Origin of the sequence: Levilactobacillus sp. HBUAS70063 (assembly GCF_038374745.1) — a bacterium.
GTDB lineage: Bacteria > Bacillota > Bacilli > Lactobacillales > Lactobacillaceae > Levilactobacillus.
Genome location: NZ_JBANSM010000007.1, coordinates 115,344 through 160,152, shown reverse-complemented (window position 1 = coordinate 160,152; position 44,809 = coordinate 115,344). Strand labels below are relative to the sequence as shown.

Sequence of the window (44,809 nt, the reverse complement as noted above, 5' to 3'; positions counted from 1 at the left end):
AACAACTGGAGCGACTGCAGCGACTGCAATATTCCGTAAATGACTATCGCGAACTAGTCATCGATACTGATGACGTTGTTTATTGTGATCCGCCTTACGTTAACACCGGAGTGGACTATGGCGGGTGGGATCCAGACGCCTTCTACGCCTGGCTTGCCGCGTGTCCAGCCAAGCAAATCTATATAAGCGAATATAAGAAGCTACCTCATACCGAGGTGGCTTTTAATTTGGGAAATAAACGCAACAACATGACGGGCGTTGGAATACGACGGGAGGAATTGTTGCTGAAGTACGTGGGGTAAGGCTCCAGCATACACACGTCACAGCAATGTTTGAGGATGATGAAGATGCCAAGAGTAAGACGCTGTAGACAACCAGGATGCCATGCCATGGTTAACTTCCCATATGAGTTAGGTTAGAATTAGTCGAGAGTTCTGGCAGCAGTCGCTAGGACTCTTTTTTGTTACATACGAATATTTTTTTGCTGCTAAGTGTGTATTCAATGTGTATAATATGATTATCGATAATAAAGAGGTGAGTAGTATGCCGATGAAGCCACGACAGATGGTTAAACTGTTGAAAGAACATGGCTTTATCGAGAAATCGCAGAATGGATCATCACATTTAAAACTCTACAACACCCAAAGCAATATTACTGTCATGGTACCGATTCATGCTAAGGAACTTGGAAAAGGGTTGGAGCGCGCGATTTTGAGAGAAGCAAATATAGAGAAACCATAGCGTTTCTTTATTGCGGCCAAAATGAGTGATCGTTTTGGTATACTCTCAAATACTAACCTGATTTTTTCTCCCTGAAGTATGAAACTGACAAAGAAAACACAAAGGAGATCGACTCTATGAAGAAGGATATGGTAATTTACCCTGCTATTTTTAGCGAAGATGGGGACTATATTTTTGTTCGAGTCCCTGACCTAAAAGGCGGGTTTACGCAAGGAAACAATACCTTGGACGCCGTTGCTATGACTGAAGATTTGATTGGTAACTTATTAGAAGACCAATCGGACTATCCTAAACCATCAAATCCGGAAGATATTAAACTAGAAGATGGAGAATCTTTGGTTTATATCTCAGTTGACTTAGCAGAATTTCGTATTAAGTATTCGCGAACCGTTCGCAAAAATGTGACTATTCCAGAGTATTTAAATGTAATTGCTAAGGAACGAAAAATTAATGTTTCCCAGGTATTAACTGAAGCGTTAAGAACAAAATTGGAAGTATAGTTTCAAACGTATAACGTCCTTCGGGGCGTTTTTATTTTGCCCAAAATTAGGAGGTGGCCGGCATGGACCAGATGGTAAATACAAAATTTGGCCTGGTCAGCCGCACAGAAGCGCGTTGCTTGGGCGACTTGGAACGTCAGCTTAAAGATGGACGGTGGCAACGTAAAAAGCCACAGCGACCACATAAGCCGCGTATTACAGTGTGGAGAAAAAACAGGGTAACAAGCGTGAAAAAATAAAAGAAGACCAGATTTGGGTCTTCTTAAAAATAATAATTTATTTATCGTCTTTATCTAACTTTTCCTTTACGTCATCAACCGTATCTTTAACAGCATCTTTGGCATCTGACAGTTTATCTTTAGCCTTACCTAGAATACCTTGACCCTTACCTTCAGCTTCACGGGCCTTGTCGTTCGTAACCTTGCCTTCAACTTCTTTAGCTTTTCCACTTACCTTATCTTTGGTGCTATCAATCTTGTCATCTAGACTCATAATATAACCTCCCATAATGTATTTGTTACAACAGTATTATTCCACATTTTAATTTGCTTGTCTAATAAGGAGATCCTGCAAGAGATAGTGTAAATGACACTTATAAATTTAAATTTTCAGATTTTGAATCAAGCGTCACTCGCAAAAGAGTGGTGCTTTTTCTGTTGAAGAAAGATTGGGAAAGGATGCCCAAAAGGTAAAAGCATTATCAGATGGAGACCAATAGTAATTACAAAACAACACGGATGTGGGGAGGTGGTGAGCACGGTTGTCAAGACTAAGAAATCCAGACCGGGACAAGGCTAAATCGATTTGGCTGGAATCCGGAAAACAGGAGCCGCTTAAAGATATTGCCGCAGAGCTGGGTGTGTCCGCTTCGACGGTCCGTAAGTGGAAATCGACGGACCATTGGGACGAGAACGCGAAAAGGAGCGCTCCGATTCAAACGGAGCGTTACGATTCACTCCACGAGAATCATAATGCAGTTGGTAACCATGGTGGGGCGCCGCCGCACAATCATAATGCGGTCACTCATGGCCTGTTCGCTAAGTGGCTTCCTGATGAAGCCAGCGACATTTTGCAGGTTGTCGAGCAACAATCGCCGGCCGATATCATCTGGCAAAACATCACGCTGCAGTACACGGCAATTATCAGGGCACAGCAAATTATGTTTGTGCAGGATCAGTCTGATATGAGTAATGAAGTGTCTAGCATTGGAAAGGTTGAGTCCTATGATGTGCAGTACGCCTGGGATAAGCAGGCCACCTTTATGGCGGCACAGTCCCGGGCAATGGGTACGCTAGGAAATCTGATTAAGCAGTTCGTAGCGATTGCTGATGAAAACGACATTCGCCGCAAACGTATTGCGCTGATGGAGGCCCAGGTTGATAAGGCCAAAGCAGAGGTTGCTCAGCTTAAAAAGGATAACGCTAAGACGGACAATGTACACCCAATTGTTATTAGCGCTACCAGAGTCAGCGATGATGAACAGGTTGAAGTAGATGATAATACCGAAATGTAGGAGGTGGTTGTGACAATGGAGAAGATACCAACGGTAAATGAATTAGTTGGGGAGGGCTACGGACATTTCTGGAACGATAGGCACTTTTACCGTGTCGTGAAAAGGTTCACGTGGCTCTAAGAAGTCTAAAACGACTGCACTCAACTTTATCAGCCGCATCATGCAGTACCCCTGGGCTAACTTGCTTGTGATTCGGCGTTACAGCAACACGAACCGGCAATCGACTTACACGGACCTTTGCTGGGCTATTCACCGATTACAGGCGGATGGTCTTTTTAAATGCAATTCTGGATTGCCTGAAATTACGTATATGCCGACGGGGCAGAAAATCCTATTTCGCGGAATGGATGATCCGTTGAAAATCACATCCATATCAGTGCCAAAAGGGAACCTATGTTTCGTCTGGATTGAAGAAGCTTACGAGATTGAGAACGCCGATAAGTTCGAAACTGTGATGGAATCCATTCGTGGTACTAATCCTGATCCAGAATTTTTTAAGCAGGTAACGTTGACGTTCAACCCTTGGTCAGATCGCTCGTGGCTCAAGAAGAAGTTCTGGGACGAAGAGACCCGTTACAAGGACGTGTTTGCTCAAACCACGACTTTTAGATGCAACGAATGGCTGGGTGAGGACGATAAGCAGCGGTACCTTGACCTGTACCGGACTAACCCTCGACGAGCTAAGATCGTTTGTGATGGCGATTGGGGCGTTGCTGAGGGACTTGTATTTGAAAACTGGGTTGTTGAAGACTTTGATGTCAACAAGGTAGTAGCTGAGTCGGATGGCGTAGGTCACGGGATGGACTTTGGTTTCACTCATGACCCCACGACCTTTGCTGAAGCTGCTATTAATCGCGAGACCAAGGATATCTGGATTTTTAAAGAGTTGTATCAGAAGGCCATGACGACACAGGATATCTTCGATTGGTTGGACGATAACCACTATCTGAAATCAGACATTGGCGCTGACTGCGCTGAACCCCGTTTGATTGATGAGTTACAGGCTAAAGGCGTGCGGCGTATGCATGCGTCGATTAAAGGCCCTGATTCAATCGACTATGGAATCAACTTCTTGCAGGGCTATCGAATCCATATCCTGCCTAGTTGTGTGCATGCGATTGAAGAGTTTAACACGTACGTTTTTGACCGTGATAAGGACGGAAACTGGCTGAATAAGCCAGTCGACGCCAACAACCATTTTATTGATGCACTCAGATACGGACTAGAAAAGTACATTATTCAATACGAATCACTAGAGAAGCGCTTCGGCGTTGTATAAGTAAGGAGGTGAGTGAATGAGCAAAGACATTGTAGGACTTGATGGTAACCCATTGATTATGGACTTTATGCAGACCAAGCAGGCACCAACGGCAGGAACACGACACCCAGACCCCTTCCGCATGCAGCGACCGGGGATGGGACACCATTTGGACGACTACGAGTTGGAGCAACTGTATCGGGGGAATTCGATGGCCCGAAACATTGTGGACATTCCCGCTGAGGATATGACCCGTAATGGCTGGCATATCAAGATGGACGATAATACCCTAGCAGCTAAGTATGAGGCGCGATTAAATGAACTGAATGCTCAGAAGCGATTCAAGGACCTTTACCGATACTCACGGCTTTACCGAGCGGGGTACATTGCTATCAGTACGACCGAGAGCTGGAATTATGGTCTTGAGGACCCTTTGAACCCGGACAGACTGTTGCGAATCCCATTTCTTACGGCATTTAGCTCTAAGAAGGTCAACGAGACCAAGTTCGATGATGACGTCTTCTCACCAACTTACGGTCAAGCTCTAAGTTATCAGATCAACAACGGAACCGCTGACGTGCAAGGGTCAAATTATTATGGGGTACAGCAGGTAGATAAGTCACGTTTGCTTCGCCAACAAGAACTGCGGTTCGAAGATGAAACGGAAGGTGTCTCGCTATTGGAGACCATTTACGACATCTTAATGACGATGGATACAGGGCTCTACTCGGTCGGTGAGATTCTTTACGACTACGTTTTCAAAGTCTTCAAGTCCCCATCGGTTGACGACACGAGTCCCGACAAGCTGTTGCAGGTTGGGGCGGCAGCTTCGTCCAAGTTTAGAACTGAGTCCACCGCGTTGATTAGTGACAAGGACGAATTGACCAAAGAATCAACCAACGTCGGCGGCATTGACAGCCTACTTGATTTCTTGTGGGAATACCTTAGCGGCGCTGCCCGCATGCCTAAGTCGGTTCTTAAAGGCCAAGAGGCCGGGACACTGACTGGGGCACAGTATGATGTGATGAACTACTATAGCCGCATTGCTTCGGACCAAGAGAACAAGATGAGACCCCAGCTGGAATACCTACTCAAATTGCTCATGCGGGCAAGTGATGAGTGTGGCGGCCCGCTGGACCCCGACACAGTTAACTGGTCCATCGAATTTAACCCGCTGTGGTCGGTTGATTCGCAAACCGATTCGCAGATTCGCTTAGCAAACGCTCAGGCCGACCAGATTTACATCCAGAATGGCGTGCAAGGGCCCAATGAGGTCCGAGAGGCGCGCTTTGGGTCAGGTGGCATGGACCCAGACGGCTCAGTTGACATGGACAGTATGAGTGATGACGAGCGCCGGGCGGTAGTTGAAGCTTATCGCAAAGAACATGGCGGTGATTAGTCATGAGAGTGCCACACACGCGTTATCCACTAAGAATTGAGAAATCATACGCACATACTGTCGGTAAGGCTGTAGGCCAAGTTGAGAGCACTACACTACTGTTGCTTAAGTCAGAGGTCAAGCCGGTAATTGACCGGGGAACCGTTAACGACTCACTTTACAACGACGACATGATCGACTGGGTTGAGTCTTTAATCGAACGGCTAAAAGAATTGATCCTCGGTTCGTTCACCGATACCGACGCCCAGCAAATGGTTGAGCGGTTTATGTCGGCTATCAGTACTAGCAATCGTGCCAACGTGTCGTCACAGATTCAATCTCACGAGCTAGTGAAACATTCGACATTGCTTTCTACTGGTAAGCCGGTAGTCTTGGCTATTAACCCGGTCGCAGGAGATGCACAGCTCGATGGTTACATTAAAGGCAAGATTGCCGAAAATGTCAGTTACATCAAGGGTATCCGCGATGATTATGCGACGAAGATTGAGCAAATTATCTACCGCGGTGTTACCAAGGGACAATCATACGGCGAGATGGCGGAGGCAATTCGTCACCAAGGCAAGATGAGCCGAAATCGCGCCGCTTTCATTGCCCGGGACCAGTCCGGGACCATCTACAGTCAGATGACCCGTACTAGGCACCAAGCAGCTGGAATTAACCACTTTCAATGGCGTGGAATGATGGACGAGCGTGAACGTGCCAGTCATGTGGCACGTGAAGGCATTATCTACAACTACGACACGGCTGACTTGCTACCCGGAGAAGATTATGGGTGCCGTTGTACTGGTGATCCAGTTTTTGATGACGAATTAGATGACTCAGAAGAATAACGAAACGAAGGGAGGTGAAAGTATGGCAGATACAAATTCATCTAGTGCCGCAAGTACGTCAAGCTCTGCAGCACCTAGCTCTAAAACTGTTACTAGCATGTATGCTTCGAGTACGACACCAGCAGCACCAGCAACTAAGCCTAAGGGTACGGCCAAGACCGTGACCTTAAAAGAAGGCGACAAGCTATGGCGGGTTGCCACTGATGCTGGTATTTCACTGGACACACTTGTACAAATTAATGGCTTGAAGGACTATTCGGTTAAGCCCGGTAAGGTTCTGCAATTGCCATAGGAGGTGATTGCATGAAATTTTATGATCGTGCTGAGCTTGGCAAGTATGTTGAGACGCCTGAAGGCTATTTACACGGCGAGTTTCCGATTACGCGTCCCGGAGTTTTTCCGTATATGCGTAATGGTGGAAGTGTCTCCCAAGTGGCAAAGCTTCCGGACGAGGTATTTTCTAAGGAAACCATCGAATCTGCGAATAACAAGCCACTGACCAATGACCACCCAAACGTGGGTGTTGATGTGCGGAACTTCAAGGCATTATCTGTAGGGATGACCGATAGTGACGCCCACGTTGAAGACAATAAGCTGGTAGTTGGGGCAACCATTACGGACCCAGACATGATTGCTCAGGTTAAATCGGGCAAGCGGGAACTTTCGATTGGCTTCAATGCCGATGTTCCCACGGAGTCCGGGGAGTATGGCGGATCCCAGTATGACGCCGCTCAGCGCAACATCAAGATTAATCACATTGCTATCGTAGATAGAGGCCGCGCAGGTCATGGGATTTCAATTCATGACAGTGCGGCTTTTGTTATGGGCGATAACAACACGAATACAGGAGGAAAACACATGGCTAATTTGATTATCGACAGCCAACAATTCGAAGTGGACCAGCATGTTGCAGATGCCCACGACGACTTAAAGAAGCAAGTGGCTGCTAAAGAGGCTGAACTTGCAAAGCTAAAGAAGCAACTGAACGGGGCGAATGACGAAGCGGCAAGCTCTAAGAAGGAAGCCGACTCACTCAAGGGCGAACGGGATGCCTTGAAGACTCAGCTTAAGGATGCTCAAGATAAGCAACTTGATCAAGACGCCTTAGACAAGCGTATTGATGCGCGGCTTGCATTACAGACTAGTGCGGCCCGTTTCGTCGGTGATGGCTTCGACTTCAAGGGAAAGACTGACCGGGAAGTTAAGGTGGCTGCCATCAAAACAACCAATGATTCGTTTGATGAAAAGGATAAGTCCGACGACTACATTAATGCTTTTTACGATTCTGCGGTTTCCTTGGCAGATAAGAAAGGGTTCACTCACACGTTGGGTGGCCAAGGCGGGAATCAAAACGAAACTGACTCGGTAGATAAGCTCAAAGGCGACCGAGCCAACGCCTACAAGTAAAGGAGGGATAACTCATGGGATTAATTCCACGACCACAAATGTACATGGACCCCAACATTGGGTTGGGCAAGATTGCCGACATTCGGCACACAGAAGTTGACTCAGCAGTCGCTGCTGGGGTAGTCGCTGCCGGAGCTGCCGTTCAAATGAGCTCAGGGGCTGTTACGACCGTTAGTGACGGTAAGTTCTATGGCGTTGCAGTAGCCAAGGACTACGTCGATAACTTGGATGATTCTCCGCAAACGTCTAAGTACAAGGCTAAGCAGATGGTTCCTGTTTTGCGTAAGGGGACCATCAATGTTGCCATCACGGCCGATGTTACGGAAGGCCAGCCAGCTGCTGTTGACGGGACGACTGGGAACTTCAAGCCGGCTGCAGATGCTGACACGATTGTGGGGACGTTCAAGACAGCGGGTAAGTTTGTTGCCAACGACGCCACTGCGGGCTCAACGGCACAACTTCAAATTAACTTGCCATAAGGAGGCGACAGTAGATGCCACAAGAATTAGCAATGATTGAAAATCGCGACTTAATCGCGATGGAAAAAACGGTGCTTAAGGCACCACAAGAAGAATTGATTGGTCGGTCACTGTTTCCAACCATTCCTGGGGTAAATCCCGGGGCAGAGACCTACGGGTACAGCCTAATGACCCGGCACGGTGCTGCCAAGGTTATTGCCAACGGGGCCGATGACTTGCCGATGGTCGACGAAGACGTTAAGCGAGCTTATCAGCCAATCTACACTATTGCCGCTGGTATTCACTTCACGTATCAGGAAGTATTTGCCGCTCAAATGGCCGGACAACCGCTTCAAACGGATAAAGCTGAAACGGTCCGCCGGGCAATCTCCGAAAAGGAAAATGACATCATCTTCAACGGGGAATCAAAGGTTGGTATCACTGGTCTGACAAACCTTGAAGGTATTCAGGCAATGAACGCCGACAAGAAGTTTTCAGAGTCGACCGGGGCAGAGATGCAAGAGACCTTACGTAAGGCTAAGTCCTTAATTACTGTAATTCCGGGGTTCAATCAAGCGCGGTTGAAGCTAGTTTTAGCACCAGCCCAATATGAATCTTTGAACTCACGTTACAGTGACTACGACTCCCGGACTATTCTGGAAGTCATCAAGGCCGCCGGCTGGTTTAATTCCATCGAAACAACCTCTGCTTTAGTTGGTAAGGGGTTGGATAACTCAGAATGTGCGATGATCTTTGATTCCACTTCACAAACCGGTGGTTTCTTGCTCCCTCGTGACGTTACGCAGTTCCCACAAGAAGCGCACTATCCTAACACGATTGTGCCTTACGATGAACGGACCGGTGGCCTGGTAATCAAGACGCCGTACGCCATCGTTAAGTTGTCAGGAATCTAAGGAGGACGCCATGTTAGTTAAAAATAAGGGTAAATTCATTCATAATGTTGGTGGGGTGCAACTGGTCCCCGGTTCTAACCAACTCACCAAGAAGCAATCCGAAGCATTCAACGCGGCTATCAAGTCGAACAAGCTGAATGCTTTTTTAATTGAAAAGGGCACCTTATCTGCTGTTGAAGGTAAAGGTGGCAAGGACGTGCAAAGCGTTACTGACATGACCCTTGACCAAGCGCTGCCTGAAATTGCTGACACCGTATCGGTTGAGACACTGACCAAGTGGTTAGCCGATGAACAACGCGGTGCCGGTCGTAAAAAGATGGTGGACACGTTGAAGGCTCGGATTGCTGAATTAAAGACCCCAGAAGATGAATAGAGGTGGTCTAAGTGGATGAAGCGGATAAGAGCACCATCCAGAACGTTCGGCTGATTCGGTCGGATTTATCGAAGGTCAGTGACGATACTATTCAACTCGCAATTGATGACGCTTGGACCGAGGTTCAGAGCCGTGGCTTCCCCGCACAGTATCAGGAGCAGGCATGTCGCTATCTAGCAGCAAGCCTAATCAGTCGTGAGGATGATCGTGTTTCCCTGAAACAAGTTGGGGATTTGAAGAAGCAATATTTCAAGGGTGTCAACGATTGGGCAGACCGGTACAACTACTTGTTGAGTCAGTTCGGTGACGGCGGTTCCCTTAGAATTGTGGTGATTTGATGGAAGATTTCGACAGAATTCCAGACGTTGAGCGGGAGATGGCGGAGCTGAATCATCTTCAACTACAAGTTGGGATATTTGGGGAGGATGGGTCGTTTATGCAAATGATTGCGTCCGCTAACGAATATGGCGCTGATATTGAACCGAAAAACGGCAAATGGTTGACGATTCCCACCGAGAATGCGCCAAAGGGAGCCAAGGCCCGGGACATTGAGGGCCTTTTTCGACCTAAGGATAAAAATATTCTTGTTGTCAGTGATGGTAAGGGCGGACTTATCCCGATGTTCTATCTGGCAAAGAAAGTTCATATCCCAGAGCGTTCCTTCATTCGGTCTACCTTTGACGAAAATGTTGATGATTGGGTTGAGTATCTTGTTGATCAAGTTATCGAGCTGGGGATGGGTGATAGCGGTATTACAGCTAGAAAAATCATGGAATCTTTAGGTAATCGCATTCAACGGAGTATCGTGCAAAAAATACGCTCCATTGAATCACCTGCCAATTCTCCCATAACTATTGCTCGTAAAGGTTCTAACTCACCACTGGAAGATACAGGTCATCTTATTGATGCTGTGAGATATAAGGTGGTGAACGTTTGATGTATGAAGAATTTGCCGACATGCTAGTGGAATTTGGAATCCCACTGCTAGTGTATCTACCTGCCAATGGTGAGGGTGGTCACTTAGAGCATGGAACTTGGGTTAAGGACTCTGAGACGCCACCAGTTGAGGTCAGTGAGCCACTGGTGGTGCCATCCAAGACATCACTGTACAGCATGGAGGTTCAGCATAACGCGGGTGGGGAGACGCAATCTTACGATGCTGTTTGGTATTCAACGATGGAGGCCGCTAAGGGAACAGTCGTTGAAAATAAGCGGACCGGTCGAAAATACGTTGTTGACCACGAGCGGGATTATACGGATTACTCTGACGTACACGAGTATGACCTGAAGGGGGTAAGTAACCATGACTGACGGTTCTTTTGAGTATGGAGAACTAGCCGACGTTCTAATAGACGAAGTTAAGTCTTTAGTGGGATGCGACCTAGTTGAGCAGGACTTCTCTGGCCCACAACGCGCTTACCCTTTCTTCACTTATAAGATCACTACGCCTTACATCAAGGACATGGAGCAAATGAATAACGGCGAGATGTTCGATTTGACGGTCTCAATGACTTGCTGTAGTGACAACAGCATTAAGGCTCAAGACCTCGCTATGAAGCTCTTCAAGAATCTCAAATCTGATGCCGTGCGTCGCAAATTTCGAACAGATCACGATATCGTCATTGCCGATGTTGATTCTTTCGACAACCGAAGCGTTTTTCAGTCCGTCAATTATGAACGGCGCGTTGGGTTTGATTTACACCTTCGAGTAGTGGATGGCTTCCATGAAGATATTCCAACCATCGATAAGATTAACTTAGACAATACAAATTAAGGAGGTAGCTAAATGACTGTAGCTACGAAGATTGGTGACATCATCGTTACGATTGATGTCAACCACCCGGTAATCCCTGTTGGTTTAGGGGTTCCGGGACTTTTTATTAAGGGTGATACCCAAAAGGACCAAGTGTATTCAAGCTTGGATGCCTTAGCAGCTGACTACGCGGAAGGCACTGACATCTATAAGGTGGCATCAGCATACTACGCACAACCGAATGCAGGGACTACGATTGAAGTGATCACCTACACAGCGTCCACGACTGATGCTGACACGAAGGCAACGACTGGCGGGATTTCTGCGGCCGCTGCGGCGTACTTCTTTAGCGCTTGGCATTTTGCCGTTGTTATTGGTGACAGTGATGCAGATCAGCTGGAACTGAGCAACTACATCGAAGAACAGAACTTTAAGTTCTTAGTTGCGGAGTTCCCCACGCCGGATGCAGCGAAGGCTTACACCAATAAGCGGACCATTAACCTAATTCATAAGGCCACGACGGATAACTTTCCGGTGGCCTTTTTAGGTCGAGTAGCTAACCAAACGGTCGGCTCTGTGACGTGGAAAGGTAAGGGCGATTTAGTGGGCGTTGAGGTCGATGACTTGTCCTACCCCGAGTATGCAGCAATTGAGGCGGCTCATGGTATTTGCTATGTAGTCAAGGGGAAAAAGGCCGTTAGCTCTAACGGCTGGACAGCTTCCGGAGACTGGATCGATGTTCTGCATGGTAGTGATTGGGTCAAGGTCAATATTGAGTCAGCGCTCCAAGACTTGTTGAACACGCAAGATAAGATCACTTTCGATGATCTTGGATTTGCTCAACTCCAAGCAGTTGTTGAGAAAGTTCTCTCTACGGCCTATGCCAACGGGATTATTGCTTACAATGCCACAACTAAGGCAGCGGACTATTCAGTTACGGCTGATAAGTATGCCGACCTGTCTGTTGAGGACATCAAGAACCGTCAATACAACGGGATTCACTGGTCTTACACGCCTGCGGATGCTGTGCATGGCATGAAGGTCGGCGGTACTCTCGATTTTCCATACTAAAGGGGTGATAAATAATGGCTAAATGGAATTACGATGCAACTGATGTCAAGGTCATTGCTGATAGTGAACCCATGTACGGATATCAACCCGGAGACATGGTCTCAGGCCAACGAGCCAACAACTCTGAAGATTATGACGTTGATGCTCAAGGCTGGGGTGTTTTTAGTACAAACAATGACATTCATGGAACTATCACGATTAACCTGTCTGCTGGCTCACCAGCAAACCTTAAGTTGATGGCTCTCGCTAATGCTCATAAAGAATTTACATTGAGTGTTACGACGCCACACGAACGGGTTTACTCGAATCAGGCCAAGATCCAAAAGGTGCCATCATTTGGTGCGGGGACCAAGACCGGCGTTAAAGCATGGGTAATCTTGTGCATTGACTACAACGATGAAATGAGCGAATAAAACTAGACGCTTAGGGTTCGACTCCCTGAGCGTTTTTTGTACCAAAAATTTATTGTAAAGGATGATTACAAATGACTGAAGCAAAGAAAACTGTATCACAAGACACTAAGGCGACTAATGATGTTGCGAAGGCACGGCAGAAACGTGACGAAGTAGAACGGATGCCACTTAAGCGGATGGGTAAGACCGAAACCATCACGGTTGATGATTACGATGGCCCCAAAGACTACACGTTCTTTTTCCCTGGCTTAAAGAAGGCACACAACATCGTTGACTTTGCACGCATGGGAAATGGAGTCATTGATAACACCACATACAATGAAAGCTTGATGAATACGGTAATCGTGGACCCCAAGACGAATTGGGATTACTGGGATGAACATGACGGCTATGGTGAGGTCATGGAAAAAGCTGATCAGTTTCTTGGCAAATGGTTGCAAAAGTAATCGAAAAGGAATGCAATTGGAGCTTGCCTATCGGAATAATCGGCAGTATGAGTGGCCGGTTGAGATGGGGATTGCTACGCGCGAAGATGTTGAGTTGGCGACCTTTGATGAACTAGAAATGTTTAACTATCAAGCTGACAAAAAATTTGAATTGATGCAAGGGATAGACCCAGAAGAATAGTGAGGTGAAAAAGCATGGCAATCAAGCATACGACAATCGATATCGATTGGAAAGTGGATGATAGTGGGCTACGGTCTGCGGAAGGTAGCGTCAAAACGCTAGAAACAGCAACGAAGTCGGCAACGACAGCAAGTGCCAGTTTCTCAGCCAGTCAACGAACTTCAGCAGCGGCACAGCGAGAGTCTACGTCAGCTGCCAAGTCTTATACTGAGGCCCAACGCAATTCTGGACGACAGGATCGAGAGTCTGCGCAAGATAGGGCCAAGCTGAAAGAGCAGGTCAAGGAATACGATACGGCTCTTAAATCCTCTCAACGTACTATTGAGCTAACCAAAAAGGCTGATGCTTCCTATACGGAGATGCTGAAGGCCCAAGGTCATGCACACGCTGCCAACAGTGACCATATTCGGTCACTGCGTGGCACATACGCGAGTCTGCAGACTCAGTACGGCAAAGAGGTAACTCAGCTTCAGCGTGTAAAGACAGCTAGTGGCTCAACTTCAGAGGCCTATCAGGCACAGCGAAAGCGTGTTAATGATCTAGGCCTACAGATGGCTAAGACTTCTAACGAACTCAACGGATTCAATCGAGCCCAGAAGTCCATGAAGACGGTGTCTGAGTCTGCTAACCGTGTTTATGATAAGACCAAGGCATTAAGCCTAGGTGTTGGCGCCGCGTTTGTCTATGGCGCTAAGAAGGCCATTGAGCTTCAGCATGAGTACAAGGTCACCAATAACTTGCTGACGACTGGTGGTGAGAGTGCCAGAACTTCACTGAAGGCCACTAAGCAAATGCAGGCTGACGGCGCTAAATATTCTATTCAGTACGGTAAATCCCAGAAGTCAATTGCTGAGGGGTACCAGGAACTAACCAAGCGTGGTTACACCTCTGAGCAGTCTCTTGGTTCTATGAAGTCCATGCTAAAGGCATCTGTAGCTTCTGGGGACAGTTTCTCAGACGTTGTACATGATTCAACAGCAGCCTTAGAGTCCTTCGGAATGCGGGCTAACTCTACTGCTGGCATGATCAAGAACACTAAGACAGTTACTAATCAAATGGCATACGCCGCTGATTTGACGGCTACGGACTTCCATTCGATGGGGATCGCTCTTAGTTATGCTGGTGTCAGTGCTAAGCAAGCCGGATTGAGTCTGTCCGAAACTTCCAGTGCAATCGGTATTTTATCTAATAATGGTCTCGAAGCTGATAAAGCCGGGACTGGGTTACGTAAGACACTGACCAGTCTACAGTCACCTTCAAAAGCAGCACAAGGTGCGCTTGATAAATTAGGACTTTCAACCAAAGATTTCACCAAGAAAAATGGTGATATGAAGTCTATGGCTGACACTTTTGGCCTAATTCAAAAGCATAGTGCCAAACTAGGAGCAACGGAAAAAGCTTCCGTATTTCATAATCTGTTTGGGGCAACAGGGCAACAAGCCGGGGCCATTTTAGCCGAGAATGCTGATCAGCTTGGCAAGTTAAACGAGAAGGTCAAGGAGTCAGCTAAGAATGACTATACCGGCAAGCTGTCTGCAAAGAACATGCGGTCTGCTCAAAACCAGATTAACAAGTTCAAACAGGCAGCATCGAGTTTAGCTATCACTTTTGCACAAACGGTACTCCCGTCGATTACTAAACTGGCAATCGGTATGGGAGGATTGCTAGAGAAATTCGGCAAACTCGATAAGTCACAAAAGACCATGCTGACGTGGACTGCCATCACGGTGGCGGCGCTGGCACCAGCGGCAAAGGTCGTTAGTGTCATCACGACGCTGGGGAGCGCTGCCATCAAGACGGCTAAACTTATTAAAGGCTTAGCCGTTTCCCAAGATGCATTAGCGGCGTCATCAACGGCATTAGCAGAATCTGAGGGAGCGGCAAGTACTGCCACCTCTGGGGCCTCTGCTGGTGGAGGCTTACTTTCTAAGGGGAAGGGTCTAGTTGGCGGGTTAGCCAAGGCTAGTCTTTTAACCGCTGGTGTCACACTCATTGCGGACCACTTACCTTCAGCTATCGCCGGGCAGTCGAAAGGCATGTCCGAAGCGGCTAAGGGTAAAGGCATCAGTTCAAACGCTAAGAACCAGTTCCTTGGCGGCATTGGGACTGATGAATGGATTGGTAACAAGGTTGGAGCAGCTTGGAATTTTCTAACGGGGAAAGATGTTCCTTCCGGAAAGTCTAGTGGCAGCTCGCATGAGTCTTCTGGAAAAGAATCTAAGAAGGACAATCCCTTCGACTCTTTGCCAAAGGATGCACGAACCGCCACCCAGACAGCGACTCAGCTGGTCAGTTCGGCAAATAAGGACTGGGCCAATGCTGCAGCTGATTTTTCCCTAAAGCAGACCAAAAAGATTAAGGCGGACGAGTCTTCACTGCTTACGTCTAATAGCGCTAAGTACAATAAGGCATACTCAGCATTATCGGGATATGTCGATAAGTCGACTTCTAAATCAACTAAGGCCGCAAGCTTTTTGGAAAAGATTGGTGCAACTAGTGCTGGTTCAGCACAAAAGGCACTTAATTCACAAAAGTCATACAATCAAAAGCACTTGGCGGCTGTCAAAGCCGACTATACGGCGATTGAACGTGATGAGCGTACCGGTGGTAAGAACAGGGTTGCACTGGTTCGGAAGCTGAATGCAGATATTCTCAAGCTAACCGATAAAGGAAATCAGAAGCAACAATCCCTACTAAGAAGTCTAAACTCTCGGACAATCAAGCTAACAACCAAACAATATAACTCAGTAATCAGACAATCGGCCAAGTCCTATCGTCTGACGAAGTCTAACGCAAAAAAAGCTTATACTGCGCAAGTTTCTTCAGCAAAGGACCGTTATGATCAAACTCTAAAGTCAGCCAAGCAGCTTTATGGTGTCCACTCTGCCGAATATAAGCGAATCAAGGGCTACGCTCAAAAGCAGTACGACAAAACCACTAGTGCGGCACATGATCAGTACAAGAAAACGGTGCACTGGGCAGGAAAGCAACGCGATGCCGTAGTTCAAGCAGCTGCTGATGCCGCAGGTGGTATCAACGGGATTATGGGCGTTATGTCCAATAATCTTGAAACTATGCTTAATCAAAACTCATCTGCTACTGGTGCTAAACACCAGAAACCAGTATCTAATACGAAGTCCATCAAGAATAACTACAATCCCGGAAACAAGTTAGCCAAGGCAGCTGGGAAAACTTATATGGGTAGCGGGATTACAGTCAATCAGGGACTTCCTGGAAAAGCTACTGGTGGTGCCATCCGTAAGACTGGTATGGCAATGGTTGGAGAAAACGGCTCCGAAGTCTTGCAACGCGGTAAGAAATTCAGTGTTGTGGGGGCCCGAGGTGCACAGCTTCTGCAGGTGCGGTCAGGTGATCGTATCTACAGTCACGCGGACGTTGCTAAGATGTCGCGAGGTTCCTTTGGGCAACGACTCCCTAACTTTGCTGCTGGCACGACCCAGTTAACCAGCTTTGCAGCCGGTAGTGGGTCCACTATGCCGGGACTGAGCAAGAAGACCTCTAAGGACTCAATTTCGGAATCTAAAAAGATGTCGAAATCAGTCACCAAGAACTATGGTGACATGTCTAAGAAGTCTGCTTCATCGCTGAAACGGCTCAACAAGAAGAATGCCTCGTTGTGGCATGATACTCGCACTGATGCGGAATCTGAGACCACGAAACTGCATAAGCAGGCGGTCAAGAAGTTTGACGACGTCAAAGATGATACGGTTGCCTCACTGAAGTCAATGCACAAGCAGTTTAACAGCGTCACAACGGACCTAGTTAGCGATTTTGGGTCCATTTTTGGCAAGTTAAAAGGCCAAGCCCATGACGGAATGGCCGGTGCAATTTCATCAATGAATTCGGGTATCAGTAGCATTGATACCACATTGGCACAGTTTGGTGGGAACAAGTCTGTTTTGAAGCCAATTCACTATGCAACTGGGTCTAAGGGTCCAATCGCTAGTGATCAATTGGCTGTCCTTAACGACGCAACGAGTGGCCCTCGACAAGAACTAGTGGCCCGTGGCAGTCAACTTTTGAAGCCTATTGGTAAGGATGTCATTACGCCCCTGAAAAAGGGTGATGAAGTCTTCAACGGATCACAGGTTGAGAAGGCCAAACCATACTTGCCACACTTCAAGAAAGGTACTGGTGCGTCTGATGATAAGCTGATTAGTCTGGCTACTAAGAATCATAAGAACCCAGATGCTGCTTGGAAACGTGACTTTGATGACAAGACGATTAAACCTAAAGGGTCCGACCTGCAACGTGGGTTGACCACTACAGCCAAGGGCGCAACAGATTCTGTCGGTCCTAATTGGTACAAGGCTGGTTGGAACGTCATCAATGATGCTATAAATGGTGGCAGCGGGGCCGGCGGTAACTGGGCGCACTCACCAGGTTCTGGGTGGAGCACAGGTGGCAATGGCCAGAAATTTGGTGACAGTCGTGACGGCGGTAGCCATGATGGCGTAGATTTTGGCGCAGCGTTGGGAACTCCATTTCATGCTATGCATGGTGGGGTTGTAACACGTGCTGGAAATCCTGTTTGGGCCCCCGGGGCTTTAGGTAAGGTCATTACCGTTAAGAGTGATGACGGTTATCAGGAAATCTACCAAGAATTTGGTGGAATGAGAAATATCAAAGTTTCCGTTGGTGACAAAGTCAAAACGGGGCAAACACTAGGTACTCTTGGACCATTAAATGGTGCTGGTAGCGGAGCTCATTTGCACGTCGGTGTCTCTCACGGGTCTTTGTGGGACCATGGGGGGACTTCAACCCGCGGCTGGTACGATGTCACCAAGATGCATGGCAAGAGTTCTGGTGTGGAGAAGAGTAAGCCTAAGGATACTGGCGTTGAAAAACTCTTCAAGCAAGAGATTGGCAAGTCAGCGTTGTCCTGGATTTCTAAACGTTTGCACGTCGATGATGACTCAGGATCAGGTGGAACAAGTGCGGCTCCTTCTGGGAGCCATAAACATTGGTTAGAACAGGCTGGCATTCCGGCAAGCCAATTTGCTGCTTACAACTCAATTATTACACCAGAGTCTGGATGGAACCCGACAATCCATAATCCAAGCAGTTCTGCCTACGGTATTCCTCAAGCCCTACCTGGTTCAAAGATGGCATCTGCGGGGTCTGATTGGAAGACCAATCCAATTACTCAATTGAAGTGGATGAAGAGCTACGTTAATGGCCGATACGGAGGCATTGATAAGGCATTAGCATTCAGAAAAGTACATGGTTGGTATGCCAAGGGTGGTCGTCCGAAGGTTGGTGAGTGGTCAATTGTTGGTGAGAAGGGGCCAGAACTCTTCAAGCCAGACTCAGCTGGGACCATTTATCCACACGAGAAATCGAAGCAGATTGCGAACCAATCAATCCCTTCAAATTCACGACACAGTAGTAAATCCAAGATTGATTTTCACCCAACGATCAATGTCAATATCACTGGTGATGCTGGTGGAAATGTCACGAAGCAACAAGTTATGAAGTGGGTTAAGGAAGCGATGGGCGAAAGCTTTGAACAGCTACAAGACCTGTTAGGAGGAGCATAATGGTAAAACCTGTATACAAGCGAACTCGGGATGGGACTTCCGAGTTTTTTGGTGCATACATGCACGAGTACGGAAAAAATAAGATGTCTCAACGAATCGGGATTCATGCCAAGACTGAGGATGATGATTCTGCTTCAGAAGTAACTCAGTATGCTATTGAAAAAGGCGAGCCCATCACTGATCATTCGCGGCCAACAAGTAAGACAATCACCCTTTCAATCTTGATTCAAGAGGACACGATGGCTAAGGCCAACAAAGTCTGGACCAAATTAAATAAATGGCGGTTTGATGGTACTCAGGTGGTCTTTAAGGGTGCTGTCGTTTACTACAAGCATCTTCAAATCGAAGACTTGACCCGACATGGTGAGAAGTATGCCTCAACCATTGAAGCTACTATGATTCTGAAGTTTGTACATTTCGCGAAGACTTCCCGAATCAAGAAAAAGGGGAAGAAAAACAACGGTAAGAAGAAACGCACCGGTAGCACCAAATCCAAAAAGGCCAAGAGAACTTATCGCAAGACCAAGGCCGGTGATACCTATTGGGGATTCCATCAAAGTTTTGGAACCTCGATTGCAACGTTACGCAAGTGGAATAAGTATCCGGATAGGAGGATTCCGATTGGTGTCCGGGTTCGAGTTAAGTGAGGTGAATGGTGGTGTCACAGCGTGACTATATTCCGGTAGATGTTGATGACCTACCGGAAATCTTTGAAATTGAATTAGCGGATATCACCTTCAACTTTGGGATTGCTTACAACGTTGTTGGTGATTTTTTTACGGTCGATTTATACGACGAGGACCTCAATCCCATCATTTTGGGAGAGAAATTGGTACTCAATCATCGACTATGGGCCTATGTCAATGATGACCGACTACCAGCGGTCGACCTTGTGCCGATGGACGAATCTGGACAATCTACAGCCGTCAATGCTGAAACCTTTGGACGAACCGTCTTCTTGATGATTGATGATATTGACCCAACAGATGATCTTAGTAGCGATGACTATGTTGGAATTGGCGAAGATGGAGGTGATGATGATGGCAGCTAAGTATCAAGTGGATCGGCGAGTCAAGTTGGTTCTGGATACAGGTAAGGAAAAAGTGACGCTTGAAAATCTCAACCGGCTGAATCACTTACTAGAGATTCAGTTTAGTGTGCTATTTTCTAGTGAGCCCACACCAGATGTTGCGACAGTGACCATCATGAACCTATCTAAGAAGACACGGGCTCTTTTTAAAAAAGGAAAGCACGTCACACTTTACGCAGGATATAAAGGTGATGTTGGGGTTCTGACGGAGGGTAACATCAACAAAATTCTGCCTCTGCTATGGTCCGGGGTTGACTCGCAGTTCAGTTTTACCTTCATTCAGGGTGCCGACTACTCAAAAAAGAAAGATGTTTCAATTACCTTTAAGCGACAGTCGGACGCTGAACAAGTTATCAAGTCGATTGCCAAAAAGTCAGGTATTCCGCTGAAATCCATCAAGTTACAAATTCCAAAGAAATTTAAAAAGGGCTATACAGCTGATGGTCAGCCGTTGGAACTGATTGAGTCTGTCGCTAAGAAGTGTGGTTCTGTTCTCCGAATTGTGCGTGGAAAATACTGTGTAGTCTATGACACCAGTTCCAGTGACTTGCAGAAAATCGTACGGACACGGCGTACTGCAGTCCGGTCGGCTCATAACTCCTATCTGACCAAGTTGAAACAGCAGGGGACGGCAGCCAAGTATCGGTCGTCTACAAAAGCAACAATCTCTAAGGACCGGGAACTTTACAAGAAGAATCTGACAGCGGCTCAGGGACGGCTGAAGAAGGCTAAGACTAAGAGTGGTAAAGAGGCGGCTAAAAAAGCAATCGCACACTGGCAAAAGCGTATCAGCGAGGTGGGGAGTCTTAAATCTCACAAGAATGCCGTTGAGTCATACACCAAACGGACCAAAGAGGTCAAGGATGCCAAGGATGCATGGATCGACGCTAAAAAGTTGCTGGCTAAGGCTGAAAAAGCTTTACGAAAAGCCGGAGGGGCCAAGAAGAATAGTACAGCAACCAAGCCTGCTGAGTTCTTACTCTCAAACGAAACCGGACTCACTGATGAGCCTGCCTACAGTGAAGATGACGATGGTGAATCTTGGAGCTTTAGTTGTCTACTACAGCATCGAATAACAACAGATGCGGTGATCAAGGTCAAAAGCCGAAATCTGAATCGTACGATGGTCGTAGATAACGGGGAACACACTTATGATGGGTCGTCCTTCCTAACGACGGGGGTGCTTAAGTAATGGCAAACAAAAGACCAGAATTAAAATTTTTTCGTTTCTTTGCACGAAAAGTAAAGCGTGAGACACATGTCCACCTACTTTGCCGAGTAGTTTCGGTAGAATCGGATCATACCTGTACCGTACAACCACAAGACCTTGCGTCTGATGGCGATAAGCGAGGGATGATTCTGAGTGTACGAATTCCTAAGCATGCTCGAGACGATGTGAAAAAGGATGTCAGCGTAAGTGTGGGCTTCTTTGATCGTGACGTTTCAGAAGCCGATGTAGGCGATACTGGAGATATCTCAAACGCTTCGGATCGTCTGCATAGTCTGAATGATGCTTTTATCGAGGCGGTGTTTTAATGGAATTACGAGATTTAAAACAAGATGAGAACGGCGATTTAGTCATCGAAAATGGTGAAATGCAGACGGTTACTGGTAAAGAGGAGTTGGCTCAAGGAATTCGCACCATCATCAGTAATCAGCTGGGGGACGCACCACTAGAACCCGATTTGGGAATGGACTATGAAAATCTTATCGGTGAAGACTTTAATGAAGCCTTTGCCCAAGCTGATTTTGAGGATGCAATTTTGGAGCAGGAACCCCGAGTGGTAGCCATCACAGATACCACTTTTAATTTGGGCCATAAAACGCGAATTTTGTCAGTAAATTTGAAAATGACCGTTGATATGAACCAAACAGGTATTGAAGATGATCAAGAGGAAATAGAACAGGAGGTGACGATTGATGGCGGAAACTGATGCTGAGTACGGACTAACGCCGCAAGGCTATGTAGCGGAGCCAGAGGATGCAATTCAAATTGACCTATTTGAGCTTGCTGGTAGTCTGATGGGTTCTAATATCGGGACGGCTGAAAAGTCTATCTTAGGTAGTTTTATCCGTATCGTGGCTCACCGAATGGCTAAGTACGAGCAAACTATCGGGAACGTTTGGGACTCGTGGTTTTTCGATACCGCAACAGGGATTACCTTAGACAAGGTTGTTGCCTTATTAGGACTAACCCGAAATAAATCACAACCAGCTTACGTGTCTTTATCTTTTACCGGAAAAGCAGGAACAGTGATCGATGCTGATGAGATGTTTGAAACGGAAGATGGACAAACCTTCATACTTGAAGATGCAGTTATTTTGGATGCCGATGGCAACGGCTCTGGCATTGCAGTTTCAATGGATGAGTCAGCTGATGCGAATGTCGCAGCATTTACGATTACTAAGCAGACCATGCCGGTTGAAGAGATCACTTCGGTCACTAATCCGGTGGCAGCGACTGGTGGTATGACTACCGAGGATGATGAGACTTTTAAGAACCGGGTAAAAGTCTTCGAAGAATCATTGTCGGGAGCTACTCGTGACGGAATCAGATCATCAGTGGCTAACGTGGCCGGAGTCGATCAAGTAGAGGTCAACGTCAATGACACTAATGAGGTTGACGAAAATAGTGACCCGCCAAAATCAATTCACGTCTATGCTGCAGGTGGCATCGATGGTGATGTAGCTCAAGCTATTAGCGATACTCTTGCTGGTGGGACTCAGACAGTAGGGTCAACGGTTTGCAAGGTGCTGGACCGTGGCGGGCACCCGCAAGAGATTCGCTTTGACCGTCCAACAGGCGTGCCAATCTTTATGACGGTCACGCTTGATACTGATAGTACCTTATTTGAGACAGATGGAATTGACCAAATTAAAGCCAACATCAAAACGTATCTTAACTCTCTAACGATGGGAGATAAGGTGCGTTTTACTTATCTCTACACTTTGGTTTATGGAGTGGTCGGCGTGACTGATGCGGAGATCAAGATTGGGCGCACAACTGATACTTTAGCAGCGTCCGATATCCAGCTAGAGACCTTTGAGTCAGCAACTTATGCTCCGGGCAATATCGAGGTGGTAACTAATGCAAATTGATCCAACAATTAAGGACTTACCGCCATCTTTTGATCGGTCTACTGGGTCGAACAATTGGAAGATGATGCAGTTGGTCGAACAGCCGATAGGTGCTGGTGAGAAGCGATTGGATATGCTGTTGAAAATGCGGTCACTAGACACTGCTGAGGGCGGATTCCTAGACAGAATAGGTAACCTCATTGGAGTTTATCGAGGACAGATGGATGACGACTTCTATCGGCGAATGATTTACGCCCGTCTTGCGCGACGTCATACCGATGGGACTATCAACCAGATTTATGATGTCGTCTCGGCAATCCTCTCTGCGGACCCACATGAATTCCGGGTACGCCCTCTTTGGAACGTAACTGGTGAACCGATGGCAATTGAGGTCTTGAATGTCCCGGCAATCTATGTTGACTCACAGGAGAAGGAAGCAATGTTGCTTGACCAGGTCCGGGCATCCGTTGCGGCTCCAACCAGAGTAGCTTCGATCCAGTTCCAAACGACAGTCAAAAGTAATCTCTATATGGCCTCTTATACTATGGTTCACCAGACAATTCATACAACAATGAACGTCGCACAGGACCGCCATATCTCGATGCAAGGCGATGCAGGACTAGCTAGTGTCACCAAAATTAGACAAACAATTAAGGCAAAGGAGGGGTAATAGTGGCAAGTAATGACGAACAGAGAAGTGCAACGACTATCCTCACGACTGCCGCCCAGTCAATAGCCGCACGGCTTATCGCCAATGAGACGACGGCAAAATTTACCAAAGCAGAAATCAGCACCACTAATCTTTTTAATCAATCGGTTACCGAGTTACAAGTCCTGACGTCTCTGGATAATGTACAGCAGACAGCTGACATTAATACCGTGACAGTCATCAACAACAATACTGTCAATGTCAATGTTGCAATCGACCAAACCAAAGCACCTAATAATTACCAGATGAATTCAGTTGGGCTTTTCGCAGTTGATGGTGATGGTAAGGAAGTGCTGTACAGTGTCACCGTGCTAAAGGACCCAGTCTATATCCATCAAGATGCAATGGGGTCTGCATTAGGAATTGATCTGGAAACAGTTGTTGGTCAGGCAAGTAACGTCGAAATATCAGTTAACCCAGCTGGCGCCGTTACTAACGAAATCCTAAAAGCAGCATTGGCCGATTACGTCAAAGCTGACGATAGTACGGTTGTGCACACGGCGGATATGCGTAAACCTGCAAATGATGTCGCAGGTATAGAAGAAGTTAATGCCAAGCAAGATAAAATTGGCTACACACCAGCTGATGATAGTAAAGTATTGCACTCGTCAATCATTTCTCAGCCATCTGGGACAGACTTAAATACCATGAAGACTGCTGGATTCTTTCAAGTACCAAATGGTTTGAATACAGCTCCTAACTCTGATAATTGGACAATTTATCAGATTATTCCAATATCACAGTTTAACGGTGTTCAAATTGCTTATAACACTAATAACAGTTGGGTAGCAAGAAGAAACTGGCATTCCGCAGTAGGTATCGTGTTTTCTTCTTGGATTCAATCTTCTGACGATTCCAAAGTCGCTCACCTATCTGGAGCAAACAACTTTAACACCACCCCAACGGTAAACAATAACCCGTTACTACTAGCAAGCAGTTTACCATCAACGCTTGCTGATACTACTAAGTTATCTAACTTTACTGCCGGATTGCAGAGTAATGGTCAAGATGTACTAACAGTGAAGACGCCCGGAGTTCCAAATCTGGCAGTTAAGTACAACGCAACTAGCAAAGCCTTTGACTATACACTGACTGCGCCCGAGAAGGACGGTTTCAGTGACATCATACAGTACAATTTGCTGTGGAGAGATCATAGCGTGGATGACTGGACAACGGTCGTTGTTAAGCCAGATGAATTAAGCGGCCAGCTCACTGGCGTTGGCATTCCGAAGACATATGACTTTAAAGCAGCGGCCCAAAACGCGGTGGGTTCAAGTGGCTATACTGATGTGATTACTTTGGGGACCGCCGTAGTGCCAGGAATCCCGTCACTGACAGTTGAGTACGACGCTGGTAAAAAAGGCTTCGACTACACGGTTGCGGCACCAGAAAGTGATGGTGGCTCTGAAATCACCGGATACAGCCTGGAGTATCAAAAGCAAGGTGGCGCGGACTGGACGAAAGTCGCATTAAATCCTGATAGCCTTACTGGTACGGTTACTGATGGCATTGAAGTCGGAAGCGATTACTTGTTCCGCGTTAATGCTGAAAATGCAGTCGGGTCAAGCAACTACTTTACGATCAGTGACCCAGTACCAGCCGTTGATGGCAATATCTACGGCGTTAGTTGGGATGGCTCCTCATCCGGGGCCTTACAGCGGACCGATGCTGCGGTGGGCCTCAAAGCTGGGATTAATGGCGCTCAGAACGACTTTGATACTCGCGGGCCATGGGGATTGATGGACAAAACCGTCACCGATTCGTATGGTAATGAGTTTGTCCGGGTACCGAAATTCTATATCCGTAAGACTCAAAATAAAACATTAAGCACTTGGCAAGTTTCATTGGTTAAGCAAGGAGATGACTGGTATCTCCCAAACTGCTTCTATGATTTTGACAATAAGAAAGAATTGAACTATGTCGATGTTTCCCGATATGAAGGATTCATTGAAAGCGGCCGTTTAAAGTCGAAATCCGGGGTTAATCCAACGGCCAACTTGGATATTAACCATTTCCGAACTTCAGCAACTGCGCTTAATGTTAATGGTAAGAAGGGCTATCACTTGTGGGACGTGCATACATTAGATGCCTTGCAAGTTCTGTTCACGATTGAATTTGCCACGCTGGATTCCCAGTCAATTATGAAGGGGGTTACTGACAGCGTACTGTCTGGCGCAGAATCTACTGGCGCCGCTGACGGTGTTAAGGGATCATCCGGCAACGTTAACCATATTAATGGCTATGGATCAATGACTTATCGTGGGATTGAGAATCTTTATGGCAACTTAGCAATGTTTACAGACGGGTTGAATATCAACAATCTATCGCTATGTTCATGTGATGACGCAACCAAATATGTATCAGACGTGTTCACAAGCCCCTATTACAAGCTCAATTATTCATTACATTCGATAAATGGAAATATTACTGGTCTTGGATTTGATAAGGAGCACCCTGGAGTAACGGCGCCAACTTCTTCCAATAACGATTCATACAATACTTACTATCATGACGATGGCTACGTTAATGACAGTGGTAACTGTGTGGTCTACACTGGTGGCAGCTGGAGTTGGGACGCCGGCAGCTCCGGTCTTTGGTGCTGGGACGGCCGCTACTCGTCGTCTTACGCGTACTCCAATGTCGGCTCTCGCCTCCTTAAGAAGGCTTTGTAAGGGGGTCTGGGGGATATCTCCCCCAGGTCTTTTGGGATTGTTGATGCAGGCAGCTGGAATTGGAACGCTGGCAACTCCGGTCTTTGGTACTGGAACGGCAACAACTCGTCGACTAACGCGAACTCCAATGTCGGCTCTCGCCTCCATATTAACTGAAACATGGCAAACACAAGTAATGCATCAACGACTCCGTACCGCTTGGTAAAAATTCGCCGCTACAAAGCAGGGGCTAGTAAGCAAATTGAAAGTTCTTGAGGTTAATAAGTCATTTAAATTCAGAAGGAAGTGATTGATTGAAACGCTATGGTAATTTGATCCATGATATTGCGGATACAGAAACCATTAGGTTAGCACTGCACCAGGCAGCCATTGGGAAACGGCACCGAAAGTCGGTGAGCCGAAGGCTCAACCATGAAGAAGAAACGATTCAGCAGATCCAGTATTTATTGCTGTCGGGTGAATTCAAACCGGCCAAAGTCAAAACATGGACGGTCCATGAACGGGACAAAGACCGGCAAATAACTACGACACCCTTTTTCCCAGACCAAATTATTCACTGGTCGATTATGTTGGTGCTGCAGCCAATCTTTTTAAAAAGTATGTATGAGTACAACCTGGCCACCGTTCCCGGTCGTGGGATGGCTCAGGGGCGCAAGGTGATCCCGAAGTGGTTACAGAACGACCCCAAACGTACCAAGTATTGTCTCAAGATGGATATTCACCACTTTTACGCTTCAATCAACACAGACATTCTGAAACTAAAACTGCAACACCGTTTTAAAGATCCACAAGTTTTACGACTGTTGGGGGTGATTATTGACTCATACTCACCGGGATTGCCGCTGGGCTTGTATACTTCGCAATGGCTGGCTAACTTTTATCTGGAGGACTTTGATCATAAGGTAAAAAATGATTGGCGGGTGCCACACTATGTTAGATATATGGACGACTTAGTCATGCTGAGTGGTAACAAAAAGAAGCTACACCGAGCCCGTGACCAGATGGATGCCTATCTCAAAGCTGAAGGACTAGTCATCAAGCCTAACTGGCAGCTTTTTCGAGTTGGAAGTCGACCGATTGACTTTCTGGGCTATAGATTTTACCTGGACCATGTCACTTTACGCCGTAAGTTATCTCTCCGGATTCGTCGGAAGGCCGCCAAAGTTGGGCGTAAAGACCGCCTAACGTATCATGATGCGGCCAGTATGATTAGCTACTGGGGATGGCTAAAGCACACCAACTCATATGGATTCTATCATAAGTATGTGAAACCCAACTGTTCGATCAAAAAAGCAAAGGAGATTGTCAAACATGGAAATAATTTACGCAACCGCACCAGCTGATAAGCCGGCCGGCTATGCCGTGTACGCCTTAGATCCGGTGCCCTACGGGGCGGACAAATATATCGGTTGGAAGATGGTCAAGATGAAGCAAACGCCGGCCCTAGATGATAATGGCAAACAAATCATAGTCTCGGACGGCAAGCCACAAATGCTGTGTGTGGATGATCCAGACGCCGAAGTAACTTATGACCCGCACACCCAGGTGCTTAAACAGGTTGACCAGCAGGGTGAGCAAATTGAGCAACAGACGAAAAACATTGAGTCATTGCAAACTGAAAATAAAAGCCTTAAGTCAGCCAATGAGTTAACGCAGCAAGGGCTGATGGAAGCCGTCGATTACTTGTCTTCAAAACTAACACCGGCTAGCACCACGACCGACACCGGCTCAGCTGCAACAAGTACAGCAGCCCCAGCTAGTTCGGCAGCGAGTGAATCCTAGGAGGTGATGGCAATGGAATATTCTGCATTGGCACAGATTTACGCGCAAGCAATTATTGATGGCACACGGACTATTGAAGCCGTACCAGTCCCGTTTCGGTCTGATACCCAAGCCGTTTTGGCGCAGTTACAATCAAACAAATAAGGAGATAATCAATTATGTTAAACTTTAAATTTTCCGCTTTAGCTGCCATTTACGCTGCCAACGTCCTTGACGGTGGTCGCACCATTGATGAAGTACCATCCTATCTGCAACCCCAAGTGAAAGAAGTCCTGGGAAACTCAACCAGCACCGCCGCCGATACTACGCCGCAAGCATAGTGATCGCCGTTGGTGCTTTTTTGATGGGATTTTTTGTGGGAAAGGGGTGAAGCAATTGCATCGTATTAAAGATGGCCCGATTCAACGGGCCGTTTCGCATTGGGATCATTTTTGTTTTGGCTTGTTTTCAATGATAGGCGGTTTGTATATCTGGTTTCATCAAGGTTATTTAGACGATCCACGGGTGACGCCACCGCCACCACCTTCACCAGCTGAACATGCAATCTTTGCCTTTGCTGACGACTGGTGGTTTTCATTGTGGTTAATTATCTGTGGCATCGCTATTCTGGTTGGCGTCTTTCACAATCAGCGGTGGTTGCGCGATGGTGGCCTAGTCGCCCTATCACCGGCAATGGGGGCCTTATCAGTGGCTTTTATTGTTCGGGGCTTGTTTGATGTGCGGTTTAACCTAACGTGGGTATTCGCCTTGCTCATGCTGTTCTTGCTAGTCGGTACGTTGATTAGGGGGGACACGCATGGATATTAAGTCCTGGGCAGTTGCTTTAGGCGCACTGGGAACGTTTGTAACCACTATCTGGGCTGTTATTCATGGCTATCATTCTGATACACGGCAAGCTGACCGTGATCGACAGGGCATGGAGAAGTACATCATGGAGCAAGTCAAGGCTGATAATGAGTCGCTTCGTAAAGAACGCGAGAGTGATCAAGCACAATTTGCGAAAGATTTGAACGACTTGAAGGCTAAGAAAGATGCCATGGAACAAGAACTTAACCTGCAAATTGCCTTAAAGGTTAGTGAGAATGAAGCCTTACGAAAACGTAATGCCGCTCTAGAACGTGAAAATCAAGCGTACCGGGAACGGTATGGTGAACTTTAGGAGGAAAAAGCATGAATGAATTTACGAAGATTATTAAATTACTCAATGACACCGGTATCTTAGGTGTCTTAATTTTTGCCCTGGTTGGCTGGTTTACCCGGATCAATCCGGCATTGAAGACCAAGATTGCAGCGAATAAGTCCGCTACCCAGCGCGAAGTGTTGAGCATGTTAGACACATTGGCGTTCAGCGCCGTTAACAAAGCGGCTACTAATTATGAAATGCCAGGGGAAGAAAAGCGTGAGCAGGCGATTGCTGATGTAACAGGCCAGATGAAAGTATTTGGTCATGATAGTCTGGCACCGGCAATTATTTCAGCAGCCATTGAAAAAGCATATCAGTCGATGACAACAACAGATACGAAAGCCCAAACAAAGCAGGCTGAATACAATTCGGCTCTGGCGGACACAGAGCAAGCGTTCGCTGATAAGCAAGCACAACTGGACAAGCAAGCTGCGACAGTGCCCGCTGAACCAGCACCCTTAGATGTGCCAGAAGACACGGCCACTACGGAGGGAGATGTGAAGTAATGCCGCATTATGATGTTGTGGATACGTCCAATAACAATGGGATCATGACCGTTGCCAATTGGTGTGCGATGAAAAAGTATGGCGTCAAAGCCATGATAGCTAAGCTATCTGAAGGCACATACTTCACTGACCGAACGGCCAAGCCGAGCATTCGTAACGCGGTATCTGCTGGCTTACACGTCAACGGCTATCACTTTGCCCGATTTACGACAGTGGCTGGGGCTAAGGCTGAAGCCCGGATGGCAGCCCGAAGTGCGCTTAAGGCAGGATTGGGCAAGAACAGTGTGATCGTACTTGATTTTGAAGCCACCAACTCTGGTTGGAATCGGAACTCCAAAATTGTTAAGGCTTGGATTAACGAAGTTCATCGCATGGGTTATCCTAAGACAGACGTCTATACGATGGGCAGCTGGATTAATTCGGTGCCATTGAACAACTCGGGCCGTGGCGGTTGGGTGGCTAACTATCCTTATAACCCGTCCGGGTTTAAGCTTTATACTGGATATAACGGCTGGCAATGGACGTCAAGCATGCACTTCCCTGGGTGTTATGGTGGTTTCGATGTGTCCCAAATGTACTCAAACTACTACTATGGCACCGCAACTAAGGCAGCTAAGCCGAAAAAGGCCAGCTACTACCGATACAATCCCAAGATGATCTATGCCCGGACGCCAATTAATCGCTACAAGGATATTAAGTTCAAACATAAGGTAGACCATTTTCCGGCGGGCACTGTTTTTTCGATTGCTAAGGTAGTAAAGTATGGTAAAATTACCCGGTTCCAGTTAGCAAATGGACTGTATATTACGTCCAACCGGGCTAACGTTAATCGCTTGTACTATAGCCCTAAGGGTGGCGTTAAACGAGTTAAATCGGTACATGGGTCACATCGGTACAGGGATAAGGCGCTTCATAAGGTTGTTGATTGGCAACCGGCCGGGACACAATTTGACGTTTCTAAGGTAGTTGTATACGGCGATACTACCCGGATTAAGCTTGCTAATGGCATGTTTATTAGTGGCAACAAAAAGATTAACAAATTTGTCAAATAAGCGTATAGTACAAGATATACGTACGTTACTGATTTAGAAAAGGCGCTCACTCCTAACGGGGTGGGCACCTTTTTTATTTAATCACAAAGTTTATAAAATAGTACAAAGTAGACAAGGCCATCTGTCTCGACGGGTGTGCAGGGGGATTGAGCGAGAGCGCTTTTGGGGATGCGCCACATACATAAGAAAGTTGAACGTGTTGGAGTAGTGGTTGAAAACCACATTAATCTGATAACGCGTGTTTGGAAGTCACTCAAAACTAGCATCGATTCGTTCATTAATGAGTGCTGCTTCCTTATCTGGAGTCATAGGATCACCTCTATAACATAGAAGAAACTGTCGGCTGTATGGAACTTAAGCGACTATGATAGCGAATAAAAAAGGGATTCTTAGAGCCAAACGAGTACGTACTAGCAATAAACACTCCATCACTGTTATAATGACCATATACTGTAGTGGTTCGTATTTTTTTCGATTTTACTGTGTCCCAGTATTCAAGAGCGTCCTTTTTTAACAAACATTGAACTGAATTATTGGATTCAAAGTCCCAGAGATTTAATCTCAATACAAACGGGTTAAGAGTTTCAATTTTTATGGCGCCGTTTAAGCTACCTCGAATTGCTTTCATTATGATCACCTCATATTTGATTATACGAACAAGTGTTCTATAAGACAATTAATTTTTCTAAATAAAAGCAAAAAAATATTTTTTATTGCGCGTTTTTTGCGCAACATCGCTATTAACATTGATATTACAGCATCACTAAATCCAATAAGCGGCTTATAGACAAAACCGAATCGGATCAGTGCTGAAGAACGTTTCAGCACTGATTTTTTTAACAGCCTAAGCTGATATAAACGTTCATGAGAATTATATCTAGAATCCAAGACCCCGCGTATTAGCCGGACGTTGGGACCATCTGGGATGAGTTGCAAGCAAGCGTTGAAGATGGCCGGTGAAAGTCCAACAAATCGTTTTAACGGGGGCGCCCAGATTGATTGCGCGATTGGACAGAGCAGTTGTGGAGATGGGCGATACCTACCTACTAGTGGGTAAGACCTTTGTGTGCTGCGTTTAGCGCCTGTGAAGTAGCGATCTTGAAAAAGGCCCGATCGCTGAAGCAAATCGGGACCCTAACAGCGCTCAAAGCCCATATTATCAAGGTTCCGAAAGCTAAGATGCTGATTCAGGACCTCGGAGCATCCGGCGCGCAGAGTGTTGGTTAGGGAAATCGCGGATGATTTAGCAAAGTCCAACAATGGCCTATACCAAATCGTGTGATGTGTTTGTTCCTAGCTTTCTGGTGCCAGAAAAAGCCAGTTGACCAGAAAGGTTGGGCGGGACAATGCCACCATTCTTATCAAGGATTGGTGGGTGCCAAAGGCCAACCTTACTGCGGTTTAACCCTCATTCTGATAGCGGCGTGGTCAACGCTTAATCATTGATCAGTCCATGAAAAAGTCGGCGTTGATCAAAACGTATTGGAAAAAATGTATTACTTTAAGGATGTATACCAATCCCGCTATTTGCGGGCGTTTGTGGCATACTGGACTGAGCCTAGGAGTCACCGTTCAAAGGCGGGGGTTCCTTTTTTGATTGTGTAATGAAGAACTTATTCTCTTCTGGTTATTAACCTGGTAGGATATTGATTATCGGAGAAAGAACAACAGGCAATTAGAGATATCATTATTTTGGAGGAGAATAACATGGCACAAAACGTACGAACAACGCTCTGGCTAACCGCCGCAGCAACCCTCGTGGGGACGGGGATGCTCTTGGAATCACCCAAGGTCAGCGCCGACGCAACGGATAACGATAAGTATAGTCACGTCACTCGCAAAGAGCCCGCAATTACTGAATGGATGCCCAGTCCAAATTTGCGAAAAATCGTATTGAAAACGCTTCAGCAACAGGGAAAGAACATCCAGAAGGAAGGCGACATCAAGCGGTCACACATGTCCAGCATCAAAGAAATCATTGTCGATAAAGATACGGTCGTGGGTAGTGGCATCCAAGACCGCCTGCCAGTCAGTCTGAAAGGCTTAGAGTTGGCAAGACATTTACACACGTTGATTTTAGACGGGGCGGCTACCAATTTTGACGATGAGGGGAACAACCATTATGGGGAACACCCACACGTTATGCCCAAAGGGAATGTCGTTAATTTGAATCCGATTGCAGGTTTAGGTAGTTTGAAGACGCTGAAGGTGATGAACAGCCGGTTGTCAAACATCCAGCCATTGGCGGGGATGACGGGATTGCAGGACTTGGACCTGAGCGGCTGTCAGATCAGAGACTTCAGTATTTTGAGTCAGCTGCAGTTGGCGAGTTTCAACGGCGACAACCAGTTCATCTCAGATGTTTCGGCTTATGTGGATAGCAAGCTGACCGGTCGGCTGGTCAACGGCACCCATACCCGGGAAGGGGAACAGTATCAAATGAAGCCGCTCGAGCGCTTTGCTGTGCCGATGTATGCGGAAGAGACGCGGAATAAGGATACTGGAGACCTGATTTCGACAATGCCATTTTACCGTATCCACTTTAGCGGTGGGGAAGCCAAACCGGATGGCCAAAAAGGATTGGTTTACGACAAGCTTCATGTGCCTGAAAGCGTCCGGGACGGGGATAACTTTACGGATGGGAAGCTGACCAATCTGAAAGACAACCATGACCGGTTTGCCATGCTGGGGGAAATTCGCGATCCGCAAAACCCAGACCGCGTCCTGTGGACCTTTGTGCAACAGTACCAGCCGAAAGGTAACGCCGCGCCGGTGAAGGTTCATTACGTTGATACGGCAGGCAAAACAATCGGTGAAGATGACGTCTTAGTCGGTGCGCTGGGAGAAAATTACGATGCGCAGCCTAAGGATATTGACGGGTACATCTACAAGGAAACGAAAGGTGAACTAACCGGTTCCTTTACCAAAACGGAACAGGAAGTGACCCACGTCTTTGAAGTCGCGTCCACGGACATTGACGACGGGGATGACGAGGACGATGGTAACGACACTGGAAATGGTAACGACAACTCCGATGGCAGTAGCGATGGCAACACCAACGGCAATGATTCCGATGGTAGTGGCGACGGCGACAGCAACGGGGATAGTTCCGATGGTAGTGGCGATGGCGACACCAATGGTAATGGTTCCGACGGTAGCGGCGATAGCGACACCAATGGTAACGGCTCCGACGGTAGTGGCGATGGCGACACCGACGGGGATGGATCCAATGGCAGTGGCGATGGCGACACCAGCGGTAATGGTTCTGATGGCAGTAGCGACGCCGATACCAACGGCAATGATTCCGATGGCAGTAGCGATGTTGACACCAATGGTAACAGCTCCGACGGCAGTGGCGACGGTAATACTAACGGTGATAACTCCGATGGTGATGAAAACGGCAGTGATTCCGATAATAGCTCCGGCGACCAGGGGAGCGATAGCGATTCCGATAGCGATGCCAGCACGGGTCCAGGAACGGGTGGCTCCGATGGTGAGGACAACGGGTCCGGATCGGATGCTGGTGACGGCGGTGCCGGGGGTTCTGACGGTGATGACGATGGCGATACTGACGGAGATGGTTCCGATGGCAATGGCGATGGCAACACCGACGGCAATGGCTCCGATGGTAGTGGCGATGGCAACACTAACGGCAACGGCTCCGACGGCAGTAGCGATGGCAGCACCAATGGTAACGGTTCCGATGGTAGTGGCGATGGCAGCACCAATGGTAACGGTTCCGATGGTAGTGGCGATGGCGACACCGACGGCAATGGCTCCGATGGTAGCAACGATGGCGACACCAACGGCAATGGATCCGACGGCAGTGGCGATGGCGACACTAACGGCAATGGATCCGACGGCAGTGGCGATGGCAACACCAACGGCAATGGTTCCGATGGTAGTGGTGACTTCGATTCCGATAACGAGTACGATACGGGTTCTGAAGGTGGTAATGGGACTGGCAACGGTAACAATACCGGTAATGGTAATGGGACTGGCAACGGTAACAATACCAGCAATGGCAATGGAACCGGTAACGGCAGCAACACTGGTAACGGCAATAACACCGGCAATGGAACTGGTGGCAGCGGTAATGGCACTGGCAACAACACCGGTACCGACACCGGCAATACCAACGGCTCCGGCTCAACCGGCGGCAGCACCGACGATGGCGCTGGCTCAACCGGTGGCGGGTTAACTACCGGTGGTGCCGACGATGAAATTTCCGACACCGCGGACGATAGCGATGATTCCGGCTTCAGCTACGGATCGGGCTCCGGGTCCGGTAGTAGTGGCAGCGGTTCAGACTTTACCGATTCGGGCAGTGGTTCCGGCATCACGAGTCTCGGCCATTCCAGCGGCTTCGGCGGCGGTTCCGGGAGTACCGGTTCCGGCGCGACCGGGTCGGGGAGCCTGCCGCAAACAAACGAACAAGACCAGTCCAAGGCGGCTTGGCTCGGCGCACTTCTCGGGAGCTTCGTTCTGGGAACTTGGCGCGTGACCCGCAAGCGGCGGCGTTAATCTCCACCACATCAGACGACAGCAGAGTAGACACACCAGTTTACTAATCCCACCCTTAACAGATTTAGTCTAAACCAACGAGACGTCTGTTCAGATGGGAATGGCGCAAAAAACGATGGCTCGGCCACTAAATTTGAAGGTGGTTATAGAAAAGAATAGCCTTTTCTAATGACACCTGATACGATATTAACTGTTGGAGGGCGAGTGTTCGTTTCCGGCCAAAGAGTAGGCAGACTGACCGGCGCAAAACCACGGTTGGTAACTTATCGGCAGGGGGGACCATGTGGTTGGACGGCAATTTAGCTATTCTCAGCATATCATGGTTAGCCGGTATAAGTAAATGCGATTGTGACCGCTGGGGAGCGGTGACGGTTGCTTGTGACAAAGGGCACCTCGCCTAAATTGGTGGGGTGCCCTTTGTTTGTGCAAATGGTCCAAGTTTGTGACGTAAAAAATTTAGCGGTTCCGCCGCAGATGTTCCCAGGCCCGATCCAATTCGACCGTGTAGGGGTCAAAGCCAATCTGATGAAGGTGGGCGTGGGCCGCGGGACGGTCAAAGAAGGCCACCCGCTGTAGCTCGGACCGTTGAATCGTAAACGCCGGTGCCGATTGCGCCGTCTGGAAGACAAACCACGCGCTGACCCAGTGAGAATGGGGCGTCAACAGGTAGTTATCGGCCGCTTTGACCGAAACATTCCAACCGATCTCCTCCAACATTTCGCGGTGCATGGCCGTCTCAATCGTTTCTCCGGCCTGCACGGAACCACCGACGGACGAGTCCCAGTAACTGGGAAAATAGAGCTTGTCCGGCGACCGCTGTTGGAGGAGAACCTGGCCGGCGGCATTAAAGATAAAGGCGTTCACCACCAGATGGTATTCGCCCTGCGCCAGCGTTTCTTCGCGTCGACGGGTGCCAATGCATTGAAGCTGTCGGTTATAAATCTGCCATTTTTCCAGTAAACGATCCGCGGTCATGGGCCGTCCCTCCTCGCTCTAAGTACCCTTAGCGTACCACGTTTCCGGTTAATAGATAACCGGGTAATTTAAATTGAGTGGGGGATAACGCTAGGCCTCGTCGTAGCGGGTGATTTCAAACTGGTGATTTTCGTACTTGGCCATGTAGACGTCCCGCACGTTCTGAACGCCATGCTGGGCCAACTGTTCAAGCAGCCAATCTTCATCATGGTTCATTAATTCCAGCACGTCTTGGTCGATTTGACCGTCCACGATGATGGGGTAGCGAATGGAGCCGTCTCCCTGGCGTAGCACGGTTAAGCTTCCGTTCTGTTCCACAATGGCCCGTTTGACCTCGTCGATCCGGTAGACGCCGGCGGTCCGCAGCTTGAAGTCAATTTCCTTGGCGGAGAGGTTGGCCTTGAGGCAGTTGTGCACCAACAGCTTGCCATCGCGGATGACCGTGATGGGCCCGCCGTCGATAAATTTACCAATCACCCGGACATGAATTTTGAGATAACGGGTGACCAGAATCAGCAGCGACCAGATGAGCAACACCAGGACGAACTGGAGCAGGGTAACCGACGAATTGTAGATGACCCCGCCGACAATTCCCCCTAAGACGTAGTTCTGGACCTGATCGATCGCCGAGGTGGGGGCTAGATTCCCCTTGCCGGAAAAGTTAATCAGGATCGTCATAAATAGGAAACCAACGACTAATTTAATAAAAACATCTGAATAAACAAACATAGCCTACTCCTTTACCAACTTGATCTGGGGGTGTTCTAACGTTAATTTTTCCAACACGAAGCTTGCGCCGTCTGAGCTATACACGAGTCGGTAGTAGCCCTTGGGCGACTTGACCAACATATCGCTACCGGTGGTCGTGGCGTTGACGCTTAGCTTGGCCGGTTGGACCTTGAGCTGCTTGGCCACTTGTTGAACGGTGGCGGTAATCTGCCCGGTTTGTTTAGTGGCCGATTGGAGTGAGACGAGGCTGTTGATTTGCAAGCCTAACACTAGCAATAGTAACGTTGCGGTGATAATACTCAGGTCTTTATATTTCACGTTCCACTGATGCCGTAAGTAGTAGATGAATAGGCCGATCGAGACGACTAGCAACGCGATCAGCAGGCCAATCCGCACGTACTGCCAAGTGCTATGCTGGGTGGTCAGATAGCCGTAAGTATAGAAAGTCATGGTGTTCCCCCTCATAATGGTTGTTCGCGATTATTTTAGCACAAATCAATTCTGATGAAGCTGGCGATAGTCTTGCGCACGTTGCCCCCAGAGCCGAAGCAAGGTGTGCAGGGTGCGGCTGAAACGCGAGGACGGCAACTGTTCTAGCGTGTGCGCCAAGCGGTTGGCCGCCGCGACATCGCCGAAGTAACTTGCCCACAACCACAGGGAGAGGGTTTGTTCTAGGTTGCCATCGCTGGTGAAGTGCACCGTGTACCCGGCCGTAAATTGGGCTTTGAAGGCCTTGGCCGCGGCGTACTGCCCTTGCCCCAGCAAAAGTTGCATGGCAACCAGATCGAAGGACGCGCGGGTATCCATGACACGGAAGGGGTCGGCTTCGGCCGAGACGTAGCGGTCGCAGGCCAGGTGATACTTGCGAATCGTAGCGGCCAGGGGGACCTGCTGATGTTCCGCCAGGACCAGAATCAACGAGCCAAAGGTCAATTCCTGCAGGGTCCAAGTCTTGGTGAAGGCGAGTCGTTGCCAAAGGGTCGTCATTTCCGGGGTCATCACGACTTCCCGCTGGTCAAAGGCGGCGATGAGCACGGTCGCCATCACCCCGATGCGCCGTTCCGCGGGATTTTGACTACGGGCGTACCGAGCGGCGAGCCGGCCAATCAGGGGAAAGTTCTGCTGGTCATAGGCGAGCATAACCTGACTTCTGGCCAGTTCGCTGGCGGTGGCCCGATAGTTATTTTGAATGAAACGAAATTCATTGGCACTGACGCCGAGGCGGTCGAGAATCTCGAAGAGCTTTTCCGCCGCAATATCGTGGTTCCCGCTTTCTAGACGACTGGCGAATGACCGGGAAATGATGTGGCCGTAGACCTCCTTTTGGGTGAATCCCTTGGCTTGGCGAATGTGCTTGAGCGTGGTTCCAATGGCTGGCATGATCAGACCTCCTCAGTAGAACGTGGCAAATTTGCCACATATTATACGCCAGTTTCGGCGGCGTGACGACTACAATGAGGCAAAGAAAGGAAGTGGCACCGCCAATGACCACATCAATTAGTAATCGACAGTCCGTGATTCAAATCGTCAAGGCCGCCAGTAGCGATATCATCGGCACGTTGGGTGGCGACATCTTTAGTTTTGCGGTGGGCTTGATGCTCCTTCACCGGACGCACTCGGCGATTAGCTTTGGCCTGGGGTCGATCATCTATCCCGTGGTGGGGCTTTTGCTCGTGATGCCGGTGGGAAATCTGGTTGACCGCCGCCGACACAAGCCGTTGATTCTCGTCAGTAAATTAACGGTCATCATGGCCTTACTGCTCTACAGTTGGGGCGTCGCGCGGGTCAACGCGCCAATGCTTCTGGCCATCGCCTTACTCGTCGTGATTGCCGGTTGCGATAAGGTGACCAACACCACCTTTACCGCCGCGGTCCACGAACTGGTCAACGATAATCACGTGAAGATGCTAGCCACGATTGAGCAGGCGGCTACCGCTGGTATTCAGTTGGTGGCGCCGGTCTTGGCCGCACTACTGTACGGGTGGATTGGCTTTGCCGGCATCGTGCGGGTGGTCATCGTGACGGAGGTGCTGACCTGGCTGATTGCTTTGAGCATGCGGTTTCATCCACTCACCGATACCGACGATGGGGGAACGGCCAAGAGCCAGTGGGCGCAATTTCAAGTGGGTCTGCGCTACATCCGCGAGCATTTTACCCTGTTGTCGGTCGTTTTGATGGGCATCTTTCTCAACTTTTTACTGGCTTCGATTGACGTGGGCCTACCGTACGCCATCGTGCAGGAGCGGCATCTGGGGAGTACCCGGTTAAGTTGGGTGCTCAGTGCCTTTTCCGGCGGCGTTTTGCTGGGCAACTTGGTCTTGTCGGTGTTGCCAAAATTTAAAAATGTCCACCTTACCATCCTGCGGCTATCCCTCGTCATCGGTAGCCTTATCGCCGTCGTTGGCTTGACCTTCATGGCGCCACTGACGGCCACGGTACTGGTGGTCGGTCTGATCGGAATCGCCTTGGTGATTGGCCTGGTGCTGGCATTCGTGAACACGCCGATGTCGGTCTACATGCAGATGACGGTGCCCACCCGGCTACTGGGGCGCGTGGGGTCGACCTTTGCCACGCTGATGCAGTTGGCCCTACCACTGGGCACGGTGGTTTACGGCATGCTCTTCCAACACATCGCGGCCGGACCGGTCTATTTGGTCACGGGGCTGGTGATTGTCGGCTACATTGCCCTGAATCTCCGGACGGCTCAGCGCCATTACCGAGACAATCCAGACGCGTAAGGGTGTGAACCATAAGCAAATTAAGCGGCGAAATGGGGATTCCGTGCTAGAATTAAACCTAAGATTGGACGTTTAGTTGACCCGGATGAGCGGGGCGGCCAGCGCCGTGAAATGCCCGATTTTCGGGCGAATAAGCACCGATGATGACTAAGAAGGGAAGGTTCAGCAGATGCAAGAGTTCGATGTCGTTGTAATTGGTGGAGGTCCCGGTGGTTTGGCCGCCGCGTATGGCCTGCACGCTCAGGGGATGAGTGTGGCCGTGGTTGAAAAGGACCTGTGGGGCGGGACTTGTCCGAACCGCGGGTGTGACCCGAAGAAGATTCTGATGGCCGCCGTGGAAACGCAGGGACGCGCCGAAGCCTTACAGGGTCACGGTCTAACCAGTGTTCCCCAGATCGATTGGTCGGCGCTGATGGCCGCCAAGCGGGCCTATACGGAAAAGATTCCGGCCGGCACCCAGGGTGGCCTGGAAGCCGCTAAGATGGCGACCTTCCACGGCACAGCAAGCTTCAACACCGACGGGACGTTGACGGTTGGTGAAGAACAATTGAACGCGGCCAACTGGATTATTGCGACCGGCCAAGCGCCGCGGATTCCACAAATTACTGGGGCGGAATGGTTGAGCACCAGCAATGAATTTCTCGACTTAGATACGCTTCCCGCCGACATTACGCTGATGGGCGCCGGTTACGTGGGCGTCGAATTGGCGGCAATCGCCAGCGCAGCCGGGAGTCGCGTGCACTTGGTCCACCACAGCGACCGGCCGTTACGGGCCTTCGATGGGGACTTGGTTGCCGACCTGTTAGATCGTTTACGCGCGGATGGCGTGGACGTTCAGTTAAATACGGAGATGACGGCCGTTGCCCCCGCCGATGACCAATTTAAAGTGACCACGGCCGCCGGGAAGAGCTGGACGACCGGCATGGTCTTCGCTACGGCGGGGCGCCGACCGGTGGTGGCCGACTTACACCTCGACCGGGTAAACGTGGCCACGACCGCTCACGGAATCACCGTGAATGGCCGTCTGCAGACCACCAATCCCCACGTCTTTGCGATTGGGGATGTCGTGGATCGGCCCCAGCCCAAGTTGACGCCGGTTGCCGGCTTTGAAGGCCGCTACCTGACGAAGACGCTGACGACCGGCGATTCCCCGGATATCGTCTATCCGGTCATTCCTTCGGTGGTCTACGGCAAGAGTCAGTTGGCCCAACTGGGTGTGACCCCCGCTCAGGCAACTCAGGCTCCCGATAAATATCAAGTCAACGACCTGGACCTGACGCATTGGTACAGCTATCAGCGGATTCAGGACCCCCACGCCAGAATCAAAGTGGTGGTCGCCAAGGAAACCGGCCACATTGTGGGGGCGGCGGTCCTGAGCACCGAGGCCGAACAGGTCATTAATTACCTGGACTTCGTCATCGCCAACCACATGAGTAGCGCCGATATCAGCCAAACCATTACGGCTTATCCAACGCTGGCCTCCGATCTCACTTACTTCAACTGAGGGTTGAAAGACAGCGGTCAGTCAAAACGATGGGCATCGTGTGACGCATGGCGTTAATCCTGATTATTTACAGCGCCATAGTGGAGAGCGGTCGCCTTACCGTTCGCCAAATATGGGTTGGATCGCGGTGGGCGGACCGGGCCGAGCCTGAGAAGCGGTCTCGGCCTCGCTTTGAGCCGATAGCCCACGTCTCAAAGACGCCAGTTCCCTAAGCGGCATGAACCGTGCCACTAAGGGAACTCCCACGGCTGAACCCATATTTGGCTCACTCACGGCTACGACAGTGCTGGCCAGTAACCAGCGGCTTAACCCGACGTAACGACTAACTCAGCTGTTGTTGATATGTACAATCCTGCCGGAGTTCGTCAGGGGGGGAGCCGGCTGTGTCGACGGTGTTAGCTGAGGTCTCTTCTCAGCTTACAGCGTGGGGCGACTTGGGAGACTTGCGGACTGGGCAAGGCTTCCAAGCGAACCTGAAGCCCGCCTCTCAGGCTGAAGGTGGCCCCCATAGCAGGCGGAATCCCTGGCAGGCGTAGGCACCTGGTTTCACCAATTTTAGTGGGCAGAGCACTAGCATTATGGGATTTGTTAAGGATTGACCAAGTTTGGCAAACGGCAAAGCGGGCCGGTGCGAACGTTCTGGTCGAGACAAATAAAGTACAAATAAAGTAAAAAAATTGTCGTCCTAGTGGGCGGCAATTTTTTAGTCGATGCGTTCGAAAACCTCGCAGTAACAGGGAATCTGCTCATTAAAGACGCGCCCCATTTGGCGGTAGGCCGCTTGAAAGAAGGCCCGGTGCTCGCGGCGCCAGGATGCGAGGGTGCGGTCATCTTCGCCCTCGTGATAGGCGTGCTCGGCACTCACGTGGTCAAAGGGGATGGTCTCCACAACCTTGGTCTGCGTCACGCAGATGGGGTGGTCGTGACCATCGAGAATAACGTTATATTCCCCCACGTAGGGGAGCGGCTCGTCCGGTTCGTAGAGGTCCAGCGCGGAGGTCGTTGCGGTCTTGGTGCCGGCCGCGATGAGCTGGGCCAGAAGCGTGGCATTTTCGTCGGTACTCCCCATGGCGTACGTATCGTGGTGGTTCGTGGTGATTTCGGGATGGCGGGCCTTGAAGTCCTGCCAAAAAGTTTCAACGTCCATCGGCTGTCAGCTCCTTAGAAAAATTAACCTCAGTATATCGCTGGATCGCTGCCACGACAATCTTTTTTGCACGCCGGCTGGTCAAGCTAAAGTATTTGCGCGATAATGAAAGCGGCGTCATTAGGATGCTTTTTGGGGGGGATTTTTTCGTTGACCTATTTAGTCAGAGTCATGGTCGTCTGGACATCGGTTGGCCCTGAAGAATCGCCATCAGCCGCAACACATGGTGGGCTTCTCCGATGATGATCAAGCGAAAACCTACTATAGTCTGTACCGGTTGGGAAGTCAGACGTCTTACACGCCAATCGCGGTGGGCCTGTTTTACTAAAAATATGAAATAACGACCTTGGCTGAAAAATCGACCGGTCGAGGTAAGGAGGAATTGGAATGTCGGAGAAAAAGAAGGAGTCCTACATCGGCTATGCCCTCGTGATCTTAATGGGAATTAATACGTTGCTGAACCTGCCCTTTGGTGTCAAGCTGACGATTGATATCATCGGCGTCGCGGGGTTGGCCTGGTTACTGTTGCGGTCGTTTCGGGCGAAGAGACAGCAAAAAACGAAATAAATTATTTTGTAATCGGTTTGTTATAGAAACAGCTCGGTGCTTGCTAGATGATTGAGACGTAGTTGACAGAGCTACAATGCTTTACCTGCGCGGTATGAGTGAGATAGCGCGTGGAAGCCCAAAAGACATTACCACGGATTCTTGGAATCCGGTGGTAATGTCTTTTTCGTTAACGGTAAAATTATAGGTAAAAGACCTTGTTGAATTTAAGACGTTTCGTTAAGGCCGTCACGTTTTCCGGGGCCGTACTGGCGACCAGTAGAACGCCGGTTGATTGACTGGCCAGAGCCGTTGTGAAGTGGCGTAAGGTCGTCGAATTCACAAGGAGATCGGGACTTTCCAGGTTAGGAAAATTGGGTGCAACCACGGCAAGCCTTTGTTCGCGGGCATACTGAAAAGCGTTGGCGAGCATAAGCTGTCCCCCCCCCCCGACTTTGTGAATTCACGGAGACTGGACACCACGTCCATCGTGAGCACTTGTCGAAGAGAGCCGCCAGCGATTAATTTGGCGAGCGTAATGGGGAGTTGTCCCGTGCCGCTTAGCAGATAGCGGCCACGGAGATTGACCGAATCGTGGGGAAACAGTTTGACCAGGCGGGCCCGGGTATCCGGGGACATCGCCGTCGTCGCGAGGTTTCCCCGCACGTGTTCGAGCCGAAACATCTTAGGGTCGATGGCGGCCCGAACACTCAGATTTTTCGCCGGGGAGGCTCCGGTCGTTGCCAGGCTGTGGTGGGCGATCAGCTTGTGAAGCCTGACGGCGCTGACCTGGCTATTTAGCGCGGTCTCGGCATTTAATCCCCGGAGAAGCTCCAAGACGATGGCGTCAAACGCGGCATCATCCTGAGCGTAGTGGGTAGCGATGAGGTCCACGATTAGTTGATTAATACTATCTCTGTTCAAATTAAAACACGTCCTAATTGAATAGTGGGGGACCACAACGAGCTGATTGATGATCGTATCTGTTAATTATAGACGAAATGGTGGGAAGCGCCTAGCCCTTTTTACTGAAAATTAAGGGGTTCAGGTCTTAAGTCCGATCCGCGGATTAGAAAATTTATGGGGACTGTAATACTTTTGTAATAGTATGAGTCGGCATTTCGGCGGATACTAGAGCGGTTATTGTGGTAATCGACTAGCACGGTGGTTACGGGGACTAACGTGAATGGCATTGTAGTAGGGGCAATTGTGATTTGAGCCAGTCTTGACTGAAATAGCCGACTGGTTGAATCACCTGGTTGATGACGACTCGGCCGGTCCAGGGGAGCATGGGACGCGGCTAGTTTAAATAAACAGCAAAGGACATCCGACCGATTTCGCCTTCTCAGGGAAATCAATGGGATGTCCTTTGCTGTCGTTTACAGCGCGACAAGTAAGCTGACGACAGCTAAGCCCACTTGCAGAAGCAGCACTGAAATGGCTTCAAACTCGCGGTAGAGCTTTCCCCAGCAGATGCCGCCGAGCGTGACCAGTGCCGATAGAATGAAAATGGTGGCTAACACGCACCACCAAGCGGTTAGCCACCGGTAAGCCAATGATGGTGCAGACGCCGACCGCCAATAGTGCGTAGAAAGCCCCAAGGCCCAACTGAAAGCCGCGGGCTAAGCTCGGACGCCATAATTTATTCAATTTCCCCAACTTCTCTCTTTAGTAGAACAACGGTTGCCCCTAACCACCGAGCGGTTTTCTACCGCCCAGACAACTAATCGAGAAGCCCCCAGACCCTCAACCGGTC

Annotated in this window: 50 protein-coding genes and 2 pseudogenes; 43 read left to right on the top strand and 9 right to left on the bottom strand. The window is 48.8% G+C overall.

What is annotated here, in order from left to right:
• From V8I28_RS11505 to V8I28_RS11490, 4 genes and pseudogenes are all read left to right on the top strand, one after another.
• Window positions 1–302 (top strand): annotated as a pseudogene (locus V8I28_RS11505) (DNA adenine methylase); the annotation flags it as partial.
• A gap of 241 nt (window positions 303–543) precedes the next feature.
• Window positions 544–741, top strand: coding sequence for a type II toxin-antitoxin system HicA family toxin (locus V8I28_RS11500; RefSeq protein WP_042750942.1), 198 nt, complete (start codon window positions 544–546; stop codon window positions 739–741).
• 116 nt (window positions 742–857) lie between these two features.
• Window positions 858–1,241 (top strand): type II toxin-antitoxin system HicB family antitoxin, encoded by a 384-nt coding sequence (locus V8I28_RS11495; RefSeq protein WP_061777551.1) that lies wholly within the window; start codon window positions 858–860, stop codon window positions 1,239–1,241.
• Window positions 1,242–1,303: 62 nt separating this feature from the next.
• Window positions 1,304–1,480 carry a hypothetical protein gene (locus tag V8I28_RS11490; RefSeq protein ID WP_341780236.1) on the top strand — a complete coding sequence of 59 codons (177 nt, stop codon included), beginning with the start codon at window positions 1,304–1,306 and terminating at the stop codon, window positions 1,478–1,480.
• Window positions 1,481–1,517: 37 nt separating this feature from the next.
• Here the strand turns inward: V8I28_RS11490 and V8I28_RS11485 are convergent, their stop codons facing one another.
• Window positions 1,518–1,733, bottom strand: a complete 216-nt coding sequence (locus tag V8I28_RS11485) for a CsbD family protein (protein WP_035464847.1) — start codon at window positions 1,731–1,733, stop codon at window positions 1,518–1,520.
• Window positions 1,734–2,001: 268 nt separating this feature from the next.
• On the opposite strand from V8I28_RS11485, the gene terS reads away from it, so the two are divergent.
• From terS to V8I28_RS11310, 35 genes and pseudogenes are all read left to right on the top strand, one after another.
• Window positions 2,002–2,754, top strand: coding sequence for a phage terminase small subunit (gene terS / locus V8I28_RS11480; protein WP_341780235.1), 753 nt, complete (start codon window positions 2,002–2,004; stop codon window positions 2,752–2,754).
• A gap of 15 nt (window positions 2,755–2,769) precedes the next feature.
• Window positions 2,770–4,033 (top strand): annotated as a pseudogene (locus V8I28_RS11475) (PBSX family phage terminase large subunit).
• A gap of 16 nt (window positions 4,034–4,049) precedes the next feature.
• Window positions 4,050–5,411 carry an anti-CBASS protein Acb1 family protein gene (locus V8I28_RS11470; protein ID WP_341780234.1) on the top strand — a complete coding sequence of 454 codons (1,362 nt, stop codon included), beginning with the start codon at window positions 4,050–4,052 and terminating at the stop codon, window positions 5,409–5,411.
• Window positions 5,412–5,512: 101 nt separating this feature from the next.
• Entirely contained in the window at window positions 5,513–6,241 is a 729-nt protein-coding gene (locus V8I28_RS11465; protein WP_341780233.1) for a phage head morphogenesis protein, read from the top strand.
• 22 nt (window positions 6,242–6,263) lie between these two features.
• Window positions 6,264–6,533 (top strand): LysM peptidoglycan-binding domain-containing protein, encoded by a 270-nt coding sequence (locus V8I28_RS11460; protein WP_341780232.1) that lies wholly within the window; start codon window positions 6,264–6,266, stop codon window positions 6,531–6,533.
• An 11-nt stretch (window positions 6,534–6,544) separates the two neighbouring features.
• Window positions 6,545–7,648 carry a DUF2213 domain-containing protein gene (locus V8I28_RS11455; RefSeq protein WP_341780231.1) on the top strand — a complete coding sequence of 368 codons (1,104 nt, stop codon included), beginning with the start codon at window positions 6,545–6,547 and terminating at the stop codon, window positions 7,646–7,648.
• 14 nt (window positions 7,649–7,662) lie between these two features.
• Entirely contained in the window at window positions 7,663–8,127 is a 465-nt protein-coding gene (locus V8I28_RS11450; RefSeq protein WP_341780230.1) for a structural cement protein Gp24, read from the top strand.
• Window positions 8,128–8,141: 14 nt separating this feature from the next.
• Window positions 8,142–9,020: a DUF2184 domain-containing protein gene (locus V8I28_RS11445; protein WP_042254688.1), complete on the top strand. Its 879-nt coding sequence runs from the start codon at window positions 8,142–8,144 to the stop codon at window positions 9,018–9,020.
• Window positions 9,021–9,030: 10 nt separating this feature from the next.
• Window positions 9,031–9,393 (top strand): hypothetical protein, encoded by a 363-nt coding sequence (locus tag V8I28_RS11440; RefSeq protein WP_015474101.1) that lies wholly within the window; start codon window positions 9,031–9,033, stop codon window positions 9,391–9,393.
• Window positions 9,394–9,404: 11 nt separating this feature from the next.
• On the top strand, window positions 9,405–9,731 hold the full coding sequence (locus V8I28_RS11435) for a DUF4054 domain-containing protein (protein ID WP_341780229.1): 327 nt from the start codon (window positions 9,405–9,407) through the stop codon (window positions 9,729–9,731).
• On the top strand, window positions 9,731–10,330 hold the full coding sequence (locus V8I28_RS11430; RefSeq protein ID WP_260246094.1) for a hypothetical protein: 600 nt from the start codon (window positions 9,731–9,733) through the stop codon (window positions 10,328–10,330). The genes V8I28_RS11435 and V8I28_RS11430 overlap by 1 nt, the downstream gene beginning before the upstream one ends.
• Complete coding sequence (locus V8I28_RS11425; RefSeq protein WP_341780228.1) at window positions 10,330–10,704, top strand: hypothetical protein; 375 nt, start codon at window positions 10,330–10,332, stop codon at window positions 10,702–10,704. The genes V8I28_RS11430 and V8I28_RS11425 overlap by 1 nt, the downstream gene beginning before the upstream one ends.
• Window positions 10,697–11,167 carry a phage neck terminator protein gene (locus tag V8I28_RS11420; RefSeq protein WP_341780227.1) on the top strand — a complete coding sequence of 157 codons (471 nt, stop codon included), beginning with the start codon at window positions 10,697–10,699 and terminating at the stop codon, window positions 11,165–11,167. The genes V8I28_RS11425 and V8I28_RS11420 overlap by 8 nt, the downstream gene beginning before the upstream one ends.
• A 12-nt stretch (window positions 11,168–11,179) precedes the next feature.
• Complete coding sequence (locus V8I28_RS11415; RefSeq protein WP_341780226.1) at window positions 11,180–12,217, top strand: DUF3383 family protein; 1,038 nt, start codon at window positions 11,180–11,182, stop codon at window positions 12,215–12,217.
• Window positions 12,218–12,231: 14 nt separating this feature from the next.
• Window positions 12,232–12,630 (top strand): hypothetical protein, encoded by a 399-nt coding sequence (locus V8I28_RS11410; protein WP_341780225.1) that lies wholly within the window; start codon window positions 12,232–12,234, stop codon window positions 12,628–12,630.
• Between the two features lie 71 nt (window positions 12,631–12,701).
• A complete protein-coding gene (locus tag V8I28_RS11405) occupies window positions 12,702–13,076 on the top strand; it encodes a hypothetical protein (RefSeq protein ID WP_341780224.1) in 375 nt (124 codons plus the stop codon).
• Between the two features lie 10 nt (window positions 13,077–13,086).
• The gene (locus V8I28_RS11400; protein WP_341780223.1) at window positions 13,087–13,257 is read left to right on the top strand and encodes a hypothetical protein; all 171 of its coding nucleotides are present in this window, start codon (window positions 13,087–13,089) and stop codon (window positions 13,255–13,257) included.
• Window positions 13,258–13,271: 14 nt separating this feature from the next.
• Entirely contained in the window at window positions 13,272–18,818 is a 5,547-nt protein-coding gene (locus V8I28_RS11395) for a phage tail tape measure protein (RefSeq protein WP_341780222.1), read from the top strand.
• Entirely contained in the window at window positions 18,818–19,465 is a 648-nt protein-coding gene (locus V8I28_RS11390; protein WP_341780221.1) for a LysM peptidoglycan-binding domain-containing protein, read from the top strand. The genes V8I28_RS11395 and V8I28_RS11390 overlap by 1 nt, the downstream gene beginning before the upstream one ends.
• A gap of 11 nt (window positions 19,466–19,476) precedes the next feature.
• The gene (locus V8I28_RS11385; protein ID WP_445928210.1) at window positions 19,477–19,869 is read left to right on the top strand and encodes a phage baseplate plug family protein; all 393 of its coding nucleotides are present in this window, start codon (window positions 19,477–19,479) and stop codon (window positions 19,867–19,869) included.
• The gene (locus V8I28_RS11380; RefSeq protein ID WP_341780219.1) at window positions 19,859–21,100 is read left to right on the top strand and encodes a hypothetical protein; all 1,242 of its coding nucleotides are present in this window, start codon (window positions 19,859–19,861) and stop codon (window positions 21,098–21,100) included. Before V8I28_RS11385 ends, V8I28_RS11380 begins: the two co-directional genes overlap by 11 nt.
• The gene (locus V8I28_RS11375) at window positions 21,100–21,444 is read left to right on the top strand and encodes a hypothetical protein (RefSeq protein WP_043022744.1); all 345 of its coding nucleotides are present in this window, start codon (window positions 21,100–21,102) and stop codon (window positions 21,442–21,444) included. Before V8I28_RS11380 ends, V8I28_RS11375 begins: the two co-directional genes overlap by 1 nt.
• Complete coding sequence (locus V8I28_RS11370; protein ID WP_341780218.1) at window positions 21,444–21,842, top strand: hypothetical protein; 399 nt, start codon at window positions 21,444–21,446, stop codon at window positions 21,840–21,842. The genes V8I28_RS11375 and V8I28_RS11370 overlap by 1 nt, the downstream gene beginning before the upstream one ends.
• Window positions 21,829–23,007: a baseplate J/gp47 family protein gene (locus V8I28_RS11365; RefSeq protein WP_341780217.1), complete on the top strand. Its 1,179-nt coding sequence runs from the start codon at window positions 21,829–21,831 to the stop codon at window positions 23,005–23,007. The genes V8I28_RS11370 and V8I28_RS11365 overlap by 14 nt, the downstream gene beginning before the upstream one ends.
• Window positions 22,997–23,656, top strand: coding sequence for a hypothetical protein (locus tag V8I28_RS11360; protein WP_341780216.1), 660 nt, complete (start codon window positions 22,997–22,999; stop codon window positions 23,654–23,656). Before V8I28_RS11365 ends, V8I28_RS11360 begins: the two co-directional genes overlap by 11 nt.
• Before the next feature lie 2 nt (window positions 23,657–23,658).
• Entirely contained in the window at window positions 23,659–26,367 is a 2,709-nt protein-coding gene (locus V8I28_RS11355; protein ID WP_341780215.1) for a fibronectin type III domain-containing protein, read from the top strand.
• Window positions 26,368–26,660: 293 nt separating this feature from the next.
• A complete protein-coding gene (locus V8I28_RS11350) occupies window positions 26,661–27,710 on the top strand; it encodes an RNA-directed DNA polymerase (protein ID WP_341780214.1) in 1,050 nt (349 codons plus the stop codon).
• Window positions 27,679–28,149 (top strand): hypothetical protein, encoded by a 471-nt coding sequence (locus tag V8I28_RS11345; protein ID WP_341780213.1) that lies wholly within the window; start codon window positions 27,679–27,681, stop codon window positions 28,147–28,149. Before V8I28_RS11350 ends, V8I28_RS11345 begins: the two co-directional genes overlap by 32 nt.
• A 12-nt stretch (window positions 28,150–28,161) precedes the next feature.
• Window positions 28,162–28,293: a CD1375 family protein gene (locus V8I28_RS11340; RefSeq protein ID WP_341780212.1), complete on the top strand. Its 132-nt coding sequence runs from the start codon at window positions 28,162–28,164 to the stop codon at window positions 28,291–28,293.
• A 14-nt stretch (window positions 28,294–28,307) separates the two neighbouring features.
• Window positions 28,308–28,469, top strand: a complete 162-nt coding sequence (locus V8I28_RS11335) for a hypothetical protein (protein WP_087612786.1) — start codon at window positions 28,308–28,310, stop codon at window positions 28,467–28,469.
• A 46-nt stretch (window positions 28,470–28,515) separates the two neighbouring features.
• Window positions 28,516–28,956, top strand: a complete 441-nt coding sequence (locus V8I28_RS11330; RefSeq protein WP_341780211.1) for a hypothetical protein — start codon at window positions 28,516–28,518, stop codon at window positions 28,954–28,956.
• Window positions 28,946–29,308, top strand: coding sequence for a hypothetical protein (locus tag V8I28_RS11325; protein ID WP_341780210.1), 363 nt, complete (start codon window positions 28,946–28,948; stop codon window positions 29,306–29,308). The genes V8I28_RS11330 and V8I28_RS11325 overlap by 11 nt, the downstream gene beginning before the upstream one ends.
• Window positions 29,309–29,319: 11 nt before the next feature.
• Window positions 29,320–29,838 carry a hypothetical protein gene (locus V8I28_RS11320; protein WP_341780209.1) on the top strand — a complete coding sequence of 173 codons (519 nt, stop codon included), beginning with the start codon at window positions 29,320–29,322 and terminating at the stop codon, window positions 29,836–29,838.
• Window positions 29,838–30,890, top strand: a complete 1,053-nt coding sequence (locus tag V8I28_RS11315) for a GH25 family lysozyme (RefSeq protein ID WP_341780208.1) — start codon at window positions 29,838–29,840, stop codon at window positions 30,888–30,890. The genes V8I28_RS11320 and V8I28_RS11315 overlap by 1 nt, the downstream gene beginning before the upstream one ends.
• Window positions 30,891–32,597: 1,707 nt before the next feature.
• Window positions 32,598–35,414, top strand: coding sequence for a MucBP domain-containing protein (locus V8I28_RS11310; RefSeq protein WP_341780207.1), 2,817 nt, complete (start codon window positions 32,598–32,600; stop codon window positions 35,412–35,414).
• 456 nt (window positions 35,415–35,870) lie between these two features.
• Here the strand turns inward: V8I28_RS11310 and V8I28_RS11305 are convergent, their stop codons facing one another.
• The 4 genes from V8I28_RS11305 to V8I28_RS11290 all read right to left on the bottom strand — a co-directional run bounded on the left by V8I28_RS11305 (window position 35,871) and on the right by V8I28_RS11290 (window position 38,498).
• A complete protein-coding gene (locus tag V8I28_RS11305; protein WP_341780206.1) occupies window positions 35,871–36,389 on the bottom strand; it encodes an NUDIX hydrolase in 519 nt (172 codons plus the stop codon).
• A gap of 90 nt (window positions 36,390–36,479) precedes the next feature.
• Window positions 36,480–37,118, bottom strand: coding sequence for a DUF421 domain-containing protein (locus tag V8I28_RS11300; RefSeq protein ID WP_341780205.1), 639 nt, complete (start codon window positions 37,116–37,118; stop codon window positions 36,480–36,482).
• 3 nt (window positions 37,119–37,121) lie between these two features.
• A complete protein-coding gene (locus V8I28_RS11295; protein WP_341780204.1) occupies window positions 37,122–37,568 on the bottom strand; it encodes a DUF3290 domain-containing protein in 447 nt (148 codons plus the stop codon).
• A gap of 45 nt (window positions 37,569–37,613) precedes the next feature.
• Window positions 37,614–38,498 (bottom strand): helix-turn-helix domain-containing protein, encoded by an 885-nt coding sequence (locus V8I28_RS11290; RefSeq protein ID WP_341780203.1) that lies wholly within the window; start codon window positions 38,496–38,498, stop codon window positions 37,614–37,616.
• Between the two features lie 104 nt (window positions 38,499–38,602).
• Between V8I28_RS11290 and V8I28_RS11285 the strand changes: the two genes are divergently transcribed.
• Window positions 38,603–39,856, top strand: a complete 1,254-nt coding sequence (locus V8I28_RS11285; RefSeq protein WP_341780202.1) for an MFS transporter — start codon at window positions 38,603–38,605, stop codon at window positions 39,854–39,856.
• Window positions 39,857–40,025: 169 nt separating this feature from the next.
• Window positions 40,026–41,360 carry a dihydrolipoyl dehydrogenase family protein gene (locus tag V8I28_RS11280; protein WP_341780201.1) on the top strand — a complete coding sequence of 445 codons (1,335 nt, stop codon included), beginning with the start codon at window positions 40,026–40,028 and terminating at the stop codon, window positions 41,358–41,360.
• A 703-nt stretch (window positions 41,361–42,063) separates the two neighbouring features.
• Here the strand turns inward: V8I28_RS11280 and V8I28_RS11275 are convergent.
• Window positions 42,064–42,507 carry an ASCH domain-containing protein gene (locus tag V8I28_RS11275; protein ID WP_341780200.1) on the bottom strand — a complete coding sequence of 148 codons (444 nt, stop codon included), beginning with the start codon at window positions 42,505–42,507 and terminating at the stop codon, window positions 42,064–42,066.
• Window positions 42,508–42,697: 190 nt separating this feature from the next.
• On the opposite strand from V8I28_RS11275, the gene V8I28_RS11270 reads away from it, so the two are divergent.
• Together V8I28_RS11270 and V8I28_RS11265 are read left to right on the top strand one after the other, a co-directional pair.
• Entirely contained in the window at window positions 42,698–42,835 is a 138-nt protein-coding gene (locus V8I28_RS11270; RefSeq protein ID WP_341780199.1) for a hypothetical protein, read from the top strand.
• A 59-nt stretch (window positions 42,836–42,894) separates the two neighbouring features.
• Window positions 42,895–43,074 carry a hypothetical protein gene (locus tag V8I28_RS11265; RefSeq protein ID WP_341780198.1) on the top strand — a complete coding sequence of 60 codons (180 nt, stop codon included), beginning with the start codon at window positions 42,895–42,897 and terminating at the stop codon, window positions 43,072–43,074.
• Window positions 43,075–43,255: 181 nt separating this feature from the next.
• On the opposite strand, the gene V8I28_RS11260 is transcribed toward V8I28_RS11265, so the two are convergent.
• The 3 genes from V8I28_RS11260 to V8I28_RS11250 all read right to left on the bottom strand — a co-directional run bounded on the left by V8I28_RS11260 (window position 43,256) and on the right by V8I28_RS11250 (window position 44,576).
• Window positions 43,256–43,396 carry a hypothetical protein gene (locus V8I28_RS11260; protein WP_341780197.1) on the bottom strand — a complete coding sequence of 47 codons (141 nt, stop codon included), beginning with the start codon at window positions 43,394–43,396 and terminating at the stop codon, window positions 43,256–43,258.
• A complete protein-coding gene (locus tag V8I28_RS11255) occupies window positions 43,393–43,977 on the bottom strand; it encodes a hypothetical protein (RefSeq protein ID WP_341780196.1) in 585 nt (194 codons plus the stop codon). The genes V8I28_RS11260 and V8I28_RS11255 overlap by 4 nt, the downstream gene beginning before the upstream one ends.
• 455 nt (window positions 43,978–44,432) lie before the next feature.
• A complete protein-coding gene (locus tag V8I28_RS11250; RefSeq protein WP_341780194.1) occupies window positions 44,433–44,576 on the bottom strand; it encodes a hypothetical protein in 144 nt (47 codons plus the stop codon).
• Window positions 44,577–44,809: the final 233 nt, after the last annotated feature.

What these genes read in the sequence shown, in the direction of transcription:
- V8I28_RS11340 (WP_341780212.1), top strand. Translation starts at nt 28,162, where the DNA reads ATGGAATATTCTGCATTGGCACAGATTTACGCGCAAGCAATTATTGAT.
- V8I28_RS11495 (WP_061777551.1), top strand. Translation starts at nt 858, where the DNA reads ATGAAGAAGGATATGGTAATTTACCCTGCTATTTTTAGCGAAGATGGG.
- V8I28_RS11415 (WP_341780226.1), top strand. Translation starts at nt 11,180, where the DNA reads ATGACTGTAGCTACGAAGATTGGTGACATCATCGTTACGATTGATGTC.
- V8I28_RS11390 (WP_341780221.1), top strand. Translation starts at nt 18,818, where the DNA reads ATGGTAAAACCTGTATACAAGCGAACTCGGGATGGGACTTCCGAGTTT.
- V8I28_RS11455 (WP_341780231.1), top strand. Translation starts at nt 6,545, where the DNA reads ATGAAATTTTATGATCGTGCTGAGCTTGGCAAGTATGTTGAGACGCCT.
- V8I28_RS11490 (WP_341780236.1), top strand. Translation starts at nt 1,304, where the DNA reads ATGGACCAGATGGTAAATACAAAATTTGGCCTGGTCAGCCGCACAGAA.
- V8I28_RS11275 (WP_341780200.1), bottom strand. Translation starts at nt 42,507, where the DNA reads ATGGACGTTGAAACTTTTTGGCAGGACTTCAAGGCCCGCCATCCCGAA.
- V8I28_RS11445 (WP_042254688.1), top strand. Translation starts at nt 8,142, where the DNA reads ATGCCACAAGAATTAGCAATGATTGAAAATCGCGACTTAATCGCGATG.
- V8I28_RS11325 (WP_341780210.1), top strand. Translation starts at nt 28,946, where the DNA reads ATGGATATTAAGTCCTGGGCAGTTGCTTTAGGCGCACTGGGAACGTTT.
- V8I28_RS11320 (WP_341780209.1), top strand. Translation starts at nt 29,320, where the DNA reads ATGAATGAATTTACGAAGATTATTAAATTACTCAATGACACCGGTATC.
- V8I28_RS11290 (WP_341780203.1), bottom strand. Translation starts at nt 38,498, where the DNA reads ATGCCAGCCATTGGAACCACGCTCAAGCACATTCGCCAAGCCAAGGGA.
- V8I28_RS11470 (WP_341780234.1), top strand. Translation starts at nt 4,050, where the DNA reads ATGAGCAAAGACATTGTAGGACTTGATGGTAACCCATTGATTATGGAC.
- V8I28_RS11265 (WP_341780198.1), top strand. Translation starts at nt 42,895, where the DNA reads ATGTCGGAGAAAAAGAAGGAGTCCTACATCGGCTATGCCCTCGTGATC.
- V8I28_RS11305 (WP_341780206.1), bottom strand. Translation starts at nt 36,389, where the DNA reads ATGACCGCGGATCGTTTACTGGAAAAATGGCAGATTTATAACCGACAG.
- V8I28_RS11375 (WP_043022744.1), top strand. Translation starts at nt 21,100, where the DNA reads ATGGCAAACAAAAGACCAGAATTAAAATTTTTTCGTTTCTTTGCACGA.
- V8I28_RS11310 (WP_341780207.1), top strand. Translation starts at nt 32,598, where the DNA reads ATGGCACAAAACGTACGAACAACGCTCTGGCTAACCGCCGCAGCAACC.
- V8I28_RS11485 (WP_035464847.1), bottom strand. Translation starts at nt 1,733, where the DNA reads ATGAGTCTAGATGACAAGATTGATAGCACCAAAGATAAGGTAAGTGGA.
- V8I28_RS11500 (WP_042750942.1), top strand. Translation starts at nt 544, where the DNA reads ATGCCGATGAAGCCACGACAGATGGTTAAACTGTTGAAAGAACATGGC.
- V8I28_RS11380 (WP_341780219.1), top strand. Translation starts at nt 19,859, where the DNA reads ATGGCAGCTAAGTATCAAGTGGATCGGCGAGTCAAGTTGGTTCTGGAT.
- V8I28_RS11280 (WP_341780201.1), top strand. Translation starts at nt 40,026, where the DNA reads ATGCAAGAGTTCGATGTCGTTGTAATTGGTGGAGGTCCCGGTGGTTTG.
- V8I28_RS11285 (WP_341780202.1), top strand. Translation starts at nt 38,603, where the DNA reads ATGACCACATCAATTAGTAATCGACAGTCCGTGATTCAAATCGTCAAG.
- V8I28_RS11405 (WP_341780224.1), top strand. Translation starts at nt 12,702, where the DNA reads ATGACTGAAGCAAAGAAAACTGTATCACAAGACACTAAGGCGACTAAT.
- V8I28_RS11315 (WP_341780208.1), top strand. Translation starts at nt 29,838, where the DNA reads ATGCCGCATTATGATGTTGTGGATACGTCCAATAACAATGGGATCATG.
- V8I28_RS11420 (WP_341780227.1), top strand. Translation starts at nt 10,697, where the DNA reads ATGACTGACGGTTCTTTTGAGTATGGAGAACTAGCCGACGTTCTAATA.
- V8I28_RS11335 (WP_087612786.1), top strand. Translation starts at nt 28,308, where the DNA reads ATGTTAAACTTTAAATTTTCCGCTTTAGCTGCCATTTACGCTGCCAAC.
- V8I28_RS11425 (WP_341780228.1), top strand. Translation starts at nt 10,330, where the DNA reads ATGTATGAAGAATTTGCCGACATGCTAGTGGAATTTGGAATCCCACTG.
- V8I28_RS11450 (WP_341780230.1), top strand. Translation starts at nt 7,663, where the DNA reads ATGGGATTAATTCCACGACCACAAATGTACATGGACCCCAACATTGGG.
- V8I28_RS11365 (WP_341780217.1), top strand. Translation starts at nt 21,829, where the DNA reads ATGGCGGAAACTGATGCTGAGTACGGACTAACGCCGCAAGGCTATGTA.
- V8I28_RS11440 (WP_015474101.1), top strand. Translation starts at nt 9,031, where the DNA reads ATGTTAGTTAAAAATAAGGGTAAATTCATTCATAATGTTGGTGGGGTG.
- V8I28_RS11295 (WP_341780204.1), bottom strand. Translation starts at nt 37,568, where the DNA reads ATGACTTTCTATACTTACGGCTATCTGACCACCCAGCATAGCACTTGG.
- V8I28_RS11370 (WP_341780218.1), top strand. Translation starts at nt 21,444, where the DNA reads ATGGAATTACGAGATTTAAAACAAGATGAGAACGGCGATTTAGTCATC.
- V8I28_RS11410 (WP_341780225.1), top strand. Translation starts at nt 12,232, where the DNA reads ATGGCTAAATGGAATTACGATGCAACTGATGTCAAGGTCATTGCTGAT.
- V8I28_RS11395 (WP_341780222.1), top strand. Translation starts at nt 13,272, where the DNA reads ATGGCAATCAAGCATACGACAATCGATATCGATTGGAAAGTGGATGAT.
- V8I28_RS11430 (WP_260246094.1), top strand. Translation starts at nt 9,731, where the DNA reads ATGGAAGATTTCGACAGAATTCCAGACGTTGAGCGGGAGATGGCGGAG.
- V8I28_RS11360 (WP_341780216.1), top strand. Translation starts at nt 22,997, where the DNA reads ATGCAAATTGATCCAACAATTAAGGACTTACCGCCATCTTTTGATCGG.
- V8I28_RS11460 (WP_341780232.1), top strand. Translation starts at nt 6,264, where the DNA reads ATGGCAGATACAAATTCATCTAGTGCCGCAAGTACGTCAAGCTCTGCA.
- V8I28_RS11400 (WP_341780223.1), top strand. Translation starts at nt 13,087, where the DNA reads ATGCAATTGGAGCTTGCCTATCGGAATAATCGGCAGTATGAGTGGCCG.
- V8I28_RS11300 (WP_341780205.1), bottom strand. Translation starts at nt 37,118, where the DNA reads ATGTTTGTTTATTCAGATGTTTTTATTAAATTAGTCGTTGGTTTCCTA.
- V8I28_RS11345 (WP_341780213.1), top strand. Translation starts at nt 27,679, where the DNA reads ATGGAAATAATTTACGCAACCGCACCAGCTGATAAGCCGGCCGGCTAT.